The 55055-nt window shown below is 38.2% G+C and carries 56 protein-coding genes and 1 tRNA gene; 1 reads left to right on the forward strand and 56 read right to left on the reverse strand.

Going from position 1 to position 55055, the window contains the following annotated elements:
* Positions 1 to 291: 291 nt before the first annotated feature.
* The 47 genes from lysS to metG all read right to left on the reverse strand — a co-directional run bounded on the left by lysS (position 292) and on the right by metG (position 46565).
* Positions 292 to 1794 carry a lysine--tRNA ligase gene (gene lysS, locus ACJ2A9_RS20640; protein WP_441423587.1) on the reverse strand — a complete coding sequence of 501 codons (1503 nt, stop codon included), beginning with the start codon at positions 1792 to 1794 and terminating at the stop codon, positions 292 to 294.
* Positions 1795 to 2028: 234 nt separating this feature from the next.
* Positions 2029 to 3021 carry a tRNA dihydrouridine synthase DusB gene (gene dusB, locus ACJ2A9_RS20645; protein WP_441423588.1) on the reverse strand — a complete coding sequence of 331 codons (993 nt, stop codon included), beginning with the start codon at positions 3019 to 3021 and terminating at the stop codon, positions 2029 to 2031.
* A gap of 37 nt (positions 3022 to 3058) precedes the next feature.
* The gene (locus ACJ2A9_RS20650) at positions 3059 to 3262 is read right to left on the reverse strand and encodes a helix-turn-helix domain-containing protein (protein ID WP_441423589.1); all 204 of its coding nucleotides are present in this window, start codon (positions 3260 to 3262) and stop codon (positions 3059 to 3061) included.
* Positions 3214 to 3741 carry a 2-amino-4-hydroxy-6-hydroxymethyldihydropteridine diphosphokinase gene (gene folK, locus ACJ2A9_RS20655; RefSeq protein WP_441423641.1) on the reverse strand — a complete coding sequence of 176 codons (528 nt, stop codon included), beginning with the start codon at positions 3739 to 3741 and terminating at the stop codon, positions 3214 to 3216. Before folK ends, ACJ2A9_RS20650 begins: the two co-directional genes overlap by 49 nt.
* Complete coding sequence (gene folB, locus ACJ2A9_RS20660; RefSeq protein ID WP_441423590.1) at positions 3738 to 4097, reverse strand: dihydroneopterin aldolase; 360 nt, start codon at positions 4095 to 4097, stop codon at positions 3738 to 3740. Before folB ends, folK begins: the two co-directional genes overlap by 4 nt.
* Positions 4098 to 4100: 3 nt before the next feature.
* Positions 4101 to 4931, reverse strand: coding sequence for a dihydropteroate synthase (gene folP / locus ACJ2A9_RS20665; protein ID WP_441423591.1), 831 nt, complete (start codon positions 4929 to 4931; stop codon positions 4101 to 4103).
* Positions 4932 to 4936: 5 nt separating this feature from the next.
* Entirely contained in the window at positions 4937 to 5812 is an 876-nt protein-coding gene (gene pabC / locus ACJ2A9_RS20670; RefSeq protein WP_441423592.1) for an aminodeoxychorismate lyase, read from the reverse strand.
* On the reverse strand, positions 5797 to 6390 hold the full coding sequence (gene pabA / locus ACJ2A9_RS20675) for an aminodeoxychorismate/anthranilate synthase component II (RefSeq protein ID WP_441423593.1): 594 nt from the start codon (positions 6388 to 6390) through the stop codon (positions 5797 to 5799). Before pabA ends, pabC begins: the two co-directional genes overlap by 16 nt.
* Before the next feature lie 13 nt (positions 6391 to 6403).
* A complete protein-coding gene (locus ACJ2A9_RS20680; protein ID WP_441423594.1) occupies positions 6404 to 7864 on the reverse strand; it encodes an anthranilate synthase component I family protein in 1461 nt (486 codons plus the stop codon).
* 315 nt (positions 7865 to 8179) lie between these two features.
* Positions 8180 to 9103, reverse strand: a complete 924-nt coding sequence (gene cysK, locus ACJ2A9_RS20685) for a cysteine synthase A (RefSeq protein WP_441423595.1) — start codon at positions 9101 to 9103, stop codon at positions 8180 to 8182.
* A 110-nt stretch (positions 9104 to 9213) separates the two neighbouring features.
* Positions 9214 to 10092, reverse strand: coding sequence for an Hsp33 family molecular chaperone HslO (gene hslO / locus ACJ2A9_RS20690; protein ID WP_441423596.1), 879 nt, complete (start codon positions 10090 to 10092; stop codon positions 9214 to 9216).
* A gap of 251 nt (positions 10093 to 10343) precedes the next feature.
* Positions 10344 to 11111, reverse strand: coding sequence for a type III pantothenate kinase (locus ACJ2A9_RS20695; RefSeq protein WP_441423597.1), 768 nt, complete (start codon positions 11109 to 11111; stop codon positions 10344 to 10346).
* Positions 11112 to 11297: 186 nt separating this feature from the next.
* Positions 11298 to 13316, reverse strand: coding sequence for an ATP-dependent zinc metalloprotease FtsH (ftsH, locus tag ACJ2A9_RS20700; protein ID WP_441423598.1), 2019 nt, complete (start codon positions 13314 to 13316; stop codon positions 11298 to 11300).
* Between the two features lie 71 nt (positions 13317 to 13387).
* Positions 13388 to 13927, reverse strand: a complete 540-nt coding sequence (gene hpt / locus ACJ2A9_RS20705) for a hypoxanthine phosphoribosyltransferase (protein ID WP_441423599.1) — start codon at positions 13925 to 13927, stop codon at positions 13388 to 13390.
* A gap of 16 nt (positions 13928 to 13943) precedes the next feature.
* The gene (tilS, locus tag ACJ2A9_RS20710) at positions 13944 to 15350 is read right to left on the reverse strand and encodes a tRNA lysidine(34) synthetase TilS (protein ID WP_441423600.1); all 1407 of its coding nucleotides are present in this window, start codon (positions 15348 to 15350) and stop codon (positions 13944 to 13946) included.
* A complete protein-coding gene (locus tag ACJ2A9_RS20715; RefSeq protein WP_441423601.1) occupies positions 15334 to 15777 on the reverse strand; it encodes a threonine/serine exporter family protein in 444 nt (147 codons plus the stop codon). The genes tilS and ACJ2A9_RS20715 overlap by 17 nt, the downstream gene beginning before the upstream one ends.
* Positions 15778 to 15795: 18 nt before the next feature.
* Positions 15796 to 16551: a threonine/serine exporter family protein gene (locus ACJ2A9_RS20720; RefSeq protein ID WP_441423602.1), complete on the reverse strand. Its 756-nt coding sequence runs from the start codon at positions 16549 to 16551 to the stop codon at positions 15796 to 15798.
* 93 nt (positions 16552 to 16644) lie between these two features.
* A complete protein-coding gene (locus ACJ2A9_RS20725; protein WP_441423642.1) occupies positions 16645 to 17631 on the reverse strand; it encodes a protein kinase domain-containing protein in 987 nt (328 codons plus the stop codon).
* Positions 17594 to 18337, reverse strand: a complete 744-nt coding sequence (locus ACJ2A9_RS20730; RefSeq protein ID WP_441423603.1) for a VWA domain-containing protein — start codon at positions 18335 to 18337, stop codon at positions 17594 to 17596. The genes ACJ2A9_RS20725 and ACJ2A9_RS20730 overlap by 38 nt, the downstream gene beginning before the upstream one ends.
* 116 nt (positions 18338 to 18453) lie before the next feature.
* Positions 18454 to 20952, reverse strand: coding sequence for a stage II sporulation protein E (gene spoIIE, locus ACJ2A9_RS20735; RefSeq protein WP_441423604.1), 2499 nt, complete (start codon positions 20950 to 20952; stop codon positions 18454 to 18456).
* A 349-nt stretch (positions 20953 to 21301) separates the two neighbouring features.
* Positions 21302 to 21378, reverse strand: a tRNA-Met gene (locus tag ACJ2A9_RS20740).
* A gap of 133 nt (positions 21379 to 21511) precedes the next feature.
* Complete coding sequence (locus ACJ2A9_RS20745; RefSeq protein ID WP_441423605.1) at positions 21512 to 22036, reverse strand: S1 domain-containing RNA-binding protein; 525 nt, start codon at positions 22034 to 22036, stop codon at positions 21512 to 21514.
* Positions 22037 to 22110: 74 nt separating this feature from the next.
* Positions 22111 to 22491: an FtsB family cell division protein gene (locus ACJ2A9_RS20750; protein WP_441423606.1), complete on the reverse strand. Its 381-nt coding sequence runs from the start codon at positions 22489 to 22491 to the stop codon at positions 22111 to 22113.
* Positions 22492 to 22504: 13 nt separating this feature from the next.
* A complete protein-coding gene (gene yabQ / locus ACJ2A9_RS20755; protein WP_441423607.1) occupies positions 22505 to 23107 on the reverse strand; it encodes a spore cortex biosynthesis protein YabQ in 603 nt (200 codons plus the stop codon).
* A complete protein-coding gene (gene yabP, locus ACJ2A9_RS20760; protein ID WP_441423608.1) occupies positions 23104 to 23415 on the reverse strand; it encodes a sporulation protein YabP in 312 nt (103 codons plus the stop codon). The genes yabQ and yabP overlap by 4 nt, the downstream gene beginning before the upstream one ends.
* Before the next feature lie 263 nt (positions 23416 to 23678).
* Positions 23679 to 23945, reverse strand: a complete 267-nt coding sequence (locus ACJ2A9_RS20765) for an RNA-binding S4 domain-containing protein (RefSeq protein WP_441423609.1) — start codon at positions 23943 to 23945, stop codon at positions 23679 to 23681.
* 19 nt (positions 23946 to 23964) lie between these two features.
* Positions 23965 to 25422, reverse strand: coding sequence for a nucleoside triphosphate pyrophosphohydrolase (gene mazG, locus ACJ2A9_RS20770; protein ID WP_441423610.1), 1458 nt, complete (start codon positions 25420 to 25422; stop codon positions 23965 to 23967).
* Positions 25419 to 27026 carry a putative polysaccharide biosynthesis protein gene (locus ACJ2A9_RS20775; protein ID WP_441423611.1) on the reverse strand — a complete coding sequence of 536 codons (1608 nt, stop codon included), beginning with the start codon at positions 27024 to 27026 and terminating at the stop codon, positions 25419 to 25421. Before ACJ2A9_RS20775 ends, mazG begins: the two co-directional genes overlap by 4 nt.
* A 217-nt stretch (positions 27027 to 27243) precedes the next feature.
* Positions 27244 to 27780 (reverse strand): stage V sporulation protein T, encoded by a 537-nt coding sequence (gene spoVT / locus ACJ2A9_RS20780; protein WP_441423612.1) that lies wholly within the window; start codon positions 27778 to 27780, stop codon positions 27244 to 27246.
* A gap of 262 nt (positions 27781 to 28042) precedes the next feature.
* A complete protein-coding gene (mfd, locus tag ACJ2A9_RS20785; RefSeq protein WP_441423613.1) occupies positions 28043 to 31585 on the reverse strand; it encodes a transcription-repair coupling factor in 3543 nt (1180 codons plus the stop codon).
* Positions 31586 to 31848: 263 nt separating this feature from the next.
* Positions 31849 to 32079, reverse strand: coding sequence for an anti-sigma-F factor Fin (locus ACJ2A9_RS20790; protein ID WP_441423614.1), 231 nt, complete (start codon positions 32077 to 32079; stop codon positions 31849 to 31851).
* A gap of 79 nt (positions 32080 to 32158) precedes the next feature.
* The gene (pth, locus tag ACJ2A9_RS20795) at positions 32159 to 32719 is read right to left on the reverse strand and encodes an aminoacyl-tRNA hydrolase (protein WP_441423615.1); all 561 of its coding nucleotides are present in this window, start codon (positions 32717 to 32719) and stop codon (positions 32159 to 32161) included.
* Between the two features lie 120 nt (positions 32720 to 32839).
* Entirely contained in the window at positions 32840 to 33472 is a 633-nt protein-coding gene (locus ACJ2A9_RS20800) for a 50S ribosomal protein L25/general stress protein Ctc (protein ID WP_441423616.1), read from the reverse strand.
* 113 nt (positions 33473 to 33585) lie between these two features.
* Complete coding sequence (locus tag ACJ2A9_RS20805; protein ID WP_441423617.1) at positions 33586 to 34536, reverse strand: ribose-phosphate diphosphokinase; 951 nt, start codon at positions 34534 to 34536, stop codon at positions 33586 to 33588.
* A 17-nt stretch (positions 34537 to 34553) separates the two neighbouring features.
* Positions 34554 to 35933 (reverse strand): bifunctional UDP-N-acetylglucosamine diphosphorylase/glucosamine-1-phosphate N-acetyltransferase GlmU, encoded by a 1380-nt coding sequence (glmU, locus tag ACJ2A9_RS20810; RefSeq protein WP_441423618.1) that lies wholly within the window; start codon positions 35931 to 35933, stop codon positions 34554 to 34556.
* Positions 35934 to 36126: 193 nt separating this feature from the next.
* Complete coding sequence (gene spoVG, locus ACJ2A9_RS20815; protein ID WP_441423619.1) at positions 36127 to 36420, reverse strand: septation regulator SpoVG; 294 nt, start codon at positions 36418 to 36420, stop codon at positions 36127 to 36129.
* 144 nt (positions 36421 to 36564) lie between these two features.
* Positions 36565 to 36939, reverse strand: coding sequence for a RidA family protein (locus ACJ2A9_RS20820; protein WP_441423620.1), 375 nt, complete (start codon positions 36937 to 36939; stop codon positions 36565 to 36567).
* Positions 36936 to 37784, reverse strand: a complete 849-nt coding sequence (purR, locus tag ACJ2A9_RS20825; RefSeq protein WP_441423621.1) for a pur operon repressor — start codon at positions 37782 to 37784, stop codon at positions 36936 to 36938. The genes ACJ2A9_RS20820 and purR overlap by 4 nt, the downstream gene beginning before the upstream one ends.
* Before the next feature lie 60 nt (positions 37785 to 37844).
* Positions 37845 to 38708: a 4-(cytidine 5'-diphospho)-2-C-methyl-D-erythritol kinase gene (gene ispE, locus ACJ2A9_RS20830; RefSeq protein WP_441423622.1), complete on the reverse strand. Its 864-nt coding sequence runs from the start codon at positions 38706 to 38708 to the stop codon at positions 37845 to 37847.
* Positions 38709 to 38911: 203 nt separating this feature from the next.
* Positions 38912 to 39091, reverse strand: a complete 180-nt coding sequence (locus tag ACJ2A9_RS20835; protein ID WP_441423623.1) for a small, acid-soluble spore protein, alpha/beta type — start codon at positions 39089 to 39091, stop codon at positions 38912 to 38914.
* 165 nt (positions 39092 to 39256) lie between these two features.
* On the reverse strand, positions 39257 to 39532 hold the full coding sequence (veg, locus tag ACJ2A9_RS20840) for a biofilm formation stimulator Veg (RefSeq protein ID WP_441423624.1): 276 nt from the start codon (positions 39530 to 39532) through the stop codon (positions 39257 to 39259).
* Between the two features lie 259 nt (positions 39533 to 39791).
* Complete coding sequence (yabG, locus tag ACJ2A9_RS20845; protein WP_441423625.1) at positions 39792 to 40661, reverse strand: sporulation peptidase YabG; 870 nt, start codon at positions 40659 to 40661, stop codon at positions 39792 to 39794.
* 56 nt (positions 40662 to 40717) lie between these two features.
* A complete protein-coding gene (rsmA, locus tag ACJ2A9_RS20850) occupies positions 40718 to 41593 on the reverse strand; it encodes a 16S rRNA (adenine(1518)-N(6)/adenine(1519)-N(6))-dimethyltransferase RsmA (RefSeq protein ID WP_441423626.1) in 876 nt (291 codons plus the stop codon).
* The gene (rnmV, locus tag ACJ2A9_RS20855; protein ID WP_441423627.1) at positions 41586 to 42146 is read right to left on the reverse strand and encodes a ribonuclease M5; all 561 of its coding nucleotides are present in this window, start codon (positions 42144 to 42146) and stop codon (positions 41586 to 41588) included. The genes rsmA and rnmV overlap by 8 nt, the downstream gene beginning before the upstream one ends.
* A gap of 165 nt (positions 42147 to 42311) precedes the next feature.
* Positions 42312 to 43511 (reverse strand): ubiquitin-like domain-containing protein, encoded by a 1200-nt coding sequence (locus tag ACJ2A9_RS20860; protein ID WP_441423628.1) that lies wholly within the window; start codon positions 43509 to 43511, stop codon positions 42312 to 42314.
* Between the two features lie 230 nt (positions 43512 to 43741).
* Positions 43742 to 44509, reverse strand: a complete 768-nt coding sequence (locus tag ACJ2A9_RS20865; RefSeq protein WP_441423629.1) for a TatD family hydrolase — start codon at positions 44507 to 44509, stop codon at positions 43742 to 43744.
* Positions 44510 to 44609: 100 nt separating this feature from the next.
* A complete protein-coding gene (metG, locus tag ACJ2A9_RS20870; protein ID WP_441423630.1) occupies positions 44610 to 46565 on the reverse strand; it encodes a methionine--tRNA ligase in 1956 nt (651 codons plus the stop codon).
* 859 nt (positions 46566 to 47424) lie between these two features.
* Between metG and ACJ2A9_RS20875 the strand changes: the two genes are divergently transcribed.
* The gene (locus ACJ2A9_RS20875) at positions 47425 to 47712 is read left to right on the forward strand and encodes an AbrB/MazE/SpoVT family DNA-binding domain-containing protein (protein WP_441423631.1); all 288 of its coding nucleotides are present in this window, start codon (positions 47425 to 47427) and stop codon (positions 47710 to 47712) included.
* A 111-nt stretch (positions 47713 to 47823) separates the two neighbouring features.
* Here ACJ2A9_RS20875 and rsmI read toward each other — a convergent pair whose 3' ends face one another.
* The 9 genes from rsmI to ACJ2A9_RS20920 form a co-directional block, all read right to left on the reverse strand.
* A complete protein-coding gene (gene rsmI / locus ACJ2A9_RS20880; protein WP_441423632.1) occupies positions 47824 to 48693 on the reverse strand; it encodes a 16S rRNA (cytidine(1402)-2'-O)-methyltransferase in 870 nt (289 codons plus the stop codon).
* Positions 48694 to 48752: 59 nt separating this feature from the next.
* Positions 48753 to 49496 carry a tRNA1(Val) (adenine(37)-N6)-methyltransferase gene (locus ACJ2A9_RS20885; protein WP_441423633.1) on the reverse strand — a complete coding sequence of 248 codons (744 nt, stop codon included), beginning with the start codon at positions 49494 to 49496 and terminating at the stop codon, positions 48753 to 48755.
* Between the two features lie 61 nt (positions 49497 to 49557).
* On the reverse strand, positions 49558 to 49911 hold the full coding sequence (gene yabA, locus ACJ2A9_RS20890; protein ID WP_441423634.1) for a DNA replication initiation control protein YabA: 354 nt from the start codon (positions 49909 to 49911) through the stop codon (positions 49558 to 49560).
* 15 nt (positions 49912 to 49926) lie between these two features.
* Positions 49927 to 50754 (reverse strand): PSP1 domain-containing protein, encoded by an 828-nt coding sequence (locus ACJ2A9_RS20895; RefSeq protein WP_441423635.1) that lies wholly within the window; start codon positions 50752 to 50754, stop codon positions 49927 to 49929.
* Positions 50755 to 50759: 5 nt separating this feature from the next.
* On the reverse strand, positions 50760 to 51749 hold the full coding sequence (gene holB, locus ACJ2A9_RS20900) for a DNA polymerase III subunit delta' (RefSeq protein WP_441423636.1): 990 nt from the start codon (positions 51747 to 51749) through the stop codon (positions 50760 to 50762).
* 28 nt (positions 51750 to 51777) lie between these two features.
* Positions 51778 to 52107, reverse strand: coding sequence for a cyclic-di-AMP receptor (locus tag ACJ2A9_RS20905; protein WP_441423637.1), 330 nt, complete (start codon positions 52105 to 52107; stop codon positions 51778 to 51780).
* Positions 52108 to 52128: 21 nt separating this feature from the next.
* A complete protein-coding gene (gene tmk, locus ACJ2A9_RS20910) occupies positions 52129 to 52779 on the reverse strand; it encodes a dTMP kinase (protein ID WP_441423638.1) in 651 nt (216 codons plus the stop codon).
* A gap of 37 nt (positions 52780 to 52816) precedes the next feature.
* Positions 52817 to 54256 (reverse strand): aminotransferase class I/II-fold pyridoxal phosphate-dependent enzyme, encoded by a 1440-nt coding sequence (locus ACJ2A9_RS20915; protein WP_441423639.1) that lies wholly within the window; start codon positions 54254 to 54256, stop codon positions 52817 to 52819.
* Positions 54257 to 54683: 427 nt separating this feature from the next.
* Complete coding sequence (locus ACJ2A9_RS20920) at positions 54684 to 54881, reverse strand: sigma factor G inhibitor Gin (RefSeq protein ID WP_441423640.1); 198 nt, start codon at positions 54879 to 54881, stop codon at positions 54684 to 54686.
* Positions 54882 to 55055: the final 174 nt, after the last annotated feature.

A 55055-nucleotide genomic window follows, 5' to 3' on the forward strand; every position in this document is an offset into this window, starting at 1 on the left:
TATCTCAATAATTCGCTTGGCTTTTTTTGTTCAGTTTTCAAAGAACTCACTTTCGACATTTTACAACTTGACGTCGTAAATACTATTGCTATTTTGTCGTTTGTTGACGACTTTATTACTATAACATCATCCAAAGTCATTGTCAACATCTTAATTATTTTTTATTTCTCATCGCCATCTCGTAGCGACAAGTAATAATATATCATAACGAGTTACTCAACGCAAGATGTTTTTTATTTTTTTTATAAAAAGCTACACCTATATGAAATAGATGCAGCTTTATTTTTCTTATTACTCTTCACTAGCTTCTCGGTGACGCATTTGCGGGAATAATAGCACATCACGAATAGACGGCGAATTCGTTAGCAACATAACTAAACGATCGATTCCTATTCCTAAACCACCAGTTGGAGGCATACCATATTCTAATGCTTCAACAAAATCATCATCCATCATATGAGCCTCATCATCACCTTGGGCTCTCTCTACAAGCTGAGCTTCAAATCGTTCTCTCTGGTCAATTGGATCATTTAATTCAGTAAAAGCATTCGCATGCTCTCGGCTAACAATAAACAATTCAAAACGGTCAGTAAAACGAGGGTCCTCAGGGTTCTTCTTAGCAAGTGGTGAAATCGCAACAGGATGACCGTAAATAAATGTAGGCTGAATCAACTTCTCTTCAACAAAGTGTTCGAAAAACTCATTCACAACATGACCATACGTCATCGTTTCTTTCACCGGAACATTATGTTCTTTAGCAAGAGATCTAGCTTCTTCATCGCTCATCTCTTTCCAGAAATCAACACCAGTATGTTCTTTAATCGCATCAACCATATGAAGTCTCTTCCATTCCGGTTCAAGATTAACTTCATATTCACCATAAGTAATTGTTGTTGTCCCTAAAACTTCTTGCGCGATATGAGCAACAAGTTCTTCAGTAAGCTTCATAATATCCTTATAGTCAGCATAGGCTTCATAAAGCTCAATCATTGTAAATTCCGGGTTATGTCGTGTCGATACACCTTCGTTACGGAACACACGACCGATTTCATACACTTTCTCTAATCCACCAACAATTAATCGCTTAAGATGAAGTTCAATCGCAATACGCATATATAATTCCATATCAAGAGCATTATGATGCGTAATAAACGGACGGGCTGAAGCACCTCCGGCAATGGAGTGCATCATTGGTGTTTCCACTTCTAAATATCCTCTTGTATCCAAATAACGACGCATGGATTGTAAAATTTTACTGCGTGTCACAAATGTTGTACGAACATCAGGATTCATAATTAAATCAACATAGCGTTGACGGTATCTTTGCTCAACATCCTTTAGTCCATGAAACTTATCCGGTAATGGACGAAGCGATTTTGTAAGTAGTTGGAAGTTCGATACTTTAACAGACATTTCTCCTACTTTCGTTTTAAAAGCAACACCAGTAATCCCTACAATGTCTCCAATATCAATCGTAGTAAAAATATCATATTGCTCATCCCCAACCATATCTTGACGCACATAGATTTGAACTTGTCCTGTTAAATCTTGAATATGGGCAAATCCAGCCTTTCCTTTGCCGCGCTTTGTCATAATACGCCCTGCAATTGTTACTTCAAAGGCCTTATCTTCAAGTTCTTCTTTTGAATATTGGTCAAATTGGTCAATCATCGCTTGTGCCGTATGTGTACGTTCAAAACGTTCACCAAAAGGATCCACACCATTACTCAATAATGTAGATAGCTTTTCTCTACGCACCCGCAAATGTTCATTTAACTCCACCTCTTGACTCATACTATCATCTCCTAGATAAATCTATTTTTTAATGTATATTTCTAATCAATAAACACATCAACTTATTCCAACATTGTATCTACTATGTATAGGATAATCTTTTTTCATTTTAGATAAACAACAATCTCATTAGAAAAACTGCCAGTAGTCTACTGGCAGTTTCGCATTATGAACCGTATTATAGGTTAGTGTTAAGAAAATGTCAAATATTGATTGCTCGACCGCTTCTCAGAATCAGCTTGTTATTTCTTGTCTAGACTCTATCTCTTCAACAAAGCCATACAACGTTTGTTCAATTTGTTCTCTAGTGAGTAATTGATTCACCTGATCACGAATTTTTGCATTTCCACGCATTCCTTTTAAATACCATGCAATATGTTTACGCATTTCACGGACTGCTACATTTTCGCCTTTCAGTGCAATAAGGCGGTCTAAATGAATCATGCAAACGTCGATCTTTTCTCTTGGTGTCGGATCCTCACCAAGTTCACCTGTTTCAAGGTATTTCACAGTTTGGTAGAGCATCCATGGGTTGCCTAATGCGGCACGGCCAATCATAACTCCGTCAACACCAATTGTTTCAAGCATTCTTTTAGCATCTTGTGGTGTTTGTACATCACCATTACCAATTACAGGGATATTCACCGCTTCTTTCACTTCTTTAATAATATCCCAATTGGCATTACCTTCGTACATTTGGACACGAGTACGGCCATGGACGGCAACCGCCTGACCTCCAGCGCGCTCAACAGCTTGGGCATTACGAACAGCATAAATATGGTCTTCATCCCAACCCATTCGCATTTTTACAGTAACTGGTTTCTCTACAGCATCAACTACCGCTGAAACCATTTCATAGATTTTGTCAGGGTCAAGCAACCACTTTGCCCCTGCATCACATTTTGTGATTTTCGGAACTGGACATCCCATATTGATGTCAATAATATCAGCGTTTGTTTGCTTATCAACCACTTTCGCTGCTTCTACAAGTGTTTCACGGTCACCGCCAAAAATTTGCAAACTTAATGGTTTTTCACGTTCATCGACATATAACATACTTAATGACTTTTCGTTTTTGTATAGGATCGCCTTATCACTAACCATTTCGGCACAAACAAGACCTGCTCCAAACTCCTTCGCAATCAGTCGGAAGGCTGGATTACAAACACCAGCCATCGGTGCCAAAACAACAGGGTTTTTCATTTTAATATTTCCGATCTTTAACATCGATCTTCACCTCCAAGTTCATGTTTATATATAAAAGTCAGTCTGACATTAAGTCTTCCTTTGTAATCTTCAGTGTGCTCACAATGCGCTCGATAAGCTCCTCATCGGGAGAACGATTCCCACGCTCAACTTCACCTAAAACAGAAATAGAAATATTCAATTCTTTTGCTAACCCTTCTTGGGTGTAGCCTTTTAGCTTTCGAAAAGCCCGAATTCTCCTTCCCCACTTCGCTTCTTCCATACGTGCACACCTTCTTTATTTAATAATTGCTCGTAGATTACATCAATTGTCTTATTAAATTTCGGTAAATAGAGGTTTGGGTTTAGCTCCATTAAAGGAATGACAACAAAAGCCCGCTCTATGATTCGAGGATGAGGAATGATTAGATCATCCATTACAATATTTTCTTGATTATACACTAAAATGTCAAGATCTAAAGTTCGCGGACCCCAATGAATATGTCTTATCCTTCCAAGTTCATTTTCAATCTTCTGCGTCTTTTGTAAGAGCTCTCTTGGTGAATAGTTTGTCTGAATCTCAACGGCCATATTGAGAAATTGGTCTTGATCCTCAAAACCGACTGGATCTGTTTCATAGATTGATGATACTTTCACAATGGTAACATTTACATCAGCATCGAGCTTTTCCAACGCTTGATAAAGTAGCTGACAACGATCACCAAGGTTAGAACCAAGGCCTAAATATGCCGTATTCATTATCTCTCCCTCACAATTTCAATGGCCACAGAGTCATAATGCCCACGTATCGGGGGATCAGGCTTAATGACTTTCACTGTACAGCGCAGAATAATCGGGAACCCATTTAGCAAACTGGCTGCAATTTTTTCTGCAACTGCTTCGACTAATTTAAAAGGCGGCCCTTCAACAATCTCCTTCGTACACTCGTACACTTCCGCATAATTAACTGTTTGATCAAGCTGATCAGTCATTCCTGCTTCCTTTAAGTCTGTATCTAAAACAAGATCAACATAAAAACGCTGTCCTAGTTTTGTTTCTTCCGGGAAGACACCGTGATACCCATAAAATTGCATTCTATTTACATATATTTTATCCATAAATTATCCCTTTCCAAGCATTGCATCCATCATTTTTGCCATACGACTCATTTCTAAGACATCATGAACACGAATAATTTGACAACCACGCTCAATACCTAGGCAAATCGTGGCACCAGTTCCCTCCATACGTTCTTCTGGAGGTAAGTCCAATGTCTTTCCGATCATCGATTTCCGGGATGTTCCTAATAAAACAGGGTAGCCAAGGGCGACAACTTCATCAAGCCTTCTCATCACTTCTAAATTTTGTTCCTGTGTCTTCGCAAAGCCAATTCCCGGGTCCACAATAATTTTGTCATCGCTTACACCAGCATCATGACAAATCGCGATACTTACTTCTAAATCTTTAACAAGATCCTCCATTAAATTGCTATAGTTCGTATCGTTACGGTTATGCATGACAATGATCGGCGCACCATACTTAGCGGCAACACTTGCCATTTCAGGATCCGCTTTTGCTCCCCATACATCATTAATAATGGCAGCTCCTGCTTCTATCGATTGTCTAGCAACTTCTGCTTTATACGTATCGATTGAAATAGGAGCATCAATTTCCTTGGAAATCACCTCAACAAAAGGGATTACCCGTTCCAACTCTTCCTCAAGTGTCACCGTTTTAAATCCAGGTCTTGTCGATTCTCCTCCAATATCGATTACATCAGCACCATTCTCAATCATTTCTTTTGCATGAAGTAATGCCTGATCAATTCGATTGTATTTCCCGCCATCAGAAAAAGAGTCCGGGGTAACATTTAAAATTCCCATAATTAATGTTTTGTTACTAAAATCAAGAGTTTGCTTACCGCACTCAATTGTTTTCCTTTTCTGTATCATAACTTTTAATCCTTTCCTTCTATATCAATTCGACTCCATAGGTTCTTTTTGTACGCGTTGTAGTCATTGATTAATTGAGTTGTGACTTGTCCTGTTTTTCCTGCGAATGAAATACCATCAACAGAACACAAAGGGACGATTTCCTGAATGGAATTCGTAACAAAGACTTCCTCTGCATTGTATAAGTCTTCTTTTGTATAGTAACCCGTTTGATAAAGAATCTCATTATGCGTTAATAAAGCGAAAACAAATCTTCTTGTAATTCCATCCAAAATTCCCGTTTCAACTGACGGTGTATAAACGATACCATCTTTCACCCAAAAGATGTTTGAAACGACACCCTCAGATAGAAACCCTTTATCATTTAAGAATATCCCTTCACAGTTGAGATCAGTGCCAACTTCACGTCTACCATAAATATTATTCAAAAAATGATGCGACTTCAAACGAACGTTCCCTTCGGGCGAATTCCGTTTTGTTTTCAGAATCATTCCCTGCTTTTCGACCACTTCATTTTGTAGAGGAAGTTCTTTCATATAGACGATTGTTGTTGGTTGTTGATATGGTTCTTGTTGTAACCCTAAATGACCAACCCCTGCGGACACATTAAAACGAACATATGCATCCTTTTCAGTTAGCTTATTAACCTCTAATAAATCGTTTATGATCATTAGTATTTCAGGACGATTCATTGGCCAATCAATTTCCAGCTCTTTTAATCCGGCTCGTAAACGCTGAAAATGGTCATCCAAAAGAAATGGATGACCTTTATAAACTCGAAACGTTTCAAATAAACCTAAACCATACATAAAGCCATGTTCAAAAACAGAGATTTTAGCATCTTCCTGCTTTACAATTTCACCGTTTAGATAGATGTACATGTTTTACGCTCTCCGTAATATTCAATAAAATTTCGTAATAGTTTTTTCCCGTCTTCAGTCATAATCGATTCCGGGTGAAATTGGACGCCTTCGATTGGTAATGTATTATGACGGATCGCCATAATCTCACCTTCAGTTGTCCATGCTGAAACGGTAAAGCAATCAGGCAGTGTCTCTTTTTTTACAATTAACGAATGATAACGTGTTGCTGTGAAAGGATTTGTAAGACCTGCAAAAATGGTTTTTTGATCATGCTCCATTTCAGAAGTCTTTCCATGCATTAATCGTTCTGCTCTAATTACATCGCCACCAAATACTTGCGCAATCGATTGATGCCCTAGACATACGCCAAAAATAGGAATCTTTCCAGCAAAATAGCGAATCGCTTCCATACTGATTCCTGCTTCATTCGGACTGCATGGACCAGGTGAAATCATTAAATAAGATGGATTCAGCTTTTCGATCTCTTCAATTGTAATTTGGTCATTTCTCTTAACGATAAGCTCTTGGCCCATTTCCCCTAAATATTGGACAAGGTTGTACGTAAATGAGTCGTAGTTATCAATCATTAAAATCATAAAAATCTCCTCCTCAGCTCAACTTCTCTGTAATTTTTGTTAACTCTTCTTCACTCAACTCTTTTGCTTTCCATAATGCTCTTGCTTTTTTTAATGATTCTTTATATTCACTAGCTGGTTCGGAATCAATAACGATTCCTGCTCCTGCTTGAACATACGCTCTGCCATTCTTCGCTACCATTGTGCGAATGACAATGTTTAGCTCCATTTCCCCATTGAAACCAATCCACCCAATTGATCCCGTGTAAATTCCTCTGCGAACTGGTTCAAGTTCTTCGATAATTTCCATCGTTCTAACTTTCGGTGCCCCGGTAATTGTTCCACCCGGAAACACTGCTTCTATCACATCATACGCATCTAATCCATCGGCAAGTTGACCACGGACGTTGGACACAATATGCATGACGTGTGAATATTTTTCAATAACCATTAATTCATTAACTTCGACCGTGCCATAGCGACTAACACGACCAAGGTCATTGCGTTCTAAATCGACAAGCATGACATGCTCTGCTTTTTCTTTTTCATTTTCGATTAACGTTCTTGCTAACCGTTCATCTTCTTCGGCATTTTTGCCTCTTGACCTTGTACCAGCAATTGGTCTTGTACTAATTTCGCCATTTTTCAATTTAATCAGTAACTCTGGTGAGCCGCCGACAAACTGAACAGAGGGCGTATGCAAATACCCCATATATGGTGATGGGTTTAACTCTCTAAGCTTTTCGTATATATGAAGAGGTGGTGTCTTAAGTGTCTTAGATTGGCGAACTGATAAATTCACCTGAAACACATCACCGTTCGCAATATAATCTTGGATTTTTTTCACCGCTTGAACAAACTGCTCTTCCGGCAATGACGCTTCCCAATCATCTTCTGCCTGCAATGTTTGTACATCCCATTCCCACTTCGGCTCTTGCTTCAGCCATCCTTGCTCAAAAGAAGACAGACGGGCTTCAGCAGCTTCTCGCTGCCCTTCGTTATAGTGAGTCATTATCCATAATGTCTGTTCATGATGATCAAAGACAAATACATCATCAAATACGAGGAAGTAAAGATCGTTTGTTTCTAGATCATCAGCAGCACTATGACCAATCTTCTCAATTTGTCTTACATAATCATAGCTAATATAGCCAATTGCGCCGCCTTGAAAATCAGGATAATCTTGAACAGGTTCAGTACGATATTTGTCCATCCACTCTTTCATCAAGACAAGAGGGTTACCGGTTTTCTTTTCGACATGACCATTTTGCATAATAAACAGTTCGTTGTCTTTTCCTTCAACGATGGCCCATGGACGCAAACCTATGATACTGTATCTACCGCTCAACCCACTTTCTAATAAAACATGATGCGATTCATTCTTTGATAACCATTTATATTTTATAAACCACTGTTCAATCGAATATGGAATTTTTCTCGCTAACGAATATCGTTTCACCAGCTGTTGTGCATAACCCTGACTATGTCGTTGCAACTTACTCACACTCCTGAATCAGACAAAAGAATAGATTGACTTGTTGTTATACTTCCTTGATTAAAGTACGTACATTCAAATGATTTGAAAATCTTAAAATTAATTTTAACATTAAACGATGTTTTCTGGAAAGCAGAAGCGTTATTTCTAGATAAAAATAACAGCTCTCATCATGTTGAGAGCTGCTATCTATTGTCTAGCTGCAGCGAAGCAACTAGCTGTGTAACTTCATTGCTGCTTTGTGACAAGGAAACATACTTCGTAGTATAACCTTGTAGACACAGACGCGTCTATACAGGCGCTTCCGCTTTTTTATTAATCTTCAAATTGGTATAAAGGTGTACTTAGGTAACGCTCACCGTTACTTGGAATGATAGCAACAACTTTTTTACCTGCTCCAAGACGCTTGGCAACTTTTAGTGCTGCTGAAATGGCTGCACCAGAAGAAATCCCTCCAAGGATACCCTCTTCTTTCGCTGCACGACGAGCATATTCAAATGCTTCTTCATTCGATATTTGAATCACTTCATTATAGATATCTGTATTAAGAATTTCAGGTACGAACCCTGCACCGATCCCTTGAATTTTGTGAGGCCCTGGTTTTCCACCAGAAAGTACTGGTGAATCCGTTGGTTCAACAGCAATTACTTCTAAGTTAGGGAATTTCTCTTTAAGAACTCCGCCAGCTCCAGTAATTGTTCCACCTGTTCCAATTCCAGATACGAAAGCATCAAGTTGGTCGCCTACTTGCTCTACTAACTCTTTTCCTGTTGTAAGACGGTGAATTTCAGGGTTTGCCGGATTTTCGAACTGTTGTGGCATAAAGTAACCTTTTTCTTTTGCAAGCTCAGTCGCCTTACGAATCGCTCCACCCATACCTTCTGGACCAGGAGTTAATACAAGTTCAGCACCATATGCACGTAAAAGGTTGCGACGCTCTAAACTCATTGTTTCAGGCATTACTAAAAGCGTACGGTAACCTTTTGCTGCAGCAACCATTGCTAAACCAATTCCAGTGTTACCACTTGTCGGTTCAACAATTGTGTCACCTTCTTTAAGATTGCCGCTCTTTTCAGCTGATTCAATCATTGCTAAGGCAATTCGGTCTTTAACACTGCTTCCTGGATTGAAATATTCTAATTTTAAATAAATATCTGCATAACCTTCAGGTACTAGACGATTTAACTTTACTAAGGGTGTTTCTCCAATTAGCTCTATAATAGAATTTGCAACTCTCATGTTTATCCTCCCTCAACTTTAATACCGAGTATTTTTATTGGTTTTGTTGTTAATCTTATGTTAGCAAACCTTAAGGATACTGTCAATCATAATTTTAACTGTTTTTTCCTTTATTTTGATTCCTCATAAAGTTCTTCTAGCTCACCCTTATTAAAGTGATATTTTTCATTACAAAAGTGGCACACAGTCTCTGCTTCACCATCTTCATCGATCATTGATTTAATTTCTTCTTTCCCTAAACTAATAATCGCTTGACTAAACCGGTCTTTCGAGCAGGCGCATTGAAAAAGTACACCCATTTGATCAAGGATTTTTACATTTTCTTCCCCAAACAGTGAATAGAGGATTTCCTCTGGCGGCATTCCTGCTTGGATTAGCTTAGAAATTGGCGGCAGCTGCTGTAGTTTTGTTTCAATTAGATCAATCATTTCATCATCAGCACCCGGCATTAATTGAATTATGAAACCTCCAGAAGCTAAAATTGAATGATCAGGGTTTACAAGAACACCTACACCTACAGATGATGGTGTTTGTTCTGATGAAACGAAATAATATGTAAAATCTTCTCCTAGTTCACCTGATATTAGCGGTACACTACCTGTAAATTTCTCTCTCATCCCAAGGTCTTTGACGACCGATAAAAATCCATCTTTACCTACTGCACGAGCGACATCCAGTTTGCCGGCTGAATTTAGATCAAAATGAACGTGCGGATTTCCGACATAACCTCTCGTTTCCCCTCTCGCATTACTATCAACGATTATTTGTCCGATTGGACCGCCACCTTCTATTTTTACGGTAATTTTATCCTCACCTTTTAGCATCGCACCCATCATCGTAGTAGCCGTCATTGCTCTTCCTAATGCGGCTGAAGCTGTAGGCCATGTATCATGCCTTCTAACCGCTTCTCCAACCATATCTGTTGTTTTTACAGCATACGCTCTTACTTTCCCTTCAAAAGCTATTGCTCTTACTAAATAGTCTCCCATAATGAATTCTCCTTTTTATTAATAGTCATATTATCGTTATTCCCTAACAAATCTATACAGTTATACAAAAAAAGCGCAGGCGCCTTGCTCAGACGCGACAAGCACTGGAGGACCGACAATAAGTGTCCTGGTTTTTTGGACACGTTTGTCGGACCGAAGTGACCTCGAGCGGCTAGGCGCTGGAGCTTGAACTACAAAAAAAGCAAATTCATTATGCTGAATTTGCTTTTTCTGCATGAGAAAAAGGTATCTTACTCCTTATTCTTCAAGTATATCATTTGCAAGCCTTTTAAGGTTAAAAATGGATCGACAATATCAATGCAATTGGATTCTCTGGCAATAAGAGGGGCTAAGCCTCCAGTAGCAATTACTTTTGGTTCAACGTTTGCCTGAGCTTTCATACGATTGACGATTCCTTCGACTTGACCTACATAGCCGTAGACAATTCCGGCTTGCATCGCACTAACAGTATTTTTGCCAATAATATTACTTGGCTTTGTAATCTCAATTCGCGGTAATTTAGATGCTTGAGTATACAGCGCCTCTGTAGAAATTGAGATACCCGGAGCAATAGCTCCACCCATATATTGCTTCTCTTCATTAATATAACAAAATGTAGTCGCTGTCCCGAAATCAACAATAATTAACGGACTTCCATACAAATGGATACCTGCAACTGCATTTACAATTCGGTCTGCACCAACTTCTTTTGGATTATCATATTTAATGTTTAACCCTGTTTTAATTCCCGGACCGATTATCATTGGTTCGATATTAAAGTATTTTCTACACATTCTCTCTAAAGCAAACATAATTGGAGGAACAACAGACGAAATAATAATGCCATCGATCGCATCTATTGGAAGCCCCTTATAGGCAAATAGGTCTTTAATAAGCATACCATATTCATCTTCAGTCTTTTGGCGACTTGTCCCAACACGCCAATGATATTTTAGCTCCTCGCCATCATAAACACCGAGGACTATATTTGTATTTCCAACATCCAAAACAAAAATCATCGTTTCATCACCCAGTCATCAGATTTTACAAATAGCCATTGTAACCTTCTCTATATTTATACCATACATCGAACTCATTGCCTAAAGGAAATTATTCTAGTAGTTAGAAAATACGATCTTTTTATGCCCGTTTATGCTCTAAAATAAGAAAGATGCCTTGCTAAAAGCAAGACATCACATTCTTTATTATTTATCTTTGTTTGTATTGTCATCATTTGAATCAGACTTCACTTCTTCTTTTGTTCCTTCTGATTCTGAAGAAGACGATTGTTCTTGGTCTTCTTTCTTTGAATTAATCGTTACCTTTACACCATCTGCTGTTTCAGTTGTTGGACCATAGTCTCCACGACGAGTTGCATGATGATCTTCAGGCAATTCACCTTTATCCATTAAAGCACGAATTTGTTCTGCATCAAGTGTTTCCTCTTCTAATAAGGTTTGAGCGATTAAATCAAGCTTATCTTTGTTCTCAAGCAAAATTTGCTTACAACGCTCATAACACTCTTTAATAATTCGTTGAATTTCCAGGTCAATTTCATGAGCAATGGCATCACTGTAGTTTTGCTCATTATTAATATCACGGCCCAGGAATACTTGCCCACCTGAGCTTTGACCAAACTGCATCGGTCCGAGTTTTTCACTCATTCCATATTCAGTAACCATTTTCCTCGCTATCGTTGTTGCACGCTGGAAATCATTATGCGCCCCTGTACTTACTTCACCGAATGTTACTTCCTCAGCAACACGCCCACCGAGAAGACCAATAATCTTGTCTAACAGTTCGGGCTTCGTCATAAAGTAGCGATCTTCTTTTGGAAGCATTACAGCATAACCACCAGCTTGACCGCGTGGTACTATCGTAACTTTATGTACCATATCAGCGTTTTCAAGCCTTACACCGACAACAGTATGTCCAGCTTCATGCCACGCAACAATTTTCTTTTCTTTTTCAGATATGACACGACTTTTCTTAGCAGGACCAGCAATAACGCGGTCAATCGCTTCTTCAACATCATTCATATCGAGTTTCTTTTTGTTTTGACGAGCAGCTACCAGAGCAGCTTCGTTAAGCAGGTTTTCAAGGTCTGCACCCGAAAATCCAGGCGTACGTGTTGCAATCGTTTTAAGATTTACATCATCCGCTAACGGCTTGTTACGAGCATGTACTTGAAGTACAGCTTCACGGCCTTTAACATCTGGACGACCAACGGTAATTTGTCTGTCAAAACGTCCTGGACGTAACAATGCCGGGTCCAGAATATCAGCACGGTTTGTTGCTGCAATAATGATAATTCCTTCATTTGCACCAAAACCGTCCATCTCAACTAGCAATTGGTTTAGTGTTTGTTCACGTTCATCATGTCCTCCGCCAAGACCTGCTCCACGTTGACGACCAACCGCATCAATTTCATCGATAAAGATAATACACGGTGCATTTTTCTTCGCATTTTCGAATAAATCACGAACACGAGACGCACCTACACCAACAAACATTTCTACGAAGTCAGAACCACTAATTGAGAAGAATGGTACTCCTGCTTCACCGGCAACAGCACGAGCAAGCAATGTTTTACCTGTACCAGGTGGTCCTACTAACAAAACCCCTTTAGGAATTCTTGCACCAATAGACGAGAATTTTCTTGGGTCTTTCAGGAATTCAACAACCTCAACAAGTTCTTGCTTTTCTTCATCAGCACCAGCAACGTCTTTGAACTTTGCTTTCTTCTTCTCTTCATTATATAGCTTCGCTTTACTCTTACCGAAGTTCATAACACGACTTCCGCCACCTTGAGCTTGGCTTAAAAGGAAGAAGAACAAAATGAAAATAATGACAAATGGAATAATCGACGTAAAAAAGGTAACCCATCCACCTGTTTCTTCTGCTTGAAGAATTGTCAATTCTGCATTACCAAACTCAGGGTTTGCTGCTGCAAGAATTTGACCTACCGCTTCCTCAGTATTCGGTACATGAGTGACAAAAGTTTGACCTTCTTCCATCGTCGTTAATTGCCCTTGCACTTCATATACACCACGTGAAGGCTGCATTGTTAATGATGTGATTTGTCCGTTTTCTAAATGATTTTGGAACTCGTCATACGTGATTAATGTCGTGTCAGTCTTGGGGCCATTAAAAAAGCTGACGATCCCAACAATCACTAAGAAAATTAATAAATAAAAGACTGTATTACGAAATATACGATTCATTCCTTACCTCCTCCCGCGTACAAATAGACCTTTGATTATAGTATCATAAAAGCAGTTTTTACCACAATAAATTACCCTTCATAAATTTCAGGTTTTAAAACCCCGATATAAGGAAGGTTGCGATATCGCTCTGCGTAATCCAATCCATAACCAACGACAAAAGCATCTGGGACAATAAATCCAGCGATATCTGGCTTCAAGTCTACTTTACGCCCTTCAGGTTTATCTAATAATGTAACAATTTTCACGGTTTTTGCCTTGCGATAATGAAATAGTTTTACCAAATAGTCTAACGTTAATCCACTATCTATAATATCTTCAATAATCAGTACGTCTCTTCCTTCTACAGATGTATCTAAATCTTTAATAATTTTTACTTCTCCGGAAGATACAGTGCTGTTACCATAGCTTGAAACATCCATAAAGTCCATCTCAAGATGAATATCAATTCGCTTTGTTAAATCCGCCATAAAAGGCAATGCGCCCTTTAAGACACCAATAACGAGAGGAAAACTGTCTCTATATTCTTCTGAAATTAGTTTCCCTAATTCATTAACTTTCTTTTGGATCTCCTCTTCTGAAATAAGAACCTCTTTAATATCATTCTTCATTACGTAAATAACCTCCCTAGAACTGCTCTTTAAATGGTTGATAAGTAAGTGTTAAAAACTCTGTTGTGTTTTGTGATACGACCGCTAAGGAAGATCGCTTTAATCCTGGTATCCAAATGATCTGTTCATTCCCATCAACGACTATCGGCCAGCTGTCTCGCTCATTAAGGTTCACTTTCTCTTCAATAAATAAGCTCTTTACCTTCTTTGTACCTTTCATACCAAAGGGCGAGATTCGATCTCCAGCCTTTCTCGTCCGAACAAGTAACGGTAAGCGGACTGTATTCATGTCGCACACAAAGATATTGTTCCCATCCATTTTCTCAGGATAATGATGTATAACCTCTGAAATTATCTTTCCCTTTTGTAAGATAACAATGCCCGGAATATGTATACGATGATGATAAGAACTATCTTCTTTCATCACTTCGCTTTGAAAAGACAATGAACAATGGTCATAAGACTTTATTACCTTTAACCCTAATGGGAAATCTAATCGTCCCGAGGGATATGTATCATTAAGTAACGAAATAAATCCTTCAATATGTATTGAGGAAAGGGATGGAGGGACTTGATCATAAAGATAGTTTAATATTAGTTGAATCATTCTCCTTTGTAAAGAGATTGGACTACGATTAAACGCTTTTACACAAACAACATAGCTATTTTGACTTACCTTTAATGTCACCTTATCCAATCGCTCTGTTGCTAATTGTTCTAAGAGTAATTGATCATTTCGAAGCATTTCACTTTGTTGCTGAAATCTAACATGAACATTCGGATTCTCAGCCTTCAGAAATGGGAGAACATGGTGTCTAAAGCGATTACGTGTATAGTCGTCTCGTTCATTACTTTCATCTATTCTTGGCTCAATCTTTGACTCTTTACAATATTGTGCAATCTGATCCTTACTTATTCCTAAAAAAGGACGAATGATATACCCATTATGAAAGGGACGTTTCACCGGTATTCCAGCTAAACCAGAAGTTAGACTTCCCCTTACTTGTCTCATGAGCATTGTTTCAATTTGATCATCGCCATGGTGCGCCAATGCTAACAGATCTGCAGCGTGCTTTTCCATGACTTGAGCAAAAAAACGATAACGGCACAGTCGTGCAGCGACCTGCGAACTAAGGTGATGCTCCCTTTTATACGCATTTACATCAATTTGTTCCGCCTCGAAAAAAATCTCTTTTTCATGACAAAATTGCTGAACATACTTTAAATCTTCAAACGACTCTTCACCACGAAACATATGATCGACATGCGCAGCAATAATTGTTAAATTCCAATTGGCCTGGAGAGTCCATAAGTAATGAAGCAGCGCCATTGAATCTGGGCCTCCCGAAACTCCAATGACAATCGTTGCACCTTTCCTAAGGAGATTGTGTCGCTCGATAAAGCGGTTAACGGTTTGGTTCATACCTTAAGCCAATCCCCTTTCCAAACGAATATATTGAAAGAGCAAAGACAAGGCCTGCAGCAATCGCCCCCGCTTGAAGCATCGTCTCAATGCCAAGTTCAAGGCCACCAAGATAATTACCTTCCACAAAAGCCAGCATCGTAAAATAGGCTTTTGAACCAGGAACAAGCGGAATGATTCCAGGGATAATAAAAATTGTAACAGGTGCCCTAAATTTCTTTGCAAGAAAGTGAGACATCATCGCTACAAAAAAGGAAGCGACAACGGTTGCAAAAATCGTCGTTACACCGTATGCAGGCAGCAAACGTAAAAAAGTAAAGCCAATTGTTCCAGCTATACTGCCAAATAAAATTGCAGTCGTAGGTACATTAAATAATATTCCAAAAGCGATGGTTGCGATAAAAACAAAAAGAATTTCCAACCACATTTTTTCTCACCTTCTCCATTATAAAAATAAAGTGATCGATAAGGCGATGCCAATCGCAATCGATAATGATGTCAATGTTGCTTCTGCCCCACGACTCACTCCCGCAACTAAGTCGCCTGACATCAAATCACGAACCGCATTCGTCAGTGCGATACCAGGGACAAGCGGCATTAGTGTCCCAATAAGAACTTGGTCAACATTCATACCTACCCCGAAATAAACGAGAGCAATGGCTGTTGACCCGCCAATAAATGCCGCCATAAATTCCGCAAAGAATTTCACACGTAAATACCGTTCAAAATAGAGAAGTGAGACACTTACAATGAATCCAGCAATAAAAGCAGGAAGCATATCTCGTAAACTCCCACCGAAAATATAGGAAAATGCACCACCGGCTACACCTGAAGCAAAATGGATTAACCAGATGGGATAATTCATCGGTGCTTTTGCAATCATCCGCAAACGTTCCATTGCTTCCTCTTCTTCTAACTGACCTGCAACAAACTCCCGTGATAACTGGTTCACTAGTGTTACTTTATTTAGATCTTGCATGCGATCGTCAATACGGACCATTTGCATAAAATCATTATGTCCTTTTTCTTCAAAAGAGAGGAAGATTCCTGTTGTTGTTACAAAACTATGGACATTATTAAAGCCTGCAGCCTTAGCCATTCGTTCTAATGTTTCCTCTACCCGATATGTTTCTGCTCCGTAGGTAAGCATAATTTCCCCAGCTAAAAGGCAAATATCCATCACCTTCTCTGCTTTTCCCATCGGTTTCCCTCCAAAATTCTATGTATGAAGAGTTAGAAAGTTCACAGTTGGAAAGGTCTGCCTTATCCCAACCTACTACCTTCCAACTTTTCCCTACATTAATTGTCCAAATAAGTATAGGACATATGCTAAAAGAAGAAAAGAGGTAATTAAAAAGAACTCAACGAAACCAGACATCTTTTTCTTTTGCTTCTTTTGTTTCGATTTCCTTTGTGTACGGTTAACTCTTGAACTCGTTGATTTCGTATTTGATCTGCTCGTTGATGTCGTTGATCCGATAATAGCTACAAGATCTTTACGCATCTCCTGTGCTCCGGTATATTTCCCTTGTAACGCTTTTAAGAGCACATGACGATAAGGTACTAGACTCGGTTTGGCTTCAATTGCCGCTTTTAATTGCTTAAGGCCCCCTTCTCCCTTTTTTTGAAAACGGGCAGGATAGCTACAATTTATCATTATCATTGCTACGGCAAATAGATCATATGAGGGCTCCGCTTTACGTAACCCAAGCCCCCAATAGCCACGATCATAAAATTCAGTATACTCTTTTATTGAACGGCCAATGAGTGTAGTACCGCCAACATCTAACCAACGTATACGGGCAGGGGGGCCGGTCACCAGTAAATTATCTGGTTTTAAATCACCAAATGCCCAACCTGCTTGATGTAATCGATCTAAGTCTCCAAGTAATTGAACCATTAAAATTCCAATCCATTCCACACCTTTGTTCGACATATACATCAGAAGTTCAGTCCCTTTTAAATATTCCATCGCATAGAAGGGAATCGTCCCTTGGGGTGTAACCCAATCATCAACATCAAGCAAAGAAGGTCCAAGGATTTGTCCTTGGACCTTGGAAAAGTGTTTCAAAACGTTAACTTCAGACGTTATGGACATACCATTTTCACTTATTTTTAAGGCAACGAAGCCATTGACTGATTCTGCTAAATAGACAGTACCAGTTGCTCCATACCCTAATCGCTTCAAAATTTTATATGGTTTTTTATTCCATTTCCCAAGAATTTTTGTGCCTGGTTGTAGATTAGCTACCGAACTCTTCGTAGTATCGTTCATCCTCATCACGGGAAATCAAACTCCTTTTAGAGCTAGTTTTTGAAAACTTTTGTAAAGCAAGCTGAAGTGCAGGTCCAGTTGGTGTTATCCCACCAGAAGATAACTTATGGAATATATTCATAATAGAATCCAACTTTGGTGTCCAATCTAATAACTTATCAACGTCTTTTCGCTTCCCAGGAAATGAATAGAGCGAAAAGAGATTGCTGCCTATTCTTGAGCCAAGACTAATCGATAAGTCGGTTAGTGCTTCTTGAACCATCGGTAGTTTATTATTCATACTTGCACTTGTATCGACAAGGATAAGTACTTCTAAATCTACAGTTTCCCCAAGCTCATCAACAACTTCCATCACTTGGCCTCGCTTATCAGGAGGTAAATCCTCCATTTCCTGCTCGTCACCAAGTATTCCTTTTAATTCTCGATTGATCACACCATGCAGTGTTTGCGTCATTGCTTGCCGGGTAACCATTTGCACTGTTTTTGCCAGTTGTTTCGTATAGACAACCTGGCTAATTCCACCACCAGACAATGCAATATTCTTTATTTCATCAATTCCTTGTTGGCTTATAGGATTGTTTTCTAAAACACCGATAACATTTACTGTAATTCCCTGCTCTCTGGCTAATGCAGCAATCGCGACGGGATCTTCACCTTGATTTGAACAACCATCAGTAATTAACAGGATTTGCCTAAGCGTTCCTTTGCCCATAAAAACTTCCCCTCCATTCAGTACAGATGTTACCATCATTAACCAAATAAAAGGGGAATATACGTCACACCTATAGCAATATAAGAAACGTTTGCAAATGTCTTACTGTAAGTCATTTATTGCGCTTTCTTACGAAGAATCTTTTTCGGCTTATATGTCGGAATCGCTGCCCATTTTGGTGTGTTACGCTTAATTTGCGCCACAACGATGGTCATATCATCCTCAATTTGTCCGTAGCCTGTTCGAATCACCTTCTCCATAATTAAGTCAGCTACTTCTTGCGGATCATTTGTATTAATTTCCGAAATAACTCGCTTCATCCATGCTTCTTTGTTTTCAACATTTTTCGGACCGTCAAAAATACCGTCACTCATCATAATTAACAGGTCACCAGCTTTTAACTGCTCCTTGACGACATCAACATCAAACTCCTGCAAAATACCGATTGGTAAATTATTCGCCTGGATCATTTTGACTTGATCTCCCCGCTTAATAAAGCTTGGGATCGAACCAACCTTCAAAAACTTCGCAGAAGCGTCATGTAAATCAACCATCGCTAAATCCAGGGTTGAAAAGATTTCATCTGTTGTTCTGAGCGATAAGATTGAGTTAATCGATTTAATCGCTACTGTTTCTTCAATACCTGATTGCAAAACCTTTTGAAGCAACTGCAATGTTTCATTACTTTCTAGATGAGCTCTTTCCCCATTACCCATTCCATCACTAATGGCCAATGCATACTTTCCAGATCCAAGCTCCATCATTGAATGACAATCCCCTGAAATCCATGCTCCTCCTTTCGCTGCATTGGCAACCCCTGTTTCAATTACGAATTTTTTTGCTGAACAAAATGATACGTGGTTATATCCATTTGGATAAAATTCAGGTTCCTCCTTTTTTACAATAATTGTTTCCTCAAAAATATCTGAGAGAATTGGTGCAATGACTTTCTCTGCCTCACCATGCCCGCTATTATAGGAGAGACTAAGCTCAATATCAATATTTCCTTCCTCAAGCCTGTATATATCAATATGGCCTACTTCAATACCTGCTGATCGGAGTACATCTAAAATTTGCTCTTCTTGATTATAATGAGCCTCTCTTTCTCTTTGAATTTCCTTTGCAAAATCCCCCATTACTTGAGAAACACCAAGCAATTGGTCGGCAACTATTTTTCTGCTTTCTAGTACTTGCTGCTTCAATTTTTTACTAACCTGATAGTGTCCAAGCTCTTGCTGAATCACTAAGGTTACTTTTTCAGATTTAACACAGTGTCTTGACCAGTCTGAGGCAAGCCGCTGATTTCTTATTTGCCCGTTTTGCTCTGTTTCTATCATAATTTGGTGCATATAATCATACGTAGTGGAAAAATTCCGTGTCCAGCATTGGTCTTTTTTAAAGCACGATTGACATGTTTTTTCTGTTACATTACTTAAGAAGTAATCGATCTCCCTGTCCTCATCTATTTCTTCAAGATTAGTAATATTAGGATTGGAAAAACTATTTGAAAGTGTGTAAAACAGGTGTGAGAATTGTTCAACTCTTCCCGCAGTAATATCACGTATTTTACGTAAATATTGTTGCTGTTCTTTTGAATGCTCAGGTGTACCAGGAATATAGCGTGACAGTTTGGCAATGAGTGATTTCGGCGTCAGTAAAAACAGTCCAATCGCAACGACTGACTCCATGACGGTAATCATTAATACTTGATTTCCTTCCCCATATAAGCCAATTAACAATGTCCCAACAAGAAGACCCATACTTGCGCCTAGTTTCTTCCCTTCTTTCAACAGTCCACCTAACAAACCTGAGAAAGCAAGCAAGCTCATCTGATAGAGGCTTAATACATTGGCCAAACTTAAAATAAGGCCTGTGACAACCCCAACAGTGGACCCTATCGCAGCTCCTCCAACTAATGCAAACAGCAATACAAGATACCTGGCTAATATGTGCTCAACGGTTAGATCATACACCATCCATCCAATCGTACCGGTCATAACTGATGCTAATAATATAATGAGACAAACAATCTCTTCATTTTTTAAAGGTTGCTGCAGTTTTTTCATTGTAATTAATGGAACACTTTGCAGGAAGATCATCGTTAAAATAAAACTTAATCCAGCTTCAACTCCTGCCATCATCCATGCATAGTTTGTAACTTCACCTTGAATAATAAATGTCGTCGCTATCCTGGCACTAAAACTCGCCGCAAAAACAACAAATGGCAGCACTTTCACAGTTTTGGCCTTTGTCTTACGAACAAGTCGTTGCATAAACAAGTAAATAAGAATAGCAGCAACGACAAACCAGCCTGTTTCAAACACATTGGTTAGTGCTCCTGCAAACAAAGCAACTGCTGCTACTCCAACTTTCTCTTTCTTTAATGCATATACTGCTGCAAAAAACGGTAAAATGAAAGGCGTTATTTCAGACAAGATCATAGCTCGTCCAAGTAAAAAACCAACTACAAATAATAATAATCCCCATTGATGCAACACTGTATCAAGTAAAGTCTTTGTTCGTTTACTTATTTGAGAAGTTAACATCTGGGTCCGTTCCACTATAATCGATCCACGCATAGGTTCAATCACACCCTTTGTTACTTTTCTTATCATTGTTTGCACCACCCGTTATTTTATCGTGACTCTATTATAAACAGGTTGTCCATTCAATTTTTGTCAAAACAACAGAGTGATAACAAAAAAGTGTTCGACGGCTTTCTGTATCCAATGTCAAAATACTGTCAATCCTTCAATAACTCGGGTGTCAATAACCTCAGTTCCCAACATATTTACAAGAGTAAACTCGAAATTGAAAGATATCTTTTTGAATAAAATTTCTTTTCAGGACATAAACTTGGGAGTTTAGAGTTTAGAATTGAATGTGGGTAATAGCGGGAGATTTTAGAAAAATAAAATAAAAAACCTACATTCCGATTGGAACATAGGTTGGTTTATGTATTTATGGTAGCGGCGGAGGGGATCGAACCCCCGACCTCACGGGTATGAACCGTACGCTCTAGCCAGCTGAGCTACACCGCCATATTCTTAACGACAAGATTTATATTACAAGAATAATTCAATGTCGTCAACATATTTTTTAATAATAAAATAAAGCACTCAACTAATGAGTGCTTGTCCTTACATTTATATATTCCATAAGTGAGCAGCAAGTTTATCCTCGTCTAGCACCTCGACCTCCACGCTTTGATTCTGTTTGACGCTTAAGGGTTGATAAACGATCTTCGCTGTCTTTTAAGAAACGAGCCATTTTATCTTCAAAAGACATGGCTGTTGGACGTGCATTATTGTTGCGCTGTCCTCCTGAACGCTGTCCACCCGAACGAGGTCCTCCTGAACGCGGTCCTCCTGAACGAGGTCCAGAAAAATTCCCTTGGCCTTGACCGTCTTTGTTGAACGGACGAGGTGGGCGTTTTTCAAACTTTCGCTCTTCTTGAGGCGGGCGCTCTTTTGCTTTTCTGATGGATAGGCCAATCTTCCCATCCTTTTCGACATTAATAACCTTTACATCAACTTGGTCACCAACTGTCAAAATTTCATTGATGTCTTTTACATAATTATCAGCGACCTCACTGATGTGGACAAGGCCAGTTGTACCATCTGGCAGCTCAATAAATGCTCCAAAATGTGTAATGCCTGTTACCTTTCCTTGCAACTTGCTGCCTACTTCAATCGACATGTAGAAATTGCTCCTCCTTAAAAATCTTCAAAATTTATTTTTGTTTTCATTATAACTGATTTTGAAATCGAGTGTCAATCTGATGAAGAAGGGGGCAATTTAAAAATCGTTTCACCAGGCTTTGATAAAAAATAATCTCTACGGGCAATTTCTGCTATATATTCTAGGTCATTGTAATTTTCGATTTCTGTATAAAGATCGCGTTCGATTAACTGTAAACCAACCAACTGCTCTTCCAGGTGCATCAGCTCTTGTTCTTTCTCATGTAGAATTGATGCTTGTGAATGAATCGTAACTATTGCAAATACTGCGATTATCGTAACAAAGATGCTTAATGCAGTGAGACGTCGGACTAATCCTCTTCTTCTTTTTGCTCTAAGATCTTCATGGCGTTCTTGGTTGTTTATGTAAGAAGAGTTAATTTCTCTTACTTTCTTTTGTCTTGCTGCAACCATTTCGACTTCACCCCTATTTGTCCTTAAAAGTAAACCACTTTCTCACTACATTCTTCATCTTTATAAAGAAACCTGCTTTATTTTTTAAATATTTCAATTTTTCTTTCGGTACAAATCGCCAAAATACTCTAGATAGCAATCTGCCAATCCATAAAATTGGGATATAGATACATTTCCAAAGAAATAAAAGCACGGATAACAGTAGCGATATCAACATCATACATAACGAATATAAAAGTTTCAATAACAATTTGGTAGGATTTACAATAAAGACAAATATTAGTTTTTTGGTGAATCGATATGTGAGGATTGCCGTTTGTATGACCTTTTCTAGCAAACGTTCATAAACATTTTGAAGAAGCGCCTTGTACGCTGAAAAACCTAGCATCAATGCCAGTAAAATGTAAAAGCGCATTTCTCCTTCATTGACCAGTAGTAACATATAAAAAACAAAAAGGGCTTGAACGATCCAAAACAGGCAGTCATTAATTATATAGACCCAACGATACCACTTTCGATTACGAACAAAACGACCATAGGTATCGATGGCAAGTCCTAACCATATTCCCATAGCCGTCATGACCAACATCGTGTTAAGCTGAACAGTTAAGCTCACTTGAATAACTTCCCAAAGAATCCTTTAGATTTATCATCATGTTGTTGATCAAGGTAAACTAGATCATAAATCTTTCCTTCAATTGAAACTAAGCCCTGTTCAACGTTTAAGTTTTTCATATGCAAATTGTGACCTCTTATGGCCAAAAACCCCATTTCTGTTTCCAGTAGAAATTCTTCATTATCAAAGCTCTCTACCTTTTTTACACCTGTTATATCAACTGCCTTTCTACCGCGCATTGTTATATCATGTTCCTTTGTGTGTCTTTCTCTTCCCATAGGCATCCCAAATTCATAATGGTTATCCATTTTATTCGGCCTCCTTATATTGAACTCACAATAACTGTGTCAACATCGTCTTTAGTTCATTTTTATGAGAGGAGGTCAAAGATTAGAACAAGCCTTTTAATTTAGAATTTAGAATTTAGAGTTTAGAGTTGGTATAAGTAACTCATGGAAGCCTTTTTGAATAACCCTAAAGCAATAACTAAAACAAGGTACTCGATGTCGGTGAAAGTTATTCGGACATCGAGTACCTTATTTAGTATTAACGGGCAGTGTGTAATTCTTAATTATTGTTCTAGTCGAATTGTTTCTTCTTTTACGATTGAATACATCGTTCCCGCTTCTTCCTTCCGCGTTGATTCTTTCAATTGCTCAACAGTCACGGTTACAACCTTTTGGCCAAACCGAATTTCGATTTCATCTCCCGGCTTTACAGTTGAACCTGCTTTGGCAACTTGTCCATTAATTGAAATACGGCCTTTTTCAGCAACCTCTTTTGCCAATGTTCTTCGTTTAATTAAACGTGACACTTTTAAAAATTTATCAATTCGCACAATCTATCACTCCCTTATTTTATTCTTTTTTTGCCTGTTCCCATATTTCATCCATTTCAGCTAACGTAACGTCTTCAAATGATTGTCCACGTTCATGTAATGTCTTTTCAATAAAGTGAAAACGCTTCTTAAATTTCTCATTTGTTTGTTTCAGTGCTTCTTCTGGGTGGATGTTATAGAACCGACCTAAATTAACTAAGGCAAATAAAATATCACCAAACTCCTTTTTGCTGGTGGATTCGTTATTCTGCTTTATCTCTGTAAAAAACTCAGCGATTTCCTCTTGAATTTTCATCCAAATTGGAGCTACGTCATCCCAATCAAAACCGACTTTCGCTGCCTTTTTTTGAATATGATACGCTTCATAGAGGCTTGGCACTCCTTTCGGAATACCAGCTAGTACCGATTTATACTCGCTTACCTCACCTTTTTCTGCCTTTTTGATTTCTTCCCAATTTTGAACCACTTCCTCAGCACTTTCAACCGTTTCCGTGGCAAACACATGTGGATGCCTTCTAATCATTTTACTAGTAATCGACTCAATGACATCTTCAACGGAAAACCAGCCATCATCCTCACCGATTTGTGAATGGAGTATGATTTGTAATAATACATCACCTAGCTCTTCAACTAAATGGTCATCATCTTCATTATCAATTGCTTCGAGAACTTCATAGCTTTCTTCGATTAAATAAGGTTTTAATGATTGATGTGTTTGCTTCTTGTCCCATGGGCAGCCATTTGGTCCACGTAAAGTCGCAATGACCTCGCGCAGTTTGGAAAAGTCTCGATACAACAGCTCTTCCTCTTGGACTGGAGGAACATAGACAGCCGTTAAATTGTTAATTGTTGTTACACGGTCTAATTCATACAATGGAACAGTCCGAATATCTTCTTGTTTACTTCCGACAGCTGTCGCAATCGTAACAGGGTAATCATCAGGTAATAGATCCATTAACGTTAGTTTCACATCTGAAGCAACAAAGGCATCATAAACTTGACAAATGATGATGTGCTGGCGAATCTGCAGTGTCTCTTTCTTTAAAGACGTACCATCGACAATTTGACAACCTTCAATTGGGTCAATTTGCAATGCACTGTATAGCGGATCAAGAAAGCTTTGTCCCCCAACCACTTCTATTTGAATGTTACTCTTACTCGCTTCATCTAGTAACAACTGAACGGTTTGTTCAGCTACAAGAGGATGTCCCGGCACAGCATAAGTAATCGCTGCTTTTTCGGCTTTATTCAAAAGCTGTTGAACAATATCCTTATACACTGCTTCGAATTGGTCATGCTTTTCGTAAATATGATCAAATGATTCATAACTTAGCCCATCATTTGTCAGCTCTTCAATAACAGGATGATCCTTCGTACGCAAAAATAAGTACTCGGCTTTGGTTATCATTTTGTAAATTCCAATTGGCAATTGGTTAAGATCTCCTGCACCTAAACCAACAATCGTAATTTTGTTCATCTTTTCTCCTCCTTTTTCTGAATAAATCTCAGGATTTTTTTCGCTTTTGGTATCATTTCAAATTCTGCTTCTGTAAAGACCTTCATTTTCAGAAGCGCTCCTATGTATGTTGCAGCACCTATCAAAACACTTGTTAAGGCAACTATCACTGATGCAGAACGCTCACCTTCATACGTTAGCATCCATTCGATACTTTCTTTCCAGAGCCATGTAGCAATAACCATGATCAATGCCGAAATGATAATGGTTCGTCCAGAACGGTATCGGATGATCGTTATTGAGAGCTTCTTTTGAATAAAGATAATATTGAAATAAGCAATAACGAAAAGGCCAATCACAGTTGCGAGCGCTGCACCTATTGTTAAAGCAGATGGCAATAAAATAAGATTTAACAGAAGCTTTACAGCAAGTCCAATGATAATATATTTTGCTGCCACAAAAGTATGGTCTAATCCTTGCATAATTGCAGCAGTCGTTGCAATGATTGAACTAAATATAATCGATATCCCTAGTATTGCCAATACAATTGATCCTGAACTGTCGGTGAATAACATCGTATTTGTCGGTCCAATGACGATCGCCAAACCAGATGCAGCACCAATACCGATGATGAGAGTTACGCGAATGGCCATTTCGGCCTTTTGTCCAATTACGTCAAAGTCGCCCCTTGCCTTACTTTTCGTAATTATTGGGACAATCGATAATGACAGGGCTGTCGCAACAACCGTCCCTAACTGAATGAGAGGCTGTCCACGATCATAGATCCCTTTCGTTACGATCGCTATACTATCCGACAATCCCCCATGTTGTAAGAGCCTGACCATTGTCATCGAATCGATAAATTGAAACAACACCAATACTAAAGCCGTTAAACAGATAAGAAAGCCTTCAAGAAAAAGCCGTTTTGTAATGAGAAAAACGGACATGTTCTGTTTTGCATCATAATCGGTCACAGCGTTCTTTTTATCTCTTTTTTTATAAAGCATTAACACGGTAATCGCAATTAATGCTCCAAGAACAGAGCCAATTGCAGCACCTGTACCCGCAGCATATGGTCCATATCCGTGTGAAATCAGGAAGTATGTACATCCCAAAATGGCAGCTACTCGAACGGCCTGTTCAGCCACTTGTGAAACTGCTGTTGGTAACATATTATCCTTCCCTTGGAAATATCCTCTTAACACAGCTAAAAATGGTATGAATAAAAATGAAAAAGAAATTGCCTGAAGTGGTTTAATAAGATTTCTATCGGCCATAATGATAGCGAGGAGTTCAGCACTAAAGAAAAACAACGAAAATAAACTGAGTCCAAAGACAACAAGGCCAATAAAGCAGACTGTTGATACATGCCTTGCCCCTTGATGGTTGTTCATGGCGATTTGTTCAGAAACCAACTTTGAAATCATAACTGGAAAACCGTATGTAGCTAGAATAAGTGCGATTCCGTATATCGGATAAATCTGTTGATAGACATAAAAGCCAACATCCCCAGCCATATTTTGATATGGAATTCGGTAAGCGGCACTCATCACCTTTGTCAATAAGACCGCGATTGATAAATATACGGCCCCTTGAAGTAACGATGTAGTTTGTTTTTCAACCATTATGTAAATGTCTCCTCTAGGTTTCAATCTAGAAGCCATTATATCATATACGAAAAGCGTAAGTGACCTCGAGCGGTTAGGCACTGGCGCAAAATATCTGTGAACTTCTTTCAAGTTAATGGAGAGTATCATTCTGACAATACCAGGACTGTCTCATGCAGAACAATAAAAAAGAGATAGCGCTTTCGCTACCTCTTGAAAAGTGTCAAGACTTTTGCTATTCCATCTGTCGTGCTAAGAAACTGGCTGCAGTTTCAGAAAGTTTCTTCTCAACTTCACCCATTACAGCATCTTCTTTTCCGAGCATGACGACCGCGCCAATCGGGTCACCATTTGCAATTATTGGTGCAATAACATAACCTCCAAGTTCATCCTTATGATCACTTATGAGGTTATACTCACCTTTCGTTGATTCCATAACCGCTTTGCGGTCACTCATTGCACTTTCGACAACTTCACCAATGCTCTTATTTACATAATCTTTCTTAGACCCACCTGATACAGCGATGTATGTATCACGATCTGCTATTAACACAATATGATTTAAACTTTCGTACAGAGCTTCAGCATATTCTTTAGCAAAGTCACCGAGCTCGGAAATCGGTGAATACTTCTTAAGAATTACTTCTCCATCCCGATCCACAAAAATTTCTAATGGATCACCTTCTCGAATACGTAATGTTCTCCTAATTTCCTTCGGTATTACAACACGACCTAGATCATCAATACGACGGACAATACCAGTAGCTTTCATTCTTACGATGCCTCACTTTCTTCAGATGTTATTGCTAAAGTGACGTACTAATAACGACACGAAGAATAAAAAATTGAATAAGGGATGCCGTATTAGAACGCCCTGGTCATAATGAATTCCTGTAATGGAAATCATCATATTGCTTGTCTTTATTATCCGTCGTATAGAAAGAACTATTCACCAATTCATGAAATTGTTTGTGCATATGCGTGTTTTTTTCAAATAAATGGAATCAATTCTCCCATTTTTCGAATTCAAAGATTTAGGTTGTTGAGCCAACATGTTCCTTTTTTACATCATCCATCTTTGTTAGAAGCAATTCAATAATTTCCAAAAATTGCTTATCTGTTGTTTCCTTTGTTTTAATGTTAATGATAATTTTTTCCTCTTTCATTCCAACTGAAACCATCTTCCCTATGTCATACGTCATTTCCATTAATTTTACCCCATCAATTTCGTTCGTTAATTCATTCGAGAAAAGGATTGTACAAACTCCATTTTTTTGAATGATCGATTCGACTCGATGGGCAATCGCCAATACTTTCATTTTCGCAAGGGTGAATAAATAACCAACTTCATCCGGATAGTCTCCAAATCGGTCAATCATTTCATCCTGCAGATCGGTAATGTCCGTTAATTCGGATATATCCTTGAAACGCTTATACATATCAATTTTCTGTTTTGAATCTTGAATATAATTTTCAGGAATATAAGCATCAACTTGCAGGTCAATTTCAACCTCTATCTTTGTTTCTCTTACTTCTCCCATTTCACCTTTTCTTGCTTCAATTGCTTCTTTTAACATTTGTGAGTACAGATCAAACCCTACTGAAGCAATAAAGCCATGCTGCTGTGCACCTAATAAATTACCTGCGCCCCGAATTGTTAAGTCCCGCATCGCAATTTTAAATCCTGATCCAAGTTCAGTAAATTCTTTAATTGCTTGAAGACGCTTTTCCGCTACTTCTGTTAAGACCTTATCTTTTTGATACGTAAAATATGCATAAGCAACACGGTTTGATCTACCAACCCGTCCACGTAATTGATAAAGCTGAGAAAGCCCCATCCGATCCGCATTGTAAATAATCAGTGTATTTACATTCGGAATATCTACTCCGGTTTCAATAATTGTTGTCGTCACCAGCACATCACTATTTCCTTCTAAGAAATCAATCATGATTGATTCCAATTCGTTTTCACTCATTTTTCCATGGGCATATACGACTTTGGCATCAGGAACAAGCATAGCAATTTTATCAGCCATATTGGAAATTTCTTCAACATTATTAAAGAGAAAATACACTTGACCGCCACGGGCAAGCTCCCGCTCGATTGATTCACGCACCAACCCTTCATTGTATTCAACAACATATGTTTGAACCGGAAAACGATTTTCTGGTGGTGTCTCAATAACTGATAAATCTCTCACACCTAACATTGACATATGCAATGTTCTTGGAATTGGCGTCGCTGTTAATGTTAGAACGTCAATGTTAGCCTTAAGCTGTTTAATTTTCTCTTTATGAGTCACACCGAAGCGTTGCTCTTCATCTATAATTAGCAAACCTAAATCTTTAAACTGAATATCCTTTGATAGTATTCGATGTGTTCCTACTACAATATCAATTGAACCACTCTTCAGTCCTTTCATTGTTTCTGTTTGCTGTTTTCTCGAACGGAAGCGACTAAGTACACCAATATTAATCGGATAATCAGCAAACCGCTCACAAATCGTTTCATAGTGCTGTTGAGCGAGAATGGTTGTAGGAACAAGAATTGCCACCTGTTTACCATCCATAATGGCTTTAAAAGCTGCTCGAATCGCCACTTCTGTTTTCCCATAGCCAACATCACCACAAAGGAGGCGATCCATCGGTCTTTCCTTTTCCATGTCTTCTTTAATTTCTTTAATCGCTCGCAGTTGATCTTCTGTTTCTTGATATAGGAAAGATGTTTCAAACTCTTGCTGTTCAGGACCATCCGTAGCAAATGCATATCCCTTTGTCGCTTCCCGTTCTGCATAGAGTTTAATCAAGTCATCAGCAATGTCCTCAACTGATGATTGAACTTTCTTCTTCACCTTTTTCCAATCAGATCCACCTAGTGCATAAATTTTCGGATCTTTATCCTCTGAACCGACATACTTTTGTACTTGGTCGATTTGTTCAACTGGTACATACAATTTATCATTACCAGCATACGTAATATGAAGATAGTCCTTATGAATACCGTTAATCTCTAACGTCTCTATTCCTAAATACTTTCCAATACCATGGTTCGTATGGACAACAAGATCACCGACTTTTAATTCGGAATAGCTCTTAATTCTTTCAGCATTTGATAGTTTCTGCTTTCGCTTGATTTTCCGCGTTTTTTTCGTGAAAATCTCTTCTTCTGTAATCACAACAAGCTTTTGCATTGGTAACTCAAATCCTGTGTTTAAGTTTCCAATGACAATCTGACAAGTTTCTGTAGAAAGTGGAGAGATGTCCTCGACAAGATCAGCCTTAATCTCATAATCTTCTAAAATATGGTCAAGTCTTTTTGCTCTCTCTTTGTTTGCCGCTAAGAAGATCACTGATATATGACCCTTTTGCCAGCGTTCAACCTCACTTTTTAAAAGGTGAAGCTGCCCATGGAAGTTTTGCATCGCTTTACAGTTTACATTCACGATATTTCGTGGATTCGTATGTGGAACATGCCTTAAAAATAGCGACAAATATAAAAGCGGCTGCTGTGTATCCGCAATGATTTCCTCAAACTTTTTTGACAAGGAGATATCTGTAATGATTTTCCCTTCACTTATAAGCGATGTTTGCCAATTGGCCTCTTCTTTATCTAAGCTGACTGACATTTCTTGCACACGACTAATTTCATCAACGACGATTACCCCATTACTCGGTAAATAGTCAACGACTGTTGTTCGATGATCATAGTATAGATCAATATATTTGTACATGCTTTCAAATGTTGTTTTCTGCTTTAGAAGACCTATTTCATATGCAATCTCTTCGGCCATTTTTTCTTTCGCTTTTTTATTTTTCACCTTTTTTAAACTGTTTGCTAAGCCTTCCTCTAATCGTGCTGCAGCATTTTTATAATGCTCATCATACAGAATGACTTCCTGCGCTGGTCCGATCACAATTTGATTTACTTGTTGTTGAGAGCGCTGATCATCAACATTAAAGTAGCGAATCGAATCAACGACTGTATCGAAGAGTTCAATTCTTAATGGCATCTCTTCAGTTAGTGGGTAAATATCTAAAATTCCTCCACGCAAACTAAACTCTCCTGGTGAAGATACCATCTCTACACGGTGAAAGCCGATTGAAACTAGTTTCTTAAGTACGTTCTCTACATGAATATCCTCATCAACCTTAAAAAGACATTGGCTTTGCTTCCACACTTCTTTCGGTGGAAGCAAGCGTCGAATCCCTGCCATAGGAACAATAACAATTCCTGTTGAATGTTCACTCCAATGGTTTAAAACTTCAATTCGCTGCCCTTTCATTTCGGGACTGGCCACCGCAATTTCAGAGGAAATCAATTCATTAACCGAGTAAAGAAATACATCATCTTCGCCAACAAGTTCTATTAAATCCTCATATAGTTTTTGAGCTTGAAATAAATTGTGGGTAACAACAAGCTGAGGACGCTTAGTTTCTCTATAAATAGAAGCCATTAATAATGTCCTGGCAGACCCTGTTAGCCCTGCAACGAGCTGTTCTTTAATTCCGACTTGAACACCGTCGATAACCGCTTTTATATCGTCTCCGCTTTGAAAATAGCGTTGTAAACCTAACATACATTCTCCCCCTTGACTACATACCTGTTATCATTCTGAATCGAAATTTTTTTAGAAACTAGTAGATTAATAGTCATTTCCTCTCCTCACAAGATCAGTTAATATTTCGTATCCCTCTTCCTTACAAACAGGTACAGGATCATCAAAAAGTATTCTATCTTTTGAAAGGGCTTTCCTATTTGAAATGAATAAAGAACACCCTTCCTAAATATCGATAACTTAAAACAGAAAAATGCTTTGGTGTAGAACCAAAGCGAGTAATTCTATTGAATAAATAGTTCGTGCTGATGAAAGTCCGGGTTACGCTCTAACGCTTCCTGACAATCCTCACAAACTGTTTTCACATGCATATCACCTGAAGCATCATATGAGATCATTTCATTTCTTTCCTCATGGTCCAAATGGTTAAAACCTAATTGAGATGAATCATAATGATTGCTCTCTAGCCTGCCTACTTCCACATTACAATGGCGGCAATGATAATGTATTGCCATATTTATGCCCCCCTAAGGAATATATGCTACATAACTTCTAAAAATTAGTATGTTCCTTAAGGCGGGAAACTATTCATCATTAATTATACTCGTTCATAGCCTGTTTAAAATTACCACTTTGAAGCCAACTTTGAACAGCTTTCACTGATTTCTCAACTGCTTCACCGATTGCTTCTTTTTCATCAGGTTTAAACGTCCCTAGAACATAATCTGGCACTTTTACACCAGGCTCAGGTCTGTCGATTCCAACCCTGATTCTTTTAAATTCAGCCGTACCTAAGTGGGCAATTAAAGACTTGATTCCATTATGTCCGCCATGACTTCCTTTTTCACGAAGCCGGACTTTCCCCGCTGGTAAATCCAAGTCATCATAAATAACAACAATGTCTTCAACCGGAATTTTAAAATAATCAAGCAGCGGTTTTACTGATTCCCCTGATAAATTCATATATGTAAGAGGCTTCAATAAAAATACCTTTTCACCATTTATTGTCCCTACGCCATATTGGCCTTTGAACTTCGCTTGATTTAATGGTACTTCAATTTTCTTCTCAAGCTCATCAATGACCTTAAAGCCGATATTATGTCTTGTATCTTCATATTTTGGCCCAGGATTACCTAATCCAACAATGACTTTCATAGCCAACCCCCTATTCTCTATACAATCACTTCTACAAACAATGAAAAATTCCTTTTATTAAAATTTGGTAAGACCGTATAAAAAGGTGTAACCTGAACGGGCTACACCTTTTTACTTCAATTACTCATTTGTTTTTCCTTCTTCTGCTTCTTCTTTTTCAGTACCTTCTTCCTGAGCTTGTTGCTCATCTGGTTCATTGTTCAAAGGTGCTGGTAAGATCGAAACAATCACTTCTTCTGGTTCATTATTCACTTCATATTGTCCTGCTTTCGGTAAGTCTCTCACTTGAATTGAGTCACCGATTGCCAGGTTTTCAATATTAATTTCAATCGCCTCAGGAATATCAGCTGGTAAGGCACGTACTGACAATTGATGGACCGTATGTTGTACGATACCGCCGTCGGAAGCACCTATAGGCTCACCAACTAGATGTACCGGGACATCGGCATCCATTTCCGATTGCATATCAACTTCGAAAAAATCAGCATGGATAATATCACCTTTTAAAGAGTCGAGTTGCATATCATTGACAATGACTTGGTGACTTGTATCTCCTGCAACATCTAATGAAATGATCGCATTTCTTCCATTTTCACGAATGGTCTTTAAAAATTCAATTCCATCAATGGAAACGGGTTTACTTTCCATTTTACTTCCATATACAATTGCTGGAACTTGTCCACGTAAGCGAAGTCCTTTTGTTTCAGATTTCCTTAAACTACTTCGCTGCTCAGCTTTAAGTACAGTTGCCATTTCATCTCACCTCATTAGTTTTCTGTTCTTTATAAGCTATCCCCAAATCGGATCATTTTGAAACAAAAAACTTTAGAAAAAAATAAAATGGCGCTCAGTACTATTGTATTCGATTAATCAAATAATTTGCTGACAGACATTTGTTCATGTACACGAATGATTGCTTCTGCCATTAAAGGTGCAACAGAAAGTGAAGTGACTTTATCAATCATTTTTTCTTCTGGAATTGGAATTGTATTTGTTACAACCAACTCTTTTATTTTCGAGTTTTGAATTCTTTCCATTGCAGGACCAGAAAGAACTGGATGCGTACAACATGCATACACCTCTTTAGCTCCGTGCTCAACTAATGCGTTAGCAGCCAGTGTGATCGTTCCAGCAGTATCAATAATATCATCAATAATAATCGCTGTTTTGCCTTCAATATTACCAACAATATTCATAACTTCAGCAACATTCGGCTTCGGACGGCGTTTATCAATAATTGCAATTGGCGTCTTTAGACGATCAGCCATTTTTCTGGCACGAATTACCCCACCATGGTCAGGCGATACAACAACTACATCATCAAGTTCTTTTTGTTTAAAGTATTGAGATAAGATTGGAACACCTAACAGTTGGTCAACTGGAATATCAAAGAAACCTTGAATTTGCGTTGCATGCAGATCAACGGTTAACACACGAGTAGCCCCTGCAGTTTCCAATAAATTCGCAACTAATTTTGCTGTAATTGGTTCCCTTGCACGGGCTTTACGATCTTGTCTCGCATAACCATAATAAGGTAATACGATATTGATTGTTCGGGCTGATGCACGTTTTAGGGCATCAATCATAATAAGCAACTCCATAATATGTTCATTTGCAGGAGCAGATGTTGATTGGATTACGTAGATATCACAACCACGAATACTTTCCTCAATATTAATTTGGATTTCTCCATCACTAAATCTAGATACAGAGCTTTTCCCCATCGTTACTCCGATATGCTCTGTAATTTCATGTGCTAGACTAGGATTTGAATTTAGTGTAAATACTTTTAAATGCGGATCGCCATATTTCGCCATTATTGAAGTTACCTCCGTTACTTTGTTTTCTTTCCTTTACTCTTTTGAGTGTAATTTTCCTTTATTGTTTGACGTTCCCTAGCTATCGATAGGGCTTCATCAGGTACATCGTTAGTTATTGTAGAGCCCGCTGCAACATAAGCATTTTTGCCAATGGTTACAGGTGCAATTAAATTGGCATTACAGCCAATAAATGAACCATCTTCTATTTTGGTTACATATTTATTTTCACCATCATAATTCACCGTAATTGAGCCGCAACCTACATTCACATTCGCCCCAATCTCAGCATCTCCAAGATAGCTTAAATGAGAAGCTTTACTCCCCTTACCAAACGTTGTCTTTTTAATTTCGACAAAATTACCGATTTTTACATCATCAGCGATTGTTGAAAGAGGTCGGATATGAGCAAAAGGACCAATTGCTACTGAGCTGCCGACTTCACTGTTGTGAACTACAGATTGTTTAATCTTCGTAGTATTTCCTATTTTGCAATCAGCAATCTCACTGTTTGGACCAATCACACATTCTTCTCCGATAACTGTCTTTCCGGTAATCATTGTACCAGGCAGGATCACCGTATCCTGACCGATAACAACATCTGGAGAGATATACGTAGTAGCTGGATCAATCATTGTTACACCTTGGCGCATTAATGATTCATTTGTGCGCTTTTTCATAATTTGCTCCGCATTTGCTAATGCAATACGATCATTTACACCAATTGTTTCATCAAAAGATGGCGTTTGGTATGCAGCAATAACCTCGTTTTGCTTCTGTAATATTTCAATCACATCTGGTAAATAATACTCACCTTGAGCATTGTCATTACCGACATGCTGTAAGGCTGCAAAGAGTGCGGCATTATCAAAACAATACGTTCCTGTGTTAATTTCTTGTATCGCCAATTCCTCTTCAGTCGCATCTTTTTGTTCTACTATACGCTCTACAGCACCAGACTGATTGCGCACTATACGTCCATATCCTGTTGGATCAACAGCTCTTGCAGTCAGAACAGTGGCTTTTGCACCCGTTTCTTGATGATATTCAAACAAAGCTTCCATTGTCTCTGCAGTAATAAGAGGTGTATCACCACAAAGCACAATAGTGGTTCCATCTTTCTTACCGAGAATCGATTCTGCCTGCATGACTGCATGACCAGTACCAAGTTGTTCAGCTTGAAGAGCATAAGAAACTTGTTCCCCTAACTGCTCTTTGACCTTCTCAGCTCCATGGCCAACAATGACGACTGAATTTGCTACATTCAGTTTGGCTACTTGATCAACGACATGTTGAACCATTGGCTTTCCACATACACGATGCAGTACTTTATAAAGCTTTGATCTCATTCTTGTACCTTGACCCGCGGCCAAAATAACCGCATAACGATTGCTCATGATTAACCTCCAGCAGTTCTTTTTCCATTAAGAATATATCCTAAAAACGGTAGCATTTCAAGGGTGATGAACCTTTCCCATAAATAGGAACCCAATGGATGATTGTAATTTGCCTTCTTTATATTATTCTGAAATAAAAAAAAGCCAAATAAAAAAAGAATGACTCTTATTAAGTCATTCTTTTTTATCATTTTTATGAAGCACCTGCTTCTTCATATTCTACTTCTTCCATTTCGCCAGCACGCTCATACTCAGCAAGAACAGCCGATTGAATTTTTTCACGGGTTTGTGATGAGATTGGATGAGCAATGTCTCTAAATTCACCGTCTGGTGTTCTCTTACTAGGCATAGCTACAAACATGCCATTATTTCCATCAATCACACGAATATCATGAACTACAAATTCATGGTCAATAGTAATGGATGCTATAGCCCGCATGCGTCCTTCCGTATTAACACGGCGGAGTCTCACGTCAGTCACTTCCATTTATGCCACCACCTTTTTCCAAAAATAAGATCTTGTTATCTTAAATTCAACACTCTTCGGATAATTCCTTCTTTTTAAAAAATAATTTAAAAAAATTTTTAGCCATGAAGAAGGCTCACTCTATACATAGAGCAAGCCTGCTAGTTATTTAATTAATGCGATCACTTCAATTTCAACTTGAACATCTTTTGGCAGACGCGCCACTTCTACACAAGAACGCGCAGGCTTATGATCTCCGAAATAGTCTCCATAAATTTCATTGATCGTTGGAAAGTCATTCATGTCTTTTATAAATACAGTCGCTTTTACAACAGTTTCTAATGAAGCACCAGCTTCTGCTAAAACAGCCTTTAAATTATTAAATACTTGATGTGTCTGTTCTTTTACATCGCCTTCGACTAAATTACCCTCTGCTGTTAATGGGATTTGCCCGGAACTATAGAATAGATTATTGACAATAATCCCCTGTGAATATGGTCCAATTGCTGCCGGTGCTAAATTTGTATTTACGATTTTCATTGTTTTACCTCCGTCATCTCTGCTAACTTTTCAAAAAAGTTACCAGTCTCTACTTTAATTTTCTTTTCTTTGACATCTACTTCAGAAAGCTTCGTAATGGATATAAATTCGTCAACCAGTCGTTCCTCAACATCTTCCGCTTCAACAAGCACACCGATTCCGGCTACATTTGCCTGAAACTCCTCTAATAAGTCCATCATGCCGCGAATCGTTCCGCCCGCTTTCATAAAATCATCGATAATAAGCACGTTTGACCCAGGCTGTAAGCTTCTCTTGGCAAGAGACATCGTTTGCATCCGTTTCGTTGAACCTGAAACATAATTAATGCTGACAATCGACCCCTCTGTAACCTGATGATCTCTGCGAACAATCCGAACAGGTACATCTAAGTACGTTCCAACTGCATAAGCAAGAGGAATACCTTTTGTAGCTACGGTCATGACGACATCGACTTTCTTGTTTGAGAACATCGCTGCAAACAGCCGGCCAACCTGATTCATCAAGTGAGGATTGCCAATGATGTCCATCATATACAAATATCCACCCGGAAGCAGTCGTTCTTGATCCGCTAATTGTTTACATAGTGCTTCGATATTCCCTTTTGCTTCTTCTTCATTAACGACAGGGATATACTTCACCCCACCACTAGCACCTGCTACTGTCAGAAGTGAGCCTATCTTCTGGCTTTCAAAAATATCTTTAATAATCGCTAAATCTTCACTAATCGATGATTTAGCTGATTGATACCGTTCCGAAAAATAAGTTAATGATATTAATGAATGAGGATGTTGTAACAAATAGTTTGTCATATCAACCAAACGACCACTACGTCTTAATTTTTTCATTATAGCCTCCATTAAAAACCGAATGTTTACATGTAATATATCATTTTTGTACGGTTTTTATCAAGGACTCTTCGAACTAAGAAGTCGAACCGCATAGACTTGACTACAAAATCCCCTTAAGCCATTATATATCCGGTTCATACGGGACTCTTTTTCAATTAAGGCAAAAACAGTCGGTCCGCTTCCACTCATAAGTGCTCCATCAGCTCCGAAACGGATCATTTGCTCTTTAATTTTCTTTACATCAGGATGCAGAGAAAATGTGACAGATTCCAAAACATTTCCTAGATGATTGCAAATCTGTTGGTAATTCTTATTTTCGATCGCTGTTTGCATTTCATTAATATTCGGATGATCAATTGCTTCTATGTTAAGGTTTCGATAGACCTCTGCTGTTGAAACACCAATAGGCGGTTTAGCTAAAATCACCCAACACGGTGGTGGAGAAGGAATCTTTTTTATTATTTCACCTCTACCTGTTGCCAATGCCGTTCCCCCGAATACACAAAACGACACATCCGATCCGATTTCAGAACCTAATTGAGCCAATTCCTCTAAACTTAAACGTAAATCCCACAATTCATTCAAGCCCTTTAAAGTAGCGGCAGCATCACTACTTCCGCCAGCTAACCCTGCAGCAACAGGGATGTGTTTATCGATAAAGATAGCGACCCCTTTCGTAATCGCGTAACGCTCTTTAAGCAGAGCCGCAGCTTGATAAGCCAGATTGCGTTCATCAGCAGGAACATAACCTTCTGAAATATCGATTTCAATCCGGTCTTCTTCTAATAATGTCAGCTCGATACGATCCGCTAAATCAACGGTTGTCATAATCATTTCTACTTCATGATAGCCATCCTCACGTTTAAATAGTACATCGAGTGACAAATTAATTTTTGCTGGCGCTTTAATTGATAATTTCACTTTCTCCACCTACTCTACATTTCCATATATTACGTTATTTTATCATTTGTTAACACCGCATTCCACCTTTTGCTAAATACCGACAATAGAATGTGATAAATTTCTGCTCTTCAATAATCTTAAAGACTGAAGCATGCAGCTAAATAACTTTTTGTATGTAAAAAACCGAAGCAAACTGCCCCGGTTATCGTAACAATAAACATTTATTTTTGTGTTCGAGCAAGTTGTTCCTCGGCCATTTGAACTGCGCGCTTCACCATATTACCAGCATCCCTGGCACGAATTCCTCCCCAGCCTTCTTTTTGGACAACATCATAAAAGCCAAGTTCTTTCGCTAACTCTTCTTTGAAGCGATCAGACATAACCCCACGTCTTCTACCCATGTGTTAAACAACTCCTTTATGTCATTGTTACGACATGAATAGTATGTGTAGAATTTGAAAAACCTATGTTTAATTCAAATTACCAAGAAATAAAAGTTGAAAATGTAAAATGTAAAATTGTTGTTAGTAATGCTAAGAGGAACTAGGAAACCAAAATTTTACATCCTATACTTGTTGTTCTGTACCTTCTATATTTACATCCTGATCTTCACATACAGTTAGTTCAACAGTTGATGTTAAAACATCAGCATAACTATAAGAAACACGTTCAAAAGCGTTTTGATCTTCATCTAACTTAATAATAAAAACTGAAGGATACGTCTCCTCGATAAAGCCAGACCTTTCAATCGTCTTACGGCGCCCTCCGTTTGCTTTTATCGTAATTCGCTTCCCGATGTTTTCATCCAGGGTCCGTTTAATGTCAATTAATGTTTTTCCCATTTCACATCCCACCTCACTCTGACATATTATAACACAAAACGATATAATACGTCAAATAAATTTATTATTATAGCAAGTAGACAAAACAGTTGTCAATCATTTTTTCAAACTGCAGCTTGAAATTATAGTGCGCTTTACCCATTTCTTATTTTTGGATAAAACTGCAGAAATTATGTGTGATTTCGATATTTAACCGAAAAAAGTTAGTACTGTCTCTCATAACAGTACTAACTTTTTGGCATTATTAGTGTTATTTACATTAGGATTCTTGTTGCTTAATAGGCATACCTCGACGTAAAATCCCTTTCGTTTCAATTCCACCTAATCCTTTTTCACCTGTTAATGTATTTCGTAACACGTCCCATACCCCGACACGGTCCATAAAGGGGGTTAAGCTAATTTTGGCAACGATATAGACAGGGTCTAGCGCATGGATATTAATTCTTTCGGGAGAGCTGGCAAAATTCGCTCCAGCTTTAATAAGGTTCTCAAAGTGAGATTGACAAGCTCCAGCAAAGATAACTAAGTGATCCAGATGCGGGGAAAACTTCCTCGCCTCTCTAACTGTTTGAGCGAAATATTTGGAATTCCGATACGATTTTATATCGTCACTCGAACCTTTATTTTTTAAATACGCATCATGTCCTGTAATCACAAGGATATCCGGCCGAACCATCTCAAGTAGAGAAAGGATTTGGTTAGGCATTTCTTTTTCCTCTATATGGACGCCATAAACCGGCACCTTAAGTTTTTCATAAACCTCGGAACACTTTTTTAAATATAAGGGGTCGCCGTCAATGTGAAGAACACGCCCCGGGAGTTCGAAATATGATTTAGCGTTTGCATATCCTGATGTTACCTCATATTCGCTTTTTTGTCGGATTAATTTATAATCTTGGTTAAAAAGACGATAGCAATCCTCTTGCCGTTCGATCTCCACTTTTCTTCGCAGATTGATCTCTTGATCATCAATTAATTTTAAATCATGTAATGGAGCATCGGCTATCAATCGAACGTCTTCGCCGGTTAATTCAGCCAAGCTGGTCTCATTATTTATTTTCTTTATGCGAAATAAAACGTCACAATTATAAGAAAGCCTTGCGACAATGTCGCCTACTTTTAATTTCATCTCCAATTCCTCCTCTGTTTAGCCTATGAATCAAAGGAAAAATCGGTGCTTACTAGCTATTTAAATCGTTTATATAGTTCCTCACTTAAACACGCAAATTCGTCCATTGAGAGCGTTTCTCCTCTTCGTGACGGGTCAATGTCTGCTTCTTGGAGCGCTTCTTCTATAAGGTCCTTTTGTTCTTTCGTTGCTAAATTGTTTCTCAAGTTATTTAAAATTGTCTTTCTTCTTTGTCCAAAGCTTGCACGTATCACCTCAAAGAAAAACGCCTCATCGACCACGTCTACTGCCGGTTTATCACGCAATGTTAATCGTAAAATTGCAGAGTCTACATTTGGTTGCGGAATAAAGACTGTTTTTGGCACCGTGAATACCGTCTCAGCTCTTGCATAGTACTGTGCAGCAATAGACAATGACCCATAGTCTTTTGTCCCTGGCTTTGCAGCGATCCGGTCTGCCACTTCTTTTTGAATCATTACGACAATTCCTCGTATTGGCAGCTTCTCTTCAAGTAGCTTCATTAGTATCGGCGTTGTTACATAATATGGTAAATTTGCAACTACATGTATATCCTGGTTTTCCCGAAATTCTTCTGCTATGACCTCTTTTACATTTGCTTTTAAGACATCTGAATGGATGACTTTAACATGTGGATATGGACTTAACGTATCCTTTAATATCGGTAGTAAACGTTGATCTATTTCAAAGGCAACAACCTTTTCTGCTCGTTTTGCCAGTTGCTCAGTTAAAGCGCCTATTCCGGGACCAATTTCAATCGCCCCGGATTCTGATGTAAGATTTGCACTATCAACGATGCGATTTAATATATTTGTATCAATTAAAAAATTTTGTCCGAGACTTTTTTTAAAGGAAAAATTATACTTCTCTAAAATAGCTCTTGTCCGTAGTGGGGTTGCAATATCTTTATTCATCCTTTTCCTCCTCTAATACTTGACTCATCGCCTCTGCAAATTCCTCTCTTGTTATTTTGAACATGAGCAGGCGATTATATAGCTGCTTCCCATTTGTATAGCCTATTTTTAATAATAACCCAAGCTTCTCCCGTCTTTCCTTGGCCCGGGATCCACCAATTAGCCCTGCCAGTATAAGATCCTGCCAAGGAATTTGTTCTGAGGGATTCTCCATCTCTTCTTTGACATTATTTAATGCTGCTCTAATTGCTTCTGGTGAAGCATTCTCAACCCCTAAATCATCGCCTTTCTTTGAAATGGCTTCTTTCTTTGGCAGAAAGGCATGTTTACACCCAGGAACTTTTTGACTAACAATATGGCGAATCCTTTCCCCTGGATAGTCTGGGTCAGTTAAAATAATAACTCCTCTTCGCTCCTGTGCTAAGCGAATACGTTCTATTACAGAGGCACCAATTGCAGACCCGTTCGTTTCAATTGTATCTGCATCAACAGCTCTCTTAATTGCTGTTGTATCGTCACGTCCCTCAACTACGATTATCTCCTTAATCTTCATAAAACCTCCAAATACAAAAAATGAATTATTTTTTCAAAAAGCTTGAAACTTATTGCTAGTATAAATCGTCTAATATGTAAATGCTACTTCGAAAACAGGAAAGAACATCGTAGTAAAAACATATACATAAGAAAAAGCACAGAGCGATGACTCTGTGCATTGAAACTAATCTAAAATTGTTACCTTTACGGATTTACGTCCCCAACTGCTGGCATCTGACTTGGTTGGGACATGAACATCGATTTTATTCCCTTTAATCGCACCGCCAGTATCCCCAGCAATGGCATTACCATAGCCTTCAACATGCACTCTCGTACCTAACGGGATCACATTTGGGTCTACTGCAACAACCTTTGCATTACGGTTATTATTCAGGTTAATTCCTGTTGCGGTAATTCCTGAACAACCAGAGCAATTCGCCGTATAAGCAGTCGCCGTCATTGTTAACACCTTGCCGCCACTTGGTGGAGGACTTGCACTACGTGAAACTGATTGTTGGACTCTTGTGCCGACTGCTACAACACGATCTTTACTTGCTTCCATTGTCTCTGTTTTCACAAGTTCTCTGGCAACTTCTTTACCATTTTCATAAATGACTTCATAATGCTTTGCAACACGCCCTTTTGTTCCAGGCTCGATGACACTTTCTTTTCCTTGTGCCAAAGAATTATCCTTTCTGGTGACTGTTGCAAAGTCAACTGATTCTTCCACTACATCGGTGACCTTTTCCACCCTTATAATGTTTACGATACTCTGATCTGTGATAGCTTCTTCTTTAGCAGGCTCAACACGATCAAGCTCTCCTAAAGTGATCTCTTCACTATCTAAAAGGTCAGCGACAGTAGTCGAAGTCGTCCACACTTCCTTTTCCTCCCCGTCTGTTTGGAGGGTAACTTGGAAGGCACGATTATACGTAATATTCATTTCATTTGTAACTTGTGTCGTAAGAGCAGGCTTAATTTCATCATATTCGCCTACCTCTATGTTCAGCTCTTCGATTAGTTCTTCAACTGTATCCGCTGTCGTCCAAGTATCGGTTGTTTCACCATTATTGGTAAAATATACTTGCTGTGCTTGTTTCCACTCTATTCTTAAATTATTTTTTACTGCTGTTTCTAAAGACGGTTCAACATAGTCATAGTTCCCTACAATGATGTCACGATCCATTAACAACTCTTCCACTGTTTTTGCATGGGATTTAATTTCTACTTCTTCTCCATGAGCAACCAGTGTTACCTTTGTTTTTGTCAGCTCATACGCTGCAAAACTAATAACTCCAAGGACAATTAACAGACTTGTAATGGACATGATCAGCTTTTTCCCAGTAAACAGATCGGAAAAAAGTCTTTTCATGTTCGGTTTCATAGTGTTTAACTCTCCCCTCTCAAGGTCGAAATTATACCTACTTCTTCTACACTTGTCAACTTTACTTGGCCTTGCCGGTAAATCATAATTCGTATTATCAACGATCTTGTTCAAAAAATAAACAAAAATTTATCGACAAGTCTACCTTATGTTCTAGTAGACAAATGTAGAACTTGTTAATTTCAAACATTGATTAGACAAGCCTATCGTCGAACCGACAAAGAAACATGTCACTTTATGTCAAATATTTTTTTGGCATTGTCGGTTGTTTTTTGTGCCAATTCTTCAAGTGAGATCCCTTTTAATTCAGCGATTTGTTCAGCGACCAGCTTCACATAAGCAGGTTCATTGCGCTTTCCACGGTATGGGTGTGGTGCTAAATACGGGCAATCGGTTTCAATTAAGAGTCGATCCATCGGAATTTCTTTCGCCACTTCTTTTGGTTTTTTTGCGTTTTTGAATGTCACTGGCCCTCCAAAGGAAATATAAAAGTTCATGTCCATACATTCCCTGGCAATTTCGATACTCCCGCCAAAACAGTGCATAATTCCGCCAACCTCATGTGCCCCTTCTTCTTTCAAAATCGTCACGATATCAAGGCTTGCATCTCGATTATGGATAACAATTGGCAGCTTAACCTTTTTCGCTAAACGGATCTGCTTTCGGAATACTTCTTTCTGAATTTCCTTTGGTGATTTATCCCAGTGGTAATCCAACCCCATTTCACCTAATCCGACAACTTTTGGGTGCGTAGCCAACTGTTCAATCCATTTTAAATCTTCTTCAGTAAAGTCGATCGCATCAACTGGGTGCCAGCCAACAACTGCATATATATCATCGTATTGCTCAACTAAAGCCATCGCTTTTTTGATTGTTTTTAGGTCAAACCCAACAACAACCATATTTGAAACCCCTTCATTACGGGCTCTTTCTATGACCTGCTCATAATCCTCATCGAATTGATCTGCATTTAAGTGGACATGTGTATCAAATAACATATTGATCTCCTTCCAACATTTACTTGTATCATTATTCAAAAATAATTTTTAATAAAAACAAGATTAACAGGCTGTTCCTCCCTGTTAATCTTGTGATATTTTACTTTACTTGCGAACCATTTGGTAAGTTTTGATCCACTGTAGCGAGTGTTAATTGATCATTATTTGATGCTGCCAAAATCATCCCTTGTGATAATTCACCGCGAAGCTTTATTGGTTTTAAATTTGTTACACAAATGACTTTTCTCCCAACTAAATCTTCTGGCTTATAATATTTTGCAATTCCGGAAACGACTTGTCTTTTCTCGTAGCCAAGGTCAAGCTGAATTTTTAGCAATTTGTTCGCTTTTTTCACTGGTTCAGCTGCAATAACCTGAGCGACGCGAAGATCCACTTTCATAAAATCATCAATCGTTATTTCATCAACATCAGGAGCTTCAATTTCTGGGACTTCTTCCTCAGCTGAAACGAGAGTTCCACCCATATCCGTGACAATCTGTTCAACCTCTTTTTCAACCTCAAGTCGCGGGAAAATTGGTTCGCCTTTTTGAACTTTTACTCCTGACGGAATTTTCCCAAACTGTTCCATACTTTCCCAAGCTGTTATTTCATTTGAAATCCCTAATTGCTGCCACATCTTTTTTGGTGTTTCTGTCATAAATGGTTGGATTAATATTGAGATATAACGTAACGATTCTGCTAAATGATACATAACAGAGCCTAATTGTTGAAGAGATTCCGGACTTTTAGCAAGAATCCAAGGTTGAGTTTCATCAATATATTTATTTGTTCGGCTCACAAGTTGCCATATTGCTGTTAAGGCTACAGAAAACTCCATATCCTCCATTGCATTTTCCACTTTTGTTACCGTTTCGTTAGTCAATTGGACAAGAGCCGCATCAAATTCGGTACCGTCTTTTGTATAAGCTGGAATATTTCCATCAAAATATTTGTTCACCATGGCAACAGTACGGTTTAATAAGTTCCCGAGGTCGTTCGCTAAGTCGAAATTCACTCTTTCAACAAAACTTTCTGGTGTAAATACACCGTCAGAACCAAAAGGAACTTCACGTAATAAATAGTAACGTAGTGCATCTAGCCCATAACGATCAATTAACGGTATCGGATCAACGACATTCCCTTTTGATTTGGACATTTTCCCGTCTTTCATGAGAAGCCAGCCATGACCAAATACTTTTTTTGGTAATGGTAAGTCAAGAGCCATTAACATAATCGGCCAATAAATCGTATGGAAACGAACGATTTCCTTGCCTACTAAATGGACATCAGCTGGCCAATATTTTTCATACTTTTCTTGATTATCAGTACCATAACCAAGTGCTGTAATATAGTTAGATAAAGCATCAATCCAAACATAGACAACATGCTTTGGATTATTTGGAACTTTCACTCCCCATTCAAACGATGTACGGGAAACAGCTAGATCATCAAGACCCGGCTTGATAAAATTATTAATCATTTCATTTTTTCGGGACTCTGGTTGAATAAATTCAGGATTTTCTTCATAATACTGAAGAAGTCTATCGGCATATTTACTCATTCGAAAGAAATAAGATTCCTCTCTTACTTTCTCAACGGGCCGGCCACAGTCTGGACAATTTCCTTCAGTCAATTGTCTTTCCGTAAAGAAGGATTCACAAGGAGTACAGTACATTCCTTCATATTCATCTAAGTAAATATCACCCTGTAAAACTAACTGATCAAAGATTTTTGCAACGATTTTCTTATGGCGATCTTCTGTTGTACGAATAAAATCATCATATGAAATATCAAGCCGTTTCCATAGTTCTTGAATTCCTGTTACGATCTCATCCACAAACTGCTGCGAGGTTACCCCTTTCTCGGCAGCTTTGCGTTCAATCTTTTGACCGTGTTCATCCGTGCCTGTTAAATACATAACGTCATAGCCTCGCAGACGCTTATAACGGGCCATTGCATCGCCAGCTACTGTTGTATAAGCATGTCCGATATGTAATTTATCGCTTGGATAATAAATTGGTGTCGTTAAATAAAAAGTTTTGTTTTGTTCTCCCATCATTTTTCCTCCTAATTATAAATTTACAAAATATAAAAAACCCTCATCCGCCAAGGGACGAGAGTTATCTCACGTGGTACCACCCAAATTCCCCTAGTTCTCACAAACATAGGGCTCAACAAGTCATTAAAATCAGTTAAAAGTTGAAAGTTGAAAGTTAATATACACCTTGAGGTACTCAAGAGGGTTTTAACTCTAAACTCTACACTCTAAACTCTACACTTTTAAAGTGACTTCTTCCATTAACGCTAGAACACGTTGCTCCCTTATTGAATTTCAACTCGAAAGCAAATCCTCTTTGGACCATCTTCCAAGGTTCAACCTATACCGGTTTTCAGCTTCCCCGGCTCTCTTTCATAGGATTCCACTTGTACTCATCCCTTCATCGGACTAGTATCAATTTACCTTTTCTTCCATCAAAATATACCTAAATTTATCGTTGACTGTCAAGGTACGCTCGACTTTTCAATATTTTGTAACAGATATTCCCTTACTTAGTTTAAATTATACAAGGTAAAAAATATTACGATTGTCGAAATATCGACATCAACTCGGTAAAATTCGATATTTTTGTCGAATTATCTTCACGGAAAAATGCCCTTAATGGTGCTTTTTTCGTTTCAGTTATAGAAATTCGAACGAATAAATGTGTAAATTTATGGAACAATGACTCCCCTTTTTTTATTAGAAACGTTGATAATAAGGGGTTTAATAAAATTAATAAGGGGAAATCTATTTGTTTTTTCTAAATAATTGAATTGACTTCTTTTGGAAATGCTGGTATTCTTAGTTTACAAAGATTTTGTCGAAAAATGACATAAAAAATAAATAGTTGTAAGCTGAGAGGAGAAAATTATTTATGAAATCTACAGGTATTGTTCGTAAAGTTGATGAATTAGGTCGTGTTGTTATTCCAATTGAGCTACGTCGTACACTTGATATTGCTGAAAAAGATGCACTAGAAATTTATGTTGATAACGACCGTATTATTTTAAAGAAATACAAGCCTAATATGACTTGTCAAATTACTGGTGAAGTTTCTGATGAGAACCTTGCTTTAGCAGGCGGGAAAATTATTTTAAGCCCACAAGGTGCTCAAGAGTTAATTAACGAACTTCAAGGTTATCTACAAAAAGTTAGTAAATAAATTTGCGAGAAGTGTAAGCGCTTTTGCTTTAATTTATTGCTTTTCCCTTCTCAGCTATAATCGGTGGAAGAAAAAGACTTTGTCAATGTATGGACAAAGTCTTTTTCTTTCTTATTCTGAATGATAGACCGCATAGACTTCTCTTTTTGGTACGTTTCGGTCTTTAGCTGCTTGTTTTATTGCATCTTTGCTCGTCATTTTCAGGGAAATATAGTGATTCACATGCTGCATCACAGTTAATTCTGCCCACCAGTCCTCTTCCTGTCCCTCACCTTCCATTGCTCCATCTACAACAAGACAAAACTCACCACGCACCTCATTTGTTTCACTCCATTGAAGAAGTTCTTCAATCGTTCCACGAATGAACTCTTCATATTTCTTTGATAACTCCCGGGTAACAGAGATATGTCGATTTCCTAAAACCTCTAATAACGTCTTTAATGTTTCTTTTAAGCGATGAGGAGCTTCATAAAAGATGATTGGAACTGGAATAAGCTTAATTCCTTCTAATTGCTGTACCTTTTGTTTTTTTTGACGGTTAAGAAATCCAAAAAAATAAAACCGTTCTGAGTTAAGTCCTGATGCCACTAAAGAAGGAAGTGCTGCATTTGCCCCCGGTAACGGAATAACAGCGATTTGTTCAGCTATTGCTGCTACTACTAGCTCATAGCCTGGATCTGATATGGCAGGCATCCCAGCATCACTGACAAGTGCTATATTCATCCCATCCTTAAGCTGTTCGATTAGATGATAGCCGCTTTTTTCTTTATTATGTTCGTGATAGCTGACCAGCTTTGTATCAATTTCAAAATGGTTACATAGCTTTTTCGTTTGCCTTGTATCTTCTGCCGCTATAAGATCAACTTCCTTTAGCATTCGGACTGCACGGTAGGTAATATCTTCTAAATTACCTACAGGTGTAGGGACGAGGTATAAAGCACCCGTTTCACCTTCGCTGCTATAGCTCTTCTGTTGCCACATAAGAAATCCTCTCTTCTGCAATTAATTGCTCTTTTTATTTCCGTTTTAGCTGTTTAATTTTATATTCGTCCATAGTAAATGTCGCTAAACTCCTTTGTATATTCATTATTCTCATTATAGACAAAAATCGGGGGTAACACCTTTATATCCTGTTTTCCATCCTTCATTCCTTCAATAAGAATCATATTGGCATCCTTATCTTTTTTCGGATGAACAAACTGAATCCGCTTCGGCTCAATTCGATATTTTCTCATTAATGTAATGATATCAGTTAATCGTCCTGGGCGATGAACAAGTGCCACTTTGCCCTTTTGCTTCACGAGTTGACTACTAACTTTAATAACATCATCCAATGTACAATAGATTTCATGTCTGGCAATTGCATAATGTTCATTACGATTTAACTCATCTTCACTTATCGTATTAAAATAAGGAGGATTACATGTAACAACATCAAATTGGCCATGTTCTATTCTTTTTGGAAGCTCCTTAATGTCTGCATTTATCATTTGTATTTGCTGTTCGAGGTGATTCACTTGTACACTTCGAACTGCCATATCGTAAAGTCGTTCTTGAATTTCAACACCAAGAATATGTGCTTTAGTCCGCTTGGTTAAAGCTATCGGAATGACACCATTGCCTGTACATAAATCAACAATCTTTCCTTTTTGGATTGGAACGTAGGCAAATGCAGCTAAAAGGATGGCATCGATCGAAAAAGAAAACACTTGCTGACTTTGTACAATTTTCAAATCTTCATGTAATAAATAATCTAATCGTTCACCTTCATTTAAAGTTACCATCACTATTTCCTCACTATTTTTATAAGTATAAAAAAAGTCTCTCCGTTATGGAAAGACAAAATTACTTTTTATTTAAAAAAGATAAACAAAAGAGACAATCGCCTTCTTTTCGAATACTTCCATAATGCAGGTTACAAATATGAAAACCTTCCTGATACAACCTCGCTAAATTATCATATCCTTCACCAACATCAGGCTTTCCTTTTTTCTTCTTTGTTTCAGGCTTTGTTTTCTTTTGAGGCCTGTCATTGGCTTCTTCTAATCGCTTTCGGAGATGATTATTTTCCATGATTAGCTGCTGATTTTCTTCCAACAGAAGACCTAACTGCTCTTTTAATTCTCCTAATTCATGATGTAGGCCGCCAATCTTTTCCTCTATATGACTTACTCGGGAAAAAATTTCTTTTTTCTCCACGTTACCTCCACCTCATTACTTTGTGGCTTGAGCGGAAACTGTACCATACTCAATTAACTCATCTAAACTAAAAACAAGAACTCGCTCTTGTTCATAAACCTCAACTTGAACCATTTGTTCTAAAATATTAAGACCAACAACGCGTCCTTTACCATGAGGAGTTTCAATTTCCCTCCCGATATCCGGTAACTCTCTTTTCGCTGATTCATAGCTGTCATTTTCGTATTTTAAACAACACATTAAACGACCGCATAGTCCAGATATTTTTGCAGGATTTAATGATAAACTCTGATCCTTTGCCATTTTAATAGAAACAGGCTCAAAATCACCTAAAAATGAAGAACAACAAAGAACTCTGCCACAAGGACCAATTCCACCTAGCATTTTTGCTTCATCACGGACACCAATTTGTCTAAGCTCAATTCTTGTCCGAAATATTGCTGCTAAGTCCTTTACTAGTTCGCGGAAATCGATCCTGCCATCAGCAGTAAAATAGAACAGTACTTTGTTACGGTCAAATGTATATTCAACATCAACAAGCTTCATATCTAGGTTATGTTCACTGATTTTCTCGATACACGTTTCGAATGCCTTTTTAGCGGCAGCTTTATTTTCTTCAACTGTAAGCTTGTCCTTACTGTTCGCAATGCGTAGTACGCGTTTTAATGGAAGAACAACATCCTTTTCCCCTACTTGCTTTCTTCCAATAACAACTTTACCAAATTCGATCCCTCTTGCAGTCTCTACGATCACAAATTCACCCTTTGAGACTTCTAAATCTACTGGATCAAAATAATATATTTTCCCCGCCTTTTTAAAACGGACACCAACTACATGATGCACAATGATTATCCCTCCTGTAATCTAAGCAGCAGCTGTTCCATCAATAGCTGTGGATTAACATTTGCACTTAGACGTCTTTTTGCTTCAAGAATAGCCATCATCTGTTCACTAACCATCCTTTGTGAGCTGTAGAGAGCATGACTTTCTAATTTATCTTTTTGATCAATATAGACAAGTTGATCATTATCTTCTAAGTGCGAAAACAATACGTCTCTATACCATAGAAGTAATAGATCTAAACCGAGATCCAGTTGTTTCTTCTCTTTAAAATGGACAAGCCATTGATCTTGCAAAGATAATAAAACTTGATGTGGTCTAGACTTTACTTCCTCAGCTAATTGTATCACTATATTTCGTGCTTGTGCAAACCAGTCATCACTGCAAATTTCCCTTGCAGTTTCTAAATCTGTTGTTATTTCAGCAACAAGCCTTGCTAAAGGAGCAGAAATTCCATCACTTACTAGTTGGTCCGCTATATCTTTTGTTGTTAATGGGACAAATGAGAGTACTTGGCACCTGGATAAAATTGTTTTTAACATTCGTTGTGCCTGTTCAGTCAATAAAATTGCGATTGTCTTCCCGTCCGGTTCTTCCAAAAATTTTAATAGACTGTTGGCAGCTTGTACAGTCATAGAATCAGCATGCTCAATAATATAAGCCTTTTTATTTCTTGATTCAACTCCGCGATATGAAAACTCTTTTTGAATGTGACGAATTTGATCAATTTTAATAGATTGACCTTCAGGAGAAATAATATGCACATCTGGGTGATTGCCTGAATCAATTCGTTTACAATCAACACAATCACCACAGGGCTCAAATTTGCTTCTTTCTTTACAAAAGAAGCTCTTCGCTAACTGAATCGCAATCGCCTTCTTCCCAGTCCCCATGCTTCCTTCAAACAAGTATGCATGTGATAGGCGATCTTTTTCTATTCCATTCTTTAATATTTTAACGATTTTCCTTTGTTTCGTTTCTAACTGTGTCCAATTCATTTTCTTCAACACCATCTATTATTTTTCATTAAAATTGTTCAAACTGTTCTACAGGGACAACAAAGACTGTAGCACCGCCTACTTGTACTTCTACAGGGTATGGAACATAGGAATCTGCATTTCCTCCCATAGGCGAAATTGGGGCTAATAACTGGTCCCTACTTTGACAATGGTCTTTAATAATACTTAGGACAGTCGCAACATTTTCCTCTTCCGTCCCAATCATAAATGTTGTATTTCCCGACTTTAAAAAGCCACCTGTACTAGCCAGCTTTGTTGCACGAAAGTTCTTTTTCACAAGTGCATTCATTAAACGGTTACTGTCTTTATCTTGCACAACGGCTATAATTAACTTCATGTTAACCCCCTAGTAACATTTTTATTGGTTGTGTTTTCTAAACAGTAATGTGAAGTCTGATTTTATCAATGAAAATAACGAGTCAATCGACTGATTTCCATCAACTAAACATATACGAGACTGCTCTTTGTTGTATATCTCATGAAAACCTTGGCGGACTGCCTCATGATAGGATTGCTTTTTTTGTTCAATCCGGTCTAAATCAACTGAGAATTCTTGACCTTGACGAGCTATCAGCCTGCGTCTACTTTCCTCTACTGGAAGATCAATCATATAGCTCCGATCAGGAACTAAACCGCCTGTAGCAAACTCATTAATGGCTTTCACTTGATCGATGGAGATTCCTAATCCATACCCTTGATAAGCAACACTGGCATCAACAAAACGATCACATAAAACGATTTTTCCTTCTGCTAATGCTGGCATAATTTTTTCCCTGACATGCTGTGCTCGGGATGCCGCATAAAGAAGTACCTCTGTTTCATTAATCATTTCCTGATGTTCAGGATCTAGTAGAATGGCTCTAATTTTGTCACTTATCACTGTTCCACCAGGTTCACGTGTCTGTATATATTTAATATTCATTTCTGTAAGATATTGTGCTAGTTTTTTTATTTGTGTAGATTTTCCTGATCCATCTGGTCCTTCAAATGTAATAAATAATCCCTTCAAAAAATCCTACCCCTAATCTATAGTAAAATTTTCATGTTCAATTGAACACTTTCATTCCTTCTTCCAGAAACAACTGTCCTCCTTGAAAGCGAGCTCCTGTTTTTACAAGTGTTTCAATTTGACTTACTTCTTCATGACTTACTTGCTCTCCTGCTATTATTAAAGGAATTCCTGGTGGATATGGAATAATATCCTCAGCTGCAATTTTCCCGATAGCCTCTTTAAGTGGCACCTTTGTTACAGATAAGCTCGTCATGTCGCTATACGAAAGCGCTAATTCCTTAATTTTTTTCGAATTGTTTGAAATTTTCACGTTCAATCTATTTACAGGTTCGAATTTTTGTAATACATGTTCTATTTTTGCTATCGTCTGCTCATTTTTTATTGCTGTATGTGCTAATGGCATAACAAAGAGGACATTATACGGATCAGCTAATTCTGTATAAATCCCCACACCATTTAACAATTTCTGTAGTTCAAAACCTGATAATGAACACTGTGACTGAATGGTTATTTTTAATGGATCGAGAATGTAAGACCCTTTCACAGCTTGGACAACACTAATTTGCGGAATCCGCTCCAATTGATTACGAAAAAAATTGATTTCATTGATGATCATGTTAACATCCTGTTTAGAAAGCTGCGCTAGATAATAACGTGCCAAATCCAACGATGCCATTAGCGGATAAGAAGGACTACTCGATTGTAGTACCTGTAAATAATAGCGTATTTTCTCTTTATCCACTAAATAACTATTAAAATGAAGATAAGAAGCCATCGTCATTGCCGGTAATGTTTTATGTGCGGAATGGATAACGATATCTGCACCATTAGCTATTGCAGATTTTGGGAAACCTGATCCAATCCCAAAATGTGCACCATGTGCTTCATCAACAAGCACAGGGATGTTATATTGATGAGCAATTTCAATCATTTCTTTTATAGCGATTGTCATCCCATAATAATTAGGATTTGTTAAAAGCAACGCCTTTGAATGTGGATATTTCTCAATTGCTTCCTTTACCGTTTCAACCGATAAACCGATGGCAACCTTAGCTGCATCATCTACAGTCGGATTTAAAAATACTGGATTTACTTTCGCTAATTTAAGTCCATTGATGACTGATTTATGGCAATTGCGTTGAACTAAAACCGTATCCCCAACATTACAAACAGCCAATATCATAGCTAGATTACCTACTGTTGACCCGCCAACGAGAAAAAAACTAGCTAATGTACTATAATAGCTTGAAACTAATTGCTGAGCCTCACTAATAGGTCCAGTAGGATCATGGAGGTCATCAAGCCCTTCAATTTCCGTAACATCAATCGCTAGCAAATTTTCAAATAAACCCCTGCCAATGCTAGGAAAAACGGTCCCATTTTTATGACCGGGAACATGAAAAGATGTTGGTGTTTTTTCTAAGTATTTTCTTAATACGTCATATAATGGTGTTCGTTGTTGCTCATTGCTCATTTTGATTTGCTTTCCCTTCAATTATCAACTTACTAACTATAATCTTATGTTTCTTTTTCAAGAAATGCAATTGCTTCTTAAGAAAAGCGAAAGCGCCTTGATCAGTCTGCCCACTGCTTGTATTACTTCGGTGCTGGCATGCGACGAGTAATCGTAGGAGCAGATACCGTGCTCCTGTGTCTACAAGAAATGCTTCGTAGCGAAAATTCCTCGTCGCAAAGCTGCAAGGGAGCTTCGAAAGCAGTAGCTTCACTGGAGGGCCGACAATAAGAGTCCCGTCTTTAGGACACGTTTAACAGACCGAAGTGACCTCGAGCGGCTAGGCGCTGAAGCTAGACATCTGCGAATTTTTTATGCTTTTTATCTTCAAATGAAAAAACACAAATCCATTCCAAGGATTTGTGTTCCCATCTAATCTAATAGACTATTAAATCGAAGTTGATAGTTTAATTTTACGTAGTTGTTTTAAATAAAATTGATAATTTGGATCATCCGTTTCTGTTTTAACGATATCCCGTTCACAGTCTTCGCAAATTGAATGACCAAATAAATGGATACTTGGTTCCTTTAATTCCTCACAAATCAAACAGAGTTCCCCATTCGTCCTTTCATTAACTATTCCCACCAGTTCCACCTCCAGTATCCAGTTGTTCCCAGAGATTAAGGAAGCTATACATTTATTTATAATTTTTTAAATATTATTGATTCAATTATTTAACTATATGTTCCAACATTCTTGACCGTGTATGTCTGTATGAAAAAAAACAAAAAACACACCCAATTGGATGTGTTTTTCTTT

Source organism: Anaerobacillus sp. MEB173 (assembly GCF_052119505.1).
GTDB lineage: Bacteria > Bacillota > Bacilli > Bacillales > JBJMAU01 > JBJMAU01.

What these genes read in the sequence shown, in the direction of transcription:
- spoVT (WP_441423612.1), bottom strand. Translation starts at nt 27,780, where the DNA reads ATGAAAGCTACTGGTATTGTCCGTCGTATTGATGATCTAGGTCGTGTT.
- ACJ2A9_RS20720 (WP_441423602.1), bottom strand. Translation starts at nt 16,551, where the DNA reads ATGGGAAAAGCAGAGAAGGTGATGGATATTTGCCTTTTAGCTGGGGAA.
- ACJ2A9_RS20800 (WP_441423616.1), bottom strand. Translation starts at nt 33,472, where the DNA reads ATGGCAACTGTACTTAAAGCTGAGCAGCGAAGTAGTTTAAGGAAATCT.
- purR (WP_441423621.1), bottom strand. Translation starts at nt 37,784, where the DNA reads ATGAAAAAATTAAGACGTAGTGGTCGTTTGGTTGATATGACAAACTAT.
- ACJ2A9_RS20750 (WP_441423606.1), bottom strand. Translation starts at nt 22,491, where the DNA reads ATGGTTGCAGCAAGACAAAAGAAAGTAAGAGAAATTAACTCTTCTTAC.
- ACJ2A9_RS20915 (WP_441423639.1), bottom strand. Translation starts at nt 54,256, where the DNA reads ATGAGCAATGAGCAACAACGAACACCATTATATGACGTATTAAGAAAA.
- ACJ2A9_RS20730 (WP_441423603.1), bottom strand. Translation starts at nt 18,337, where the DNA reads ATGGGCAAAGGAACGCTTAGGCAAATCCTGTTAATTACTGATGGTTGT.
- ACJ2A9_RS20820 (WP_441423620.1), bottom strand. Translation starts at nt 36,939, where the DNA reads ATGAAAATCGTAAATACAAATTTAGCACCGGCAGCAATTGGACCATAT.
- pabA (WP_441423593.1), bottom strand. Translation starts at nt 6,390, where the DNA reads ATGATTTTAATGATTGATAACTACGACTCATTTACGTACAACCTTGTC.
- mazG (WP_441423610.1), bottom strand. Translation starts at nt 25,422, where the DNA reads ATGAACAAAATTACGATTGTTGGTTTAGGTGCAGGAGATCTTAACCAA.
- ACJ2A9_RS20865 (WP_441423629.1), bottom strand. Translation starts at nt 44,509, where the DNA reads ATGTTATTTGATACACATGTCCACTTAAATGCAGATCAATTCGATGAG.
- folP (WP_441423591.1), bottom strand. Translation starts at nt 4,931, where the DNA reads ATGATACAGAAAAGGAAAACAATTGAGTGCGGTAAGCAAACTCTTGAT.
- spoVG (WP_441423619.1), bottom strand. Translation starts at nt 36,420, where the DNA reads ATGGAAGTGACTGACGTGAGACTCCGCCGTGTTAATACGGAAGGACGC.
- ACJ2A9_RS20695 (WP_441423597.1), bottom strand. Translation starts at nt 11,111, where the DNA reads ATGATTTTTGTTTTGGATGTTGGAAATACAAATATAGTCCTCGGTGTT.
- ACJ2A9_RS20835 (WP_441423623.1), bottom strand. Translation starts at nt 39,091, where the DNA reads ATGGGTAGAAGACGTGGGGTTATGTCTGATCGCTTCAAAGAAGAGTTA.
- ACJ2A9_RS20885 (WP_441423633.1), bottom strand. Translation starts at nt 49,496, where the DNA reads ATGGTAACTTTAAATGAAGGTGAACGATTAGATTATTTATTACATGAA.
- ACJ2A9_RS20650 (WP_441423589.1), bottom strand. Translation starts at nt 3,262, where the DNA reads ATGGAAGAAGCGAAGTGGGGAAGGAGAATTCGGGCTTTTCGAAAGCTA.
- dusB (WP_441423588.1), bottom strand. Translation starts at nt 3,021, where the DNA reads ATGTTAAAGATCGGAAATATTAAAATGAAAAACCCTGTTGTTTTGGCA.
- yabG (WP_441423625.1), bottom strand. Translation starts at nt 40,661, where the DNA reads ATGAAATTAAAAGTAGGCGACATTGTCGCAAGGCTTTCTTATAATTGT.
- ACJ2A9_RS20790 (WP_441423614.1), bottom strand. Translation starts at nt 32,079, where the DNA reads ATGGCAATACATTATCATTGCCGCCATTGTAATGTGGAAGTAGGCAGG.
- ACJ2A9_RS20905 (WP_441423637.1), bottom strand. Translation starts at nt 52,107, where the DNA reads ATGAAGTTAATTATAGCCGTTGTGCAAGATAAAGACAGTAACCGTTTA.
- ftsH (WP_441423598.1), bottom strand. Translation starts at nt 13,316, where the DNA reads ATGAATCGTATATTTCGTAATACAGTCTTTTATTTATTAATTTTCTTA.
- tilS (WP_441423600.1), bottom strand. Translation starts at nt 15,350, where the DNA reads ATGAACCAAACCGTTAACCGCTTTATCGAGCGACACAATCTCCTTAGG.
- hslO (WP_441423596.1), bottom strand. Translation starts at nt 10,092, where the DNA reads ATGGGAGACTATTTAGTAAGAGCAATAGCTTTTGAAGGGAAAGTAAGA.
- folB (WP_441423590.1), bottom strand. Translation starts at nt 4,097, where the DNA reads ATGGATAAAATATATGTAAATAGAATGCAATTTTATGGGTATCACGGT.
- glmU (WP_441423618.1), bottom strand. Translation starts at nt 35,933, where the DNA reads ATGAGCAATCGTTATGCGGTTATTTTGGCCGCGGGTCAAGGTACAAGA.
- metG (WP_441423630.1), bottom strand. Translation starts at nt 46,565, where the DNA reads ATGGGAGAACAAAACAAAACTTTTTATTTAACGACACCAATTTATTAT.
- ACJ2A9_RS20745 (WP_441423605.1), bottom strand. Translation starts at nt 22,036, where the DNA reads ATGTCGATTGAAGTAGGCAGCAAGTTGCAAGGAAAGGTAACAGGCATT.
- holB (WP_441423636.1), bottom strand. Translation starts at nt 51,749, where the DNA reads ATGAATTGGACACAGTTAGAAACGAAACAAAGGAAAATCGTTAAAATA.
- hpt (WP_441423599.1), bottom strand. Translation starts at nt 13,927, where the DNA reads ATGAAGAATGATATTAAAGAGGTTCTTATTTCAGAAGAGGAGATCCAA.
- ACJ2A9_RS20775 (WP_441423611.1), bottom strand. Translation starts at nt 27,026, where the DNA reads ATGGTTGAAAAACAAACTACATCGTTACTTCAAGGGGCCGTATATTTA.
- rsmI (WP_441423632.1), bottom strand. Translation starts at nt 48,693, where the DNA reads ATGTGGCAACAGAAGAGCTATAGCAGCGAAGGTGAAACGGGTGCTTTA.
- rnmV (WP_441423627.1), bottom strand. Translation starts at nt 42,146, where the DNA reads ATGAAGATTAAGGAGATAATCGTAGTTGAGGGACGTGACGATACAACA.
- veg (WP_441423624.1), bottom strand. Translation starts at nt 39,532, where the DNA reads ATGGGAAAAACATTAATTGACATTAAACGGACCCTGGATGAAAACATC.
- mfd (WP_441423613.1), bottom strand. Translation starts at nt 31,585, where the DNA reads ATGTTAGGTTTACAACGCTATTTTCAAAGCGGAGACGATATAAAAGCG.
- yabP (WP_441423608.1), bottom strand. Translation starts at nt 23,415, where the DNA reads ATGGATAACCATTATGAATTTGGGATGCCTATGGGAAGAGAAAGACAC.
- cysK (WP_441423595.1), bottom strand. Translation starts at nt 9,103, where the DNA reads ATGAGAGTTGCAAATTCTATTATAGAGCTAATTGGAGAAACACCCTTA.
- lysS (WP_441423587.1), bottom strand. Translation starts at nt 1,794, where the DNA reads ATGAGTCAAGAGGTGGAGTTAAATGAACATTTGCGGGTGCGTAGAGAA.
- pth (WP_441423615.1), bottom strand. Translation starts at nt 32,719, where the DNA reads ATGAAAGTCATTGTTGGATTAGGTAATCCTGGGCCAAAATATGAAGAT.
- ACJ2A9_RS20725 (WP_441423642.1), bottom strand. Translation starts at nt 17,631, where the DNA reads ATGAGGATGAACGATACTACGAAGAGTTCGGTAGCTAATCTACAACCA.
- spoIIE (WP_441423604.1), bottom strand. Translation starts at nt 20,952, where the DNA reads ATGATAAGAAAAGTAACAAAGGGTGTGATTGAACCTATGCGTGGATCG.
- ACJ2A9_RS20860 (WP_441423628.1), bottom strand. Translation starts at nt 43,511, where the DNA reads ATGAAACCGAACATGAAAAGACTTTTTTCCGATCTGTTTACTGGGAAA.
- ACJ2A9_RS20875 (WP_441423631.1), top strand. Translation starts at nt 47,425, where the DNA reads ATGAAATCTACAGGTATTGTTCGTAAAGTTGATGAATTAGGTCGTGTT.
- pabC (WP_441423592.1), bottom strand. Translation starts at nt 5,812, where the DNA reads ATGTACATCTATCTAAACGGTGAAATTGTAAAGCAGGAAGATGCTAAA.
- ACJ2A9_RS20715 (WP_441423601.1), bottom strand. Translation starts at nt 15,777, where the DNA reads ATGTGGTTGGAAATTCTTTTTGTTTTTATCGCAACCATCGCTTTTGGA.
- ACJ2A9_RS20805 (WP_441423617.1), bottom strand. Translation starts at nt 34,536, where the DNA reads ATGGCGAAATATGGCGATCCGCATTTAAAAGTATTTACACTAAATTCA.
- rsmA (WP_441423626.1), bottom strand. Translation starts at nt 41,593, where the DNA reads ATGAATAAAGATATTGCAACCCCACTACGGACAAGAGCTATTTTAGAG.